We start from the raw sequence: 57,388 nt of genomic DNA, 5'->3' as shown, positions 1-57,388 counted from the left end.
GCACCCGGGGGTGCAGCTCACCGGCGTGCCCCACGACCCGCTCGGCGCCGTCGGTGACGACGACCAGCTCGGCGCAGCGCCCGGGGTGCCACGGCCCGTACTGGCCGCTGCGGACGGTCAGCTCGGCGCCCGCCTCGCGGGCGACCGCGCGCGCCGCCTCGACGGCGTCGGCCCAGTCGGCCGGGCGGCCCTTGCCCCACCAGCCGGCCTGCTCGCGGGCGCCCGCGAGGACGACGGCGACGTGGCGCGGCTGCTCGGGCAGCGCGGCGTCGAGCGAGGCCAGTTCCTCGTCGGTGGGCCGGCGGTCGACCGGCAGGTGGCCGGCGACGCGCCGCTCCTCGCGCGGCAGGAAGACCAGCCCGGTCTCGAACAGCGCGAGGTCGTGCGAGCCGCGCCCGTCGTTGCGCCGCAGCGCGCCCAGCAGGCCGGGCAGCAGCGTGGTGCGGAGCGCGGGCTCCTCGTCGTTGAGCGGGTTGACCAGCTTGACGACCCGGCGGGCCGGGTCGTCGGCGGCCAGGCCGAGCTGGTCGAAGACCTGCTCGCCGACGAACGGGTAGGTCGGCGCCTCGACGTACCCGGCCCCGGCGAGGGCCCGGCCGACGCGGCGGTGCAGCCGCTGGCGGTGGGTGAGGCCTCGGCCCGAGGGGAGCTTCGGCAGCGTGGAGGGCAGGTTCTCGTAGCCCTCCAGCCGGATGACCTCCTCGGCCAGGTCGTTGGCCTCGGCCAGGTCGGGCCGCCAGGACGGCACGGTGACGATCAGGTCGTCCTGCCCGTACACGTCGCAGCCGACCTCCTGGAGCCGCCGTACGACGGTCTCACGGCCGTAGGCGACACCCGCGACCTTGTCGGGGTGGTCGGCCGGGCAGGTGATGGTGTGCGGCGCGGACGGTGCGACGACCTCGGTGACGCCGGCCTCGGCGGTGCCGCCCGCGAGCAGCACCAGCAGGTCGACCGTGCGCTGCGCGGCGGCCGCCGCGGCCTGCGGGTCGACACCGCGTTCGAAGCGGCGGGAGGCCTCGGAGGACAGCTTGTGCCGGCGGGCCGTACGGGCGATGGAGACCTCGTCGAAGTGCGCGGCCTCGATGACCACGTCGGTGGTGCCCTGGGCGTCGGTGTGGTCGGCGATCTCCGTGTTGGCGCCGCCCATCACGCCGGCGAGGCCGATCGGGCCGCGCTCGTCGGTGATGACCAGGTCCTCGGCGTGCAGGGTGCGCTTGACGCCGTCGAGGGTGACGATCTTCTCGCCCTCCTCGGCACGGCGCACGCCGATGGTGCCCTGGACCAGGGAGCGGTCGTAGGCGTGCAGGGGCTGGCCCAGCTCCATCATCACGTAGTTGGTGACGTCGACGGCGAGCGAGATCGGGCGCATGCCGACCTTCTGCAGCCGGCGCTTCAGCCAGATCGGGGAGCGCGCCTCGGGGCTCAGGCCGGTGACGGTGCGGGCGGTGAAGCGGTCGCAGCCGGCCGGGTCGGAGACCTGCACGGGGTAGCCGAAGGCGTTCGGGCCGGGCACGTCGAGCAGCGCCGGGTCGCGCAGCGGCAGGCCGTAGGCGATGGCGGTCTCGCGTGCGACGCCGCGGATGGACAGGCAGTCGCCGCGGTTGGCGGTGACGGCGATGTCCAGGACCTCGTCGACCAGTTGCAGCAGCTCGATGGCGTCCTTGCCGACCTCGGTCTCCGGGGGCAGCACGATGATGCCGTGGCTGCCGTCGTCGCCCATGCCCAGCTCGTCGCCGGAGCAGATCATGCCGTGGGACGTCTTGCCGTAGGTCTTGCGCGCGGAGATCGAGAAGCCGCCCGGCAGGGTGGCGCCGGGGAGGACCACGACGACCTTGTCGCCGACGGAGAAGTTGCGGGCGCCGCAGACGATCTCCTGCGGCTCGCCCGTTCCGTTGGCCCGACCGACGTCGACGGTGCAGAAGCGGATCGGCTTCTTGAAGCCCTCCAGCTCCTCGATGGTCAGCACCTGGCCGACGACGAGCGGCCCCTTGAGGTCGTGGCCGAGCTGCTCGACCGTCTCGACCTCCAGGCCCGCCGAAATCAGCTTGGCCTGGACGTCACGGCCGGTCTCGGTGGCCGGCAGGTCGACGTACTCCCGCAGCCAGGAAAGCGGGACCCGCATCAGATCTCCATCCCGAACGGCCGGGTGAACCGGATGTCACCCTCGACCATGTCTCGCATGTCTTCGACGTTGTGGCGGAACATCAGCATCCGCTCGATGCCGAACCCGAAGGCGAAGCCGCTGTACTTCTCCGGGTCCACACCGCAGGCGGCCAGCACCTTGGGGTTGACCATGCCGCAGCCGCCGAGCTCGATCCAGCCCTCGGAGGAGCAGGTGCGGCAGGGCCGGTTGGGGTTGCCGACGGACTCGCCGCGGCAGACGTAGCACACCATGTCCATCTCGGCGGACGGCTCGGTGAAGGGGAAGAAGTTCGGCCGCAGCCGGGTCTTCATGCCCTCGCCGAACAGCGCCTGGACCATGTGGTCGAGGGTGCCCTTGAGGTCGGCCATGGTCAGGCCCTCGTCCACGGCGAGCAGCTCGACCTGGTGGAAGACGGGCGTGTGCGTGGCGTCGAGCTCGTCGGTGCGGTACACGCGGCCGGGGCAGATGACGTAGACCGGCAGCTCGCGCTCCATCAGGGAGCGGATCTGCACGGGCGAGGTGTGGGTACGCAGCACGACGCCGGACTCGGTGCCGCCCTGCGGGCCCTGCACGAAGAACGTGTCCGCCTCACCGCGGGCCGGGTGGTCCGGGCCGATGTTCAGGGCGTCGAAGTTGAACCACTCGCTCTCGACCTGCGGGCCCTCGGCGACCTCGTAGCCCATGGCGACGAAGACGTCCTCGATGCGCTCCGACAGCGTGGTCAGCGGGTGGCGGGCGCCGGCCGGTACCCGGTCGTGGGGCAGTGTGACGTCCACCGCCTCCTCGACCAGCACCCGCGCGTCGCGCTCGTCCTCCAGCTCGGCCTGCCGGGCGGCGAGGGCCTTGTTCACCGCGCCGCGGGCCTGGCCGACGATCTTGCCGGCGGCGGCCTTCGCGTGCGGGGGCAGCGCGCCGATCTCGCGGTTGGCGAGGGCCAGCGGGGAGGTACCGCCGGTGTGGGCGACCTTGGCCTCCTGGAGCGCGTCGAGGGAACCCGCGGCGGCGAAGGCGGCGAGCGCCTCGTCCCGCATGCGCTCGATCTCTTCCGGTTTCAACGCCTCGACCTCGACAGGGTCGTACGACTTATTGGGTGCCGACATCTCTTCCCGTGCTTCCGATTGGCTGGCTGAAGGTCCCCGTCACCGACTCTGCGACTGGCTGAGGGCCGTCCCTGGGACACAAAGGTGCCAAAGGCCGAGTCTAACGGGGTGGGGGAACGCGAATGCGCCCGCGGGCTGCTCGGGCGGCTCTCAGGTGAGATACGCCGGGGCCCCCACGGGCAACGTAAATCGGAACTCCGCGCCGCCGCCGGGGGCGCGTCCGACCGTGACGGTGCCGCCGTGGGCCTCGACGATGCCTTTGACGATGTACAGCCCGAGGCCCGTCCCGCCGCGCTTGCTGCCCCGCCAGAAGCGGGTGAAGACGCGGTTCATGGACTCCTCCGGGATGCCGGTGCCCTCGTCGCTCACCACGACCGACGTGCCGGCGTCCTCTCCCTCGCGGGGGGACGGGGCGGGCGTGACGTCAATGGTGACGGTTCCCTCGCCGTGCCGCACCGCATTTTCGATGAGGTTGCTGAGGACCTGGTCGACCTTGTCGGGATCGGCCCACAGGGCGGGCAGCGGCTGTTCGATGCGGAGCAGGAAGCGGTCGGCGGGCTGCCCGGCGGCGACGTAGGCCTGGATGTGCCGTCCGACGGCGGCGCCCATGTCGACGGGCTGGCGGCGCACCTCCAGCCGTCCGGAGTCGATCCGCGAGATGTCCAGCAGCTCGGCGATGAGGCGGGTGACGCGGTCGGCGTCGGCGTCGACCGTCTCCAGCATCAGCCGTTTCTGGTCGTCGGTGAAGCGCGACCACTTGGCGAGGAGGGTGGCGGTGAAGCCCTTGACGGAGGTGAGCGGGGAGCGCAGCTCGTGGGCGACGGTGGCGATCAGCTCGGCGTGGCTGCGTTCGGTGCGGCGGCGGGCCTCGGTGTCCCGGAGGCAGACGACGACGCGGCGGACGGGCCCGGTGGGTTCGACGCGCACGTACCGTGCGGAGACGAGCACCTCGCGCCCGCCGGGCAGCAGCAGGTTCCGCTCGGGCTGCCGCATCCGGATGGCGAGCCCGCCGTACGGGTCGGTCAGCTGCCACCAGCGGCGGCCCTCCAGGTCCTCCAGCGGCAGGGCCTTGTCGAGGCGCCGGCCGAGGGCCTCGGCGGCGGGGACGGCGGTGATGCGCTCGGCGGCCGCGTTGAAGCAGACGACGTGCCCGTGCTCGTCGGCGACGACGAGACCGTCGGGCAGGTCGTCGGGGTCGACGGCGTACGGTCCGGCGAGGTCACCGGCCGGTCGGGCCGCGGGCGGGCGCCGCGTGTTCCCGGCTCCCGGTGCGCTGCTCGTACCGACACTCATCCTCGTACCCCACCTCCCAGACGAGGCCCCCGAGCTGGCCACCCTACTAGCTCTCGGTGACGGAGCGGCACCCTCCGGAGGCGCGCTGTGCACGGGCCGACGCGTAGAGACATACGGCCGCGGCGGTGGCGAGGTTCAGGCTCTCGGCCTTTCCGTGGAGCGGGACGCGGACGACGGCGTCCGCGAGGGCGCGGGTCTCCTCCGGCAGGCCCCAGGCCTCGTTGCCGAACACCCACGCCGTGGGCCCGCCCATGGTGCCCTTGTCGAGCTCCTCGTCGAGGTCGTGCTCCCCGGCCCCGTCCGCGGCGAGAATCCGCACACCGGCCTCCTTGAGCCCGGCCACGGCCCGCTCGACGGGGACGCCGACGGCGACGGGCAGGTGGAAGAGGGAGCCGACGGAGGCGCGGACGGCCTTGGGGTTGTACAGGTCGACGGAGGCGTCGGTCAGGACGACCGCCTCGGCGCCGGCGGCGTCGGCGCAGCGCAGTACGGTGCCGGCGTTGCCGGGGTCGCGGACGTGGGCGAGGACGGCGACGAGCCGGGGCCGGGCGGCGAGGATGTCGTCGAAGGGCGTGTCGAGGAACCGGCAGACGCCCACCAGGCCCTGCGGGGTGACGGTGGTGGAGATGTCCTCGATGACCTGCTCGGCGGCGAGGTGGATCCGGGCTCCGGCGCCCCGTGCCTCGCCGATGATGTCGGCGTGGCGCTCCGCGGCCTCCGGGGTGGCGAACAGCTCGACGAGCGTGTCCCCGTGCGCGGCGGCCTCCCGTACGGCCTGCGGCCCCTCCGCGAGGAACAGCCGCTCCTTCCCCCGGAAGTTCCGCCGCGCGAGGCGCCGGGCGGCGGAGACGCGGGGGGAGCGGGGGGAGATGAGGTCGGGGGTGGCGGGGGGCATGGGGGTCACCTTCGGTGGGTCGGCGGAACGTGGGGGTTCGGGCGGGCCCCGGTGTGTCTCGCCCCCGCCGCCCCTTCCCGTCCCGTCCCCGGGGGCTGCCGCCCCCGGACCCCCGCAGTCGGCCCTGAACGGGCCTCGTCCTCAAACTCCCCCAGAGGGGGGACCCCCAGACAGGCTGAAAAACCAGCCCCTCCGGCGTTTGAGGAGCGGGGTCCGGGGCGGAGCCCCGTGGGACGGGAAGGGGCGGCGGGGAGAGACCGGGCCCGGACGCAGTCGGACCCGCAGGCTGACTGCCTGCGGGTCCGTCCGGCATCGGCTCAGCGCCGGCGCGGCGTCACGCCGCCTTCGGCGCGTTGACGTCGCTCGGCAGCGCCTTCTGCGCGACCTCGACGAGCGCGGCGAACGCGTTGGCGTCGTTCACGGCGAGCTCGGCCAGGATCTTGCGGTCGACCTCGACGTTCGCGGCCTTCAGACCCTGGATGAAGCGGTTGTACGTCATGCCGTTGGCGCGGGCAGCGGCGTTGATGCGCTGGATCCACAGCTGACGGAAGTCGCCCTTGCGCTTCTTGCGGTCGTTGTAGTTGTAGACCAGCGAGTGGGTGACCTGCTCCTTGGCCTTGCGGTACAGGCGCGAACGCTGACCGCGGTAGCCGGAGGCCTGCTCGAGGATCGCCCGGCGCTTCTTGTGGGCGTTGACTGCCCGCTTGACGCGTGCCACTTGATTAACTCCTTGTAGCGGGGCCGTGGTTGGACTCACACGGCCCGGAAACGATTGGGTCCCGGTCAGATGTCAGGCGCGGTGTCCGCGCCGGACGTCACTTGCCGAGAAGCTTCTTGATCTTCGCGGCGTCGCCCGGGGCCATCTCGGCGTTGCCGGTGAGGCGACGCGTCACGCGGGACGACTTGTGCTCGAGCAGGTGGCGCTTGCCGGCGCGCTCGCGGAGCACCTTGCCGGAGCCGGTGACCTTGAAGCGCTTGCTGGCACCGCTGTGCGACTTGTTCTTCGGCATGGCGCCGTTCTCTCCTCGTCGGTGGCGCTCCGGTGCCCGGTCGTGAAAACCGGGCACGGTGGAGCGTCGCTCTTGTATCGGTTACGTCCTGGGACTTCCGTCCCGGGGGTCACGCCTCGGCGGGCGCCTCGGCAGGCTCCTCGGCGGGGGCCTCGGAGTCCGCGGGGTTCTGCGAGCGACCGGGGTTGGCCTTCGCCTCCGCCTTGCGGGCTTCCTGCGCCTGGCGAGCCTCGGCCATCGCCTCGGTCTTCTTCTTGTGCGGACCGAGGACCATGATCATGTTTCGGCCGTCCTGCTTCGGGTTCGACTCCACGAAGCCGAGGTCCTGGACGTCCTCCGCGAGACGCTGCAGCAGTCGGTAGCCCAGCTCGGGCCGGGACTGCTCGCGACCACGGAACATGATCGTGATCTTGACCTTGTCGCCCTGCTTGAGGAACCGGACGACGTGACCCTTCTTGGTGTCATAGTCGTGCGGGTCGATCTTCGGCCGGAGCTTCATCTCCTTGATGACCGTGTGCGCCTGGTTCTTGCGCGCCTCACGGGCCTTCATGGCCGACTCGTACTTGAACTTCCCGTAGTCCATGAGCTTGCAGACCGGCGGGCGGGCGTTCGCCGCGACCTCGACCAGGTCCAGGTCGTACTCCTGCGCAAGCTCCAGTGCCTTCGCGAGCGGCACGATGCCGACCTGCTCGCCACTGGGACCGACAAGTCGCACCTCGGGAACGCGAATCCGGTCGTTGATGCGGGGCTCGGCGCTGATGGATCCTCCTCGGTAGCACCACGCGGCGGTCTGGCGGACGGCCGCGTAACGTCTGTGTTCGTCAGGCTTGTAACCACGCCGAAGCACAAAAAATGCCCCGAACGATCACATGCGGGGCTCCAAGCACTACCGGAGCACCGTCGCGAGGATCGCGGGGCGCACTACCGGGCGACTCCATCGTCCGTACGGAACGATGGTGGTCGCCTGACCGGATGACCCGCCGCCCATGAGGGTGGTCGGGTGGGAGATCGGAGCCTCCACTTGCGGGTCGGGCCTGCCTGCTGGGACGCATACATGTCCGACCGGTCGTTACACGAGATTAGCAGCTCGTGGAGGCGGGCGCTAATCCGGTGTCTCCCGCCTCCTGCTGTCAAGGGGGCACCCGGTGGGCCCTATCGTGTGGGGCATGAGTGAGACCCCTTCCCCGGACACCCCCGAGACGGCAGGCGCCGCCGACTTCGACGAGATGACCCGCGACATCGCCGAGGTCCCCGCGGTCGAGGTGATCGTGACGGTCGCCGTCAACCTGATGAGCGCCGCCGCCGTGAAGCTCGGCCTGACCGAGGAGGGCGACAAGTACAAGGACCTGGACGAGGCCCGCAAGCTGGTCACCGCCCTCGCCGGGCTGCTGGACGCGAGCGCGACCGAGATCAGCTCCTTCCACGCGGCACCGCTGCGGGACGGCCTGAAGTCGCTCCAGCTGGCGTTCCGTGAGGCCTCGATCGTCCCGGACGAGCCGGGGCAGGGGCCGGGCGAGAAGTACACCGGCCCGGTCTACGGCTGAGCCGGCTCCTTCACGTACAGGGGCTCGCCCGGAGGCGTCGTCCCGGTCGGCAGCAGTGCCAGGTCGAGGCCGCGCACCAGGCGGGCCCTCAGTGTCTCGTCGGCGGCCAGGCGCCGGGCGACGGCCTGCGCGGCCTCGGCGGGGGCGGCGGCCGGGTCCAGGACGAGGGCCAGGATGCCGTCGGACCGGCCCGGCCCGAGGTGGGCGCGGAGGACGGCGGGCTCGGCGGCGACGGCGGCCCGGACCGCCTCCACCACCGCGGGGTCGCCGAGCGGGTCGGTCGTGGTGCGTCCCTCGGCGAGGGCGAGCAGCGCCGGTCCCGTCAGTTCGAACGCCACCGGTCCGGCCATGTCCAGCACCACGGTGTCCGCCTTCTCGTGCGCGGCGGCCTGCAGCGCCTGGTGCAGGGGTACGGCGACGGGGCGGGCCTCGGGGTCCCAGCGGGCGAGGGAGTCGGTGGAGGTGAAGGCGGGCAGGGCGGTGCGCCGGCCGGCTTTCAGGGTCGGGACCGCCATGTCGCTGGTCTTCTCGCGGCGCAGCCCGTTCTCGTCCTCCTCGACCTCCCCGAGCACGGCCACCACCGGCACCAGCAGCCGGGCGCCCCTGAGCGCCTCCAGCACCGGTCCCACGGCGGTGCGGTCCTCGGCCCAGGCGGCGAGCGCGGCGCTCAGCCGGGGGTCGGCGGAGCCGTCGTCGTCGGAGAAGCCGGAGTCGGGAATGTTCTTGTTCGCCACGGTCACCGACCCTATCGGGGGGATGCTGCTGGTCTTGTGCGGGGCCGGAAACACGGCGGTGACGCCTCTCACGGTTTTCTCAGGTTTCCCTGACGCACATCTAACGTCCGTCTAACGGAAGGCACAGGCGCCGCCCCCAGCATCGCGGGCATGGAGTCCTCCAGAGCACGTCGCAGCCGTCGCGCTCGGCCGCCCCGGCGCCGTCCCCTCCTCTACTCCGCGCTGGCCTGCGTGGCCGTCCTCGGTGCCACGGCGGGCGGGACCGTGTACGTGAGGGCACATCCGCACTCCGGTTCCGGCGCCGTATCGTCGTCGGGGACGCCGTCGGCCGCGGCGTCGGTTCCGGCGAGTGAGGGGGCGTCCGTGGAATCCGTCGTCGAGTCCGAGCCCGAGGTGGACCGGGACGCGCTGCTGGCGGAGGCGATGGGGGCGGTGACCGTGCCGGGGGACGCGGCGCTGTCCGTGGCCGTGCTCGACGTGGACTCCGGGGACAGCGCCGCGTACGGCACGGAGCCCTTCGACACGGCGAGCATCGTCAAGGTGGACATCCTGGCGGCGCTGCTGCTCCAGGCGCAGGACGACGGCCGGGTGCTCACCGCGCAGGAGAAGGCGTACGCCACCGCGATGATCGAGAACAGCGACAACGACTCGGCGTCGGCGCTGTGGGACGCGATCGGGCAGGGCGCGGGGCTGGACGCGGCGAACGAGCGGTTCGGGCTGACGGCGACGGAGGGCGGCGACGGCCCGTTGTGGGGGCTGACCCAGACGACGGCCACCGACCAACTGGTCCTGCTTCAGCAGGTGTTCGGGGAGGACTCGGAGCTGAGCGAGGCGTCCCGGACGTACCTCCAGGAGCTGATGGGCGCGATCGCCGCCGATCAGCGCTGGGGCGTCTCGGCCGCCGCCGACGGCTCCGCCTGGGCCCTGAAGAACGGGTGGCTGGCACGGAGCACGACCGGCCTGTGGGACGTCAACAGCATCGGCCGGGTGACGGCCGGCGGGCGGGACTTCCTGGTGGCCGTGCTGTCGAACGGCAACACGACCCAGGCGGTGGGCGTCACGCTGGTCGAGGCGGCGGCGAAGGCGGCGGTGTCGGCGTTCACGGAGACCTGACGGGCGGGCGTCCGCGCTCGGGAGGGGGGCACACGGCCGACGGGCGGTGTCTCACAGGCGATGTCGTACGGCTCCCGCTCGCGGTGTCTCACAGGGCGATGTCGTACGGCTCCCGCTCGCGGCGGCCCCGCCACAGCACCACCGCGGCCACCAGCAGCACTCCCCCGGTACCGCCGGCGAGCGGGCCGGCCCAGCTCGGCTCCTCGTCGCCCTCCTCGGTGTCGGGCCCGGGGCCGAAGTACTCCTCGCCGTACGAGGCCGAGCGCAGCCCCTCCGGGGCGAGGGTGGCGGCGGCCTCGATGGCGGCGGCCGGGTCGATGAACCCGAAGCCGCGGGAGTCGTCGCGGCCGCCGGTGGGGGCGTTGCGGGCGGTGTCCTCCAGGAGCTTCTTGATCTGCGCCGGGGTGAGGCCCGGGTGGGCGGCCTTGACCAGGGCGACGGCGCCGGAGACGAAGGCCGCCGCGGCGGAGGTGCCCCAGCCCTCGTAGTACTTGTGGTCCGGGTCGGCGATGACGACGTCGACGCCCGGGGCGCTGACCGTGGCGTACCAGCGGCGGGTGGAGAAGGAGGCGCGGGTGCCGTAGCGGTCGACGGCGGTCGCGGCGATCACGCCCGGGTAGGCGGCCGGGTAGGAGATGTGGTCGCCCTTCTCGCCGCCGTTGCCGGCCGAGGCGACGACGACGGCGCCCTTGCTCAGGGCGTACTGGACGGCCTCGTCCTCGGCGGGCTCGGGGTGGGCGGAGGCGGAGTCGTCGCCGAGGGAGAGGTTGATGACGTCGGCGCCCTGGTCGGCGGCCCAGCGGATGCCCTCGGCGAGGGCGTTGCCGCGGGTGGTGCGGGCCTTGGTGCGGGCCGGGTCGCCGTCCTCCAGGATGACGCGGACGGGCAGGATCGTGGCCTCCGGGGCGATGCCCATGACGCCGTCGGCGTCGCCGGTGCCGTGTCCGTGGCCGGCGATGATGCCGGCCATCGCGGTGCCGTGGCGGGCCCAGGCGCGGTCGCCGTCCTGTGCGCCGAAGCCGACCAGGTCCTTGCCCGCCAGGACGTTGCCGTCGAGGTCGGGGTGGTCGGCCTCGACTCCGGTGTCGAGGACGGCGACGGTGACGCCCGCGCCCTTGGTGGTCTGCCAGACCTCGTCGGTGTGCAGGGCCTCCAGCGCCCACTGCTGGGCCCGGATGCCGTCGGCGTGCGCGGGGGCGGCGGGCAGCAGGGCGAGGGAGGCGGCGAGGAGGCAGCACAGCAGGCCGGCCCGGTGCGTCCGCGTCGTTCGGCTCGTACGGCTGCTGCTCATGAGGGCTGCTCCGAGGGCGAGACGGCGGTCCTGCGCAGGGCGCGCTCGATGCGGTCGGCGAGGCCCTTCGCCTCGTGTCCCAGGCCGCCCTGGGCGGGGGCCGTGGTGGCGCCGGACGCGGTGGCCTGTGCGGCGGGCTGCGGCGTGGCGACCGTGCGGCCGTCGGCCCAGCCGGAGACGGCGTAGACGACGACGGGCGCGTCGGTGAGGACGGAGATCGTCCACGAGGCGCGCTGCTGGTCGCCGAAGGCGGCGGCGACGGTGTCCTCGGCGGCGTACGGGCGGGGGATCAGGTCGGTGCGGGCGGCGAGGGCCTCCTTCTCGAACCGGGCGTCGAGCGCGCGCATGCCGGCCGCGTCGGCCTTGGTGAACAGCAGGCCGACGGTGGTGACGTAGCTCTGGGTGGCGTCGGTGTAGGTGGCGCGCAGCAGGCGGGTGCAGCCGACCGGGGCGAGGGTCTTGAGCAGCAGCGGGTCGAAGGCGTCGGCGCAGCCGCCGTCCGGGGCGACGGCGATCCGCGTCCAGGTGCGGTCGGCGCCGCCGGGGCCGGCGCCCTGTCCGTCGACGGTGGGCGGGAACAGCTGGTCGACGGGGACGTTGTGCCACAGGCCGCCGGCCGTGGCGTAGGTCCCTCGCTCGCCCGCGTCCGCGGTGTCGCCGACGAGCCAGCTGCCGGTGACGGCTCCGCCGATGAGGCCGAGCCCGAGGACGACACAGGCGGCGGCCGCGACGGTCCGGCTCCGCCGGGGCCGCGGCAGGTCCCGGTACCCCTCGGGCCGTGCGAACCTCACGACCGGCCGGGTGACGCGGGGCGCGGCGCCCGGTGTCGTCGGGGCGCTCCAGGAGAGCGCCGGGTCGGGCGCGACCGGACCGGCGGACCGGGGCGCCGTCTGCGGCGCCCCGGCGGGCCTCGGAACCCGCACGGCCCCGAACACGTCCGGGCCGTCGACCTCGGGGGGACGCACGGGCGCGGTCGGGGTCCAGGCCGGCCGGGCGTCGTCCTCGGAGGACTCCCGGCGCATGGGCGCGGTGGCCGACGCCCACGGGGCCTGTGCGTCCTGCTCGGGGAAGCCGCGCACGGGCGGGGCGGACGACGCCCGCGGGGTCTGTGTGTCCCGCTCGGGGACGCCCCCTCGCGCAGACGCGGCGGACGACGCCCGCGGGGTCTGTGCGTCCCGCTCGGGGACGCCCCCTCGCGCAGACGCGGCGGACGACGCCCGCGGGGACCGTGCGTCCCGCTCGGGGACACCCCCTCGCACAGGCGCGGCGGACGACGCCCGCGGGGTCTGTGCGTCCCGCTCGGGGACGCCCCCTCGCGCAGACGCGGCGGACGACGCCCGCGGGGACCGTGCGTCCTGCTCGGGGAAGCCGCTGGGCACAGGCGGGGCGGACGACGCCCGCGAGGACTGCGCGGCCTCCCCCGGGGGCGACTGCCGCAGCGGTGTCGTGGGCGTCCACGCGGGTCCCGCCTCCTGGCCGGCCCGGTGTCCGGGCACGGCCGTCGACAGGGCCTCCCGGGGAGACTCGGCGGGGCTGGGCGCCCAGGCCGGGGGCAGCGGGGTCCATGCGGTGCCGGAGCCGGGGGGCCGGGGGGTGTCCGTGGCGTCCGGGCCGGTGGGGCGGCTGCCGTTCGGGTGCACGTCGGGAGCGCCGGTCCCGCCGGAGGGACGTGCGGGGCGGGCGGCCTCCGGCTCCGCGCGCGTCGAAGAGGCGCCGGCCGCACCGGCCGTGGGGACGGCGTCCCCCGCGTCCGGACGTGCGGGGGGCCCGGCTGCGCCGACCGTGCGCGCGGTGTCCCTCGCCTCCGGCCCCGTGGGGGCCCCGGCCGGGCCGGCCGGGCGGGGGGCGTCCTGGCGCGCCGTCGAAGCGTCGGCCGCACGGGCCCCGTCGGGACCGGTGGGACGGGTGCCGGCCGCCCCGCCGGGACGGTCGGCGTCGGCAGCGACGGCCGGGGGCGGAGGGGCGTCCGGGAAGCGGGCCGAGGCGGGGGGCGACGGCGGGGTCGTGGAGTCCGGGGACCGCAGGTGCGGGATGCGGGCGGCGAAGGCCGACTGCCCCGAGGCGGACGGCAACCGGCCCGAACGCGGGGCGGGCCCGGCCCCGGCGGTGCCCCGACCGGTGTCGGCGGCGCCCCGGGCGGGATCGCCAGTGAGCCCGACGGGATCAACGGCACCCGGGACGGAACCGCCAGTAGGCCGGGCAACACCAGCGGCACCCCCGACAGAACCACCAGGAAACCCGGCGCGATCAGCAGCACCCGGCACGGAACCGCCAGTAGGCCGGGCAACACCAGCGGCACCCCCGACAGAACCACCAGGAAACCCGACGGGATCAACGGCACCCGGCACGGAACCGCCAGTAGGCCGGGCAACACCAGCGGCACCCCCGACAGAACCACCAGGAAACCCGACGGGATCAACGGCACCCGGGACGGAACCGCCGGTGGGCCGGGCGGTGGCGCCGGCGCCCCGGGCGGGACCGTCGGCGCCCCGGGGCCCGGTCGGCCGCTCCGTGCCGCTTCCGTGCGGGGGCGCGGACGACTCGGCGCGGGCGGGTGACTCCGGCGTCTCCTCGTCCTCGGGCGCCCCCGCCCTCGGAGGCCGGGCCGGGCGCGGCGGGGCCGCGGGGTGCGGCGGCGTCGCGGGGGCGGTGGGCGTGTCCGGGGCCTGGGGGGTGCCGGCGGCGGGGGGCGGGGCGGACGGGCGCGGGGGGACCGGGGCGCGGCGTGCGTCCGTGCTCATGCACCCCCCCCGTTTCCTCGTTCCCGGGCCGTCGTTCTTCTGCGCGGGCGCTCGCTGCTCGTGCCCAGGGCGGCCCGGCGCGGACGTACGGGTCCGTCAGGGCACGCATACCCGCACGGGCGGACCGGCATCCCGGCGCGGCTGCCGGGCCGGAGCCGCTCGTCCGTGCGTGCGCGTCACTCTACGGCTTGTCGCCGCGCGAACGGGAACCCGTCCCGGGACCCCGGGGCATCTGCCCGGATCGTCCCCCTACCCCGCGGTAATCCGGTCTGGCAGGCTGCGTCCATGACTGCGCGCGCCACCGACCGGGCCCGTTACGACCGAGCCACCGCCCACCTGGACGCCCCTCTCGCCCTCGTGGACGTCGACGCCTTCGACGCCAACGCGGACGATCTCCTCCGCCGGGCGGGAGGCAAGCCGGTCCGCGTCGCGAGCAAGTCCGTCCGCTGCCGCGCCCTGCTGGAACGCGTCCTGGCGAAGGACGGCTTCGCGGGCGTCATGTCCTTCACCCTGGCCGAATCGCTGTGGCTGGCGCGCTCCGGCTGCGACGACGTCCTGCTCGCCTATCCGTCGGCGGACCGGTCCGGCTTCGCGGAACTCGCCGGCGACCCCAAGCTCGCCGAGGCGGTGACCGTCATGGTCGACGACGTCGCCCAGCTCGACCTGATCGACTCCGCGCGGGCCGGCGGACGCGAAGTGGTGCGGATCTGCCTGGAGTTGGACACCTCGCTGAGGATGCTCGGCGGCCGGGTGCGGGTCGGCGCCCGGCGCTCGCCCCTGCACTCCCCCGCCCAGATCGCCGACCTGGCCCGGTCGGTGGCCCGGCGGCCGGGGTTCCGGCTGGTGGGGATCATGGCGTACGAGGGGCACATCGCCGGGGTCGGCGACGCGGTCGCCGGACGGCCGCTGCGGTCGCGGGCGGTGCGGCTGATGCAGGCCGCCGCGCGCCGGGAGCTCGCCGAGCGCCGTGCGGCCGTGGTGCGGGCGGTGCGGGCGGTGGCGCCGGACCTGGAGTTCGTCAACGGCGGCGGCACCGGCAGCGTGCAGCACACGGCCGCCGAGGAGGCGGTGACCGAGATCGCGGCGGGTTCGGGGCTGTACGTGCCGCGGCTGTTCGACCACTACACCTCGTTCAGCGGCCGCCCGGCCGCCCTCTTCGCCCAGCCCGTGGTGCGGCGGCCGGGGGTGGGGGTGGTCACCGTCCTCGGCGGCGGGTACCCGGCCTCCGGCGCGGCCGGACCCGACCGGCTGCCGGTGCCGTACCTGCCGGAGGGGCTCCGCTACGACTCCCAGGAGGGCCCCGGCGAGGTGCAGACACCGCTGCTCGGCGCCGCCGCCGACGATCTGCTGATCGGCGACAAGGTGTGGTTCCGGCACGCGAAGGCCGGTGAGCTGTGCGAGCGGTTCGACGTGCTGCACCTGGTCGAGGGGGACGCGGTGACGGCGACGGTGCCCACCTACCGGGGCGAGGGCCGCACCTTCCTGTAGGCCGGCCGCGGGCCCGGCACCCGGCGGGCGGGCGGCTACAGGGGGGTGACGTAGGCGCCGGAGATCCCGCCGTCCACGAGGAAGTCGGTGGCGTTGACGAAGGAGGAGTCGTCGCTGGCGAGGAAGGCGACGGCGGCGGCGATCTCCTCGGCCTCGGCGAACCGGCCCAGCGGGATGTGGACGAGGCGGCGGGCGGCCCGCTCGGGGTCCTTGGCGAACAGTTCCCGCAGCAGCGGGGTGTCGACCGGTCCGGGGCAGAGGGCGTTGACGCGGATGCCCTCCCGGGCGAACTGCACGCCGAGTTCGCGGGACAGGGCGAGGACGCCGCCCTTGGACGCCGTGTACGAGATCTGCGAGGTGGCCGCGCCCATCCGGGCCACGAAGGACGCCGTGTTGATGATGGAACCCCGGCCCTGGCGCCGCATGTAGGGCAGGGCGGCCTTGCAGCACAGGTAGACGGAGGTGAGGTTGACCTCCTGGACGCGCTTCCAGGCCTCCAGCCCGGTCTCCAGGATGGAGTCGTCGTCGGGCGGGGAGATGCCGGCGTTGTTGAAGGCGACGTCGACGCTGCCGTAGGTGTCGTACGCCGTGCGGAAGAGGGTCTCGACCTGGTCGGGGTCGGTGACGTCGACTTTCACGAAGGTGCCGCCCACCTCGTCGGCGGCCGCCTTGCCGCGGGTCTCGTCGATGTCGCCGCAGACGACGTGGGCGCCCTCGGAGGCGAGGCGGCGCGTGGTGGCGAGGCCGATGCCGCTGCCGGCCCCGGTGATGACGGCGGTACGGCCGACCAGTCGGCGGCAGACGGTCTGTGAGGTCTCAGGGGTCACTGTGCGGGGCCCTCCGTACTGAGGTAGACGTTCTTGGTCTCGGTGAAGGCGGTCAGGGCGTCCGGGCCCAGCTCACGGCCGACGCCGGACTGCTTGAAGCCGCCGAACGGGGTCCAGTAGCGCACGCTGGAGTGGGAGTTGACGGACAGGTTCCCGGCGCGCACGGCCTGCGCGACGCGCAGGGCGCGGCCGATGTCCCGGGTCCAGAGGGAGCCGGAGAGGCCGTAGGGGGTGTCGTTGGCGAGGCGGATCGCGTCCTGCTCGTCGGTGAACGGCAGCAGGACGGCGACGGGGCCGAAGATCTCCTCGCGGGCGGCGGCGGAGTCGGGCCGCTCCCCGGTGAGCACGGTCGGCGGGAACCAGAAGCCGGGGCCGTCGGGGGCGCTGCCGCGCAGCGCGGGGGCGTCGTCCGGCACGAACGACCGGACCCGGTCGACCTGCTGACGGGAGATCAGCGGGCCCATCCGGGTGTCCTCGTCCGCCGGGTCGCCGACCACCACGGCGGACAGTTCGCGGGCGAGGAGGTCGGCGACCTCGTCGTACACCGTCTCCTGGACGAGGATGCGGGTGCGGGCGCAGCAGTCCTGGCCGGAGTTGTCGAGGAAGGAGAAGGGGTCGACGGCGGCCTCGAGGTCGGCGTCGGCGAAGACGACGTTGGGGCTCTTGCCGCCGAGTTCGAGGGTGACGGGCTTGACGTGCCGGGCGCAGCGCTCCATGATCTCGCGGCCGGTGCGGGTGGACCCGGTGAAGACGATCTTCGCGACGTCCGGGTGGTCGACCAGGGCGCGGCCGGTGATGCGGCCGTGTCCGGGCAGCACCTGGAAGAGGTGCTCGGGCAGACCCGCCTCCAGGGCCAGTTCGGCCAGCCGCAGGGCGGTGAGCGGGGTGGTCTCGGCGGGCTTGAGGAGGACGGCGTTGCCCGCGGCGAGCGCGGGGAAGGAGCCCCAGGCGGCGATGGGCATCGGGAAGTTCCAGGGGGCGATCACCCCGACCGTGCCGAGGGGCTCGTGGAAGGTGACGTCCCAGCCGCCGGGGACGGGGATCTGCCGGCCGAGGAGGCGTTCGATGCCGCCCGCCGAGTAGAGCAGCAGGTCACGGGCGTTGCCGGCTTCCCAGCGGGCGTTGCCGAGGAGGTGGCCGGCCTCGCGGACCTCCAGCAGCGCCAGTTCCTCGACGTGCGCGTCGACGACGTCGGCGAAGCGGCGCAGCAGCCGGGCGCGGTCGGCGGGGGCGGCGGCGGCCCAGACCGTCTGGGCGGCGCCGGCGCGGGCGACCGCGCGGTCCACGTCGGCGGCGCCGGCGGCGGGGACGGTGGCGAGGACCTCCTCGGTGGCGGGGTTGAGGACCGTCAGCTCGTGCGGGTCCGCCGGGGGGAGGTCTGCCGCGAGGGGGGCGCTGTCGCTGTCGTGCGGATCGGACACGGGTGACCTTTCACAGGCGTTCGAAGGAGCGGCGCAGTTCCCAGTCGGTGACCGCGGCGTCGAAGGCCTCCAGCTCGACGCGGGCCATGGTGCGGTAGTGGGCGACGACCTCGTCGCCGAAGGCGGCCCGCGCGATCGGGCTGTTCTCCCAGAGTTCGGCGGCCTCGCGCAGGGTGGTGGGGACGTGGGCGTGGCCGGCGGTGTAGGCGTTGCCGGGGCAGGGGTCGGGCAGCTCCAGCTTCCGCTCGACGCCGTGCAGTCCGGCGGCCACCAGGCCGGCCACCGCGAGGTGCGGGTTGACGTCGCCGCCGGGCAGCCGGTTCTCGAAGCGGAGGGAGCGGCCGCGGCCGACCACGCGCAGGGCGCAGGTGCGGTTGTCGTGGCCCCAGGCGACGGCGGTCGGCGCGAAGGAGCCCGGCTGGAACCGCTTGTAGGAGTTGATGTTGGGGGCGTAGAGGAGGGAGAAGTCGCGCAGGGCGGCCAGTTGTCCGGCGAGGAAGTGGCGCATGGTGTCGGACATGCCGTGCGGGTCGTCGGCGGAGCCGGCCATGACGTTGGTGCCGTCGGCGTCCGCGAGGGAGAGGTGGATGTGGCAGGAGTTGCCCTCGCGCTCGTTGTACTTGGCCATGAAGGTCAGCGAGACGCCCTCCTGGGCGGCGATCTCCTTGGCCCCGGTCTTGTAGACGGCGTGCTGGTCGCAGGTGACCAGGGCCTCGTCGTAGCGGAAGGCGATCTCGTGCTGGCCGGGGTTGCACTCGCCCTTGGCGGACTCGACGGTGAGGCCGGCGCCGGCCATGTCGTTGCGCAGGCGGCGCAGGAGGGGCTCGACGCGGCCGGTGCCGAGGATGGAGTAGTCGACGTTGTACCGGTTGGCCGGGGTGAGCCCGCGGTATCCGGAGTCCCACGCCTGCTCGTAGGTGTCGTTGAAGACGATGAACTCCAGCTCGGTGCCGACCTGGGCGGTGAGGCCCAGCTCGGCGAGGCGGTCGAGCTGGCGGCGGAGGATCTGGCGGGGGGCGGCGGCGACCGGGGAGCCGTCGTGCCAGGCGAGGTCGGCGATCAGCATCGCCGTGCCGGCGTTCCAGGGCACGCGGCGCAGGGTGGCGAGGTCGGGGTGGAGGGCGAAGTCGCCGTAGCCGTTGTCCCACGAGGACATCGCGTACCCGTCGACGGTGTTCATCTCGGTGTCGACGGCGAGGAGGTAGGCGCAGCCCTCGGTGCCGTGGTGGAGGACCTCGTCGAGGAAGAAGCGGGCGGCGAACCGCTTGCCCTGGAGACGCCCTTGCATGTCGGGGAAGGCCAGGACGACAGTGTCGATCTCACCGCCCGCGACGAGGGCGTGCAGTTCCTCGACGGCGAGCGGGGGTGTGCGGTCTGCCACGGGAGGGCCTCCTCAGGCTTCCTCTGCGCTGCGGTGTGCGGGGATCTGGCGGGTTCGCGGGGCGGCCGGGAGCCTAAGGTATGGGTGAGAACCATTGCTTGGGAAGGGGGCGCGGCCAGATGCCGGTGGACGCTGACGGCGGCGCGGACGACCGGTTGACGCCGGTGCTGCGGCCGGTGCGGGCGGGGAACGGCTTCGAGGAGGCGCTGGAGCAGATCCTCCAGGTCGTCCGGCTGGGCCTGGTGCCGGGCGGGGAGCGGCTGCCGGCCGAGCGGGACCTGGCGGAGCGGCTGGGGATCAGCCGCGTGACGCTGCGCGAGGTGCTCAAGGTGCTCCAGGAGCAGGGACTGGTGGAGTCCCGCCGCGGCCGGTACGGCGGAACGTTCGTGCTGGCGCGCGCGGACGCGGCCGGGCAGGACGAGCTGCGGCGGCGGGTCGCCGCGACCGACATCGAGGACGTGCTGCGCTTCCGGGAGGTGCTCGAGGTGGGGGCCGCCGGGCTGTGCGCGGAGCACGGCCTCACCGAGGAGCAGCGGGGCCGGCTGCGCCGGGCGCTCGCCCGCACCCGGGACGCGCCGCTCGCCGACTACCGCCGCCGGGACACCCTGCTCCACCTCACCCTGGCCGAGCTGTGCGGCTCGCCGTCGCTGACCGCGCAGTACGCGGCGGTCCGGGCGACGGTGAACGACCTGCTGGACTGCATCCCGCTGCTCGTGCGCAACCTGGAGCACTCGCAGCGCCAGCACGCGGCCCTGGTGGAGGCCGTGCTGGACGGCGACGCGGCCGGGGCGCGGGAGATCATGCGGGAGCACTGCGCCGGAACGGCCGCCTTGCTCAGGGGCTTCCTGGCGTGACGGCTTCCTGGCGTGACGGCTTCCTGGCGTGACGGCCGGACACACCGGGCATGCTCCAATGGTTCGATCCACATCCATTCGATCTGTGCCGATCCGAACGAGGGGTGGGGAGCGAGGCATGGCGAGGGTGACGGGCAGGCCGCTGATCGGTGTCAGCACGTATCTGGAGGCCGGGGCGCGCTGGGGCGTCTGGGAGCTGGACGCGGCGCTGCTGCCGGCCGGGTATCCGCGGCTCGTGCAGCGGGCGGGCGGGCTGGCCGCGATGCTCCCGCCGGACGCGCCCGAGCACGCGGCGGCGACCGTGGCGCGGCTGGACGGTCTGGTGATCGCGGGCGGCCCGGACGTCGAGCCGCTGCGCTACGGCGCCGAACGCGACCCCCGTACCGGCCCGCCGGCGCGGGAGCGGGACGCCTGGGAGCTCGCCCTGATCGGCGCGGCACTGGCCGCGGGCGTCCCCCTGCTGGGCATCTGCCGGGGCATGCAACTGCTGAACGTCGCCGTCGGCGGCACGCTGGTGCAGCACCTGGACGGGCACGCGGAGTTCGTCGGCGTCTTCGGCCGGCACCCGGTGAAGCCGGTACCGGGCACTCTGTACGCCGGTCTCGTCCCGGAGGAGACCTCCGTGCCCACCTTCCACCACCAGGCGGTGGACCGCCTCGGCACGGGCCTGGTCCCGTCGGCGCACGCGGCGGACGGCACGGTGGAGGCCGTGGAACTGACGTCCGACGCCGGCGGGTGGGCGCTGGGGGTGCAGTGGCATCCGGAGATGGACGAGGACGTGCGGGTGATGCGGGGGCTGGTGGCGGCCGCCCGTGGGGGACCGGGCACTGACAGCCCGTCTGGGGGTGCCCCCTCTGGGGGAGTTTGAGGACGAGGCCCGTCCAGGGCCGACAGCGGGGGTCCGGGGGCGACAGCCCCGGGACGGGAAGGGGCGGCGGGGGCGAAGAAAACCCCACCGCCCCCGGCCCCTCACCCCCGCGTCAACGACAACAACTCCCGCGCCGGCCCCGTGGGCCGATGCCCCGTCGGCCACACCGCGCGCAGCTCACGCGCCAGCAGCACCCCCTCGACCGGCACCCTGACCAGCCGCCGCATCGCCAGTTCCTCCCCCACCGCCAGCTCGCTCAGCACCGCCGGCCCCGCCCCGCCGACCGCCGCCGCCTTGACCGCCGTCGTCGAGGACAGCTCGATCAGCGGGCGGGCCAGACCGCCCAGGGCCGCGTCCAGCACCTGCCGGGTGCCCGACCCCTTCTCCCGCAGGATCAGCGGGGTCGACGCCAGCTCCCGCGCGGCCAGCGGGCGCCGCCGCCGGACCCACGGATGGGCGGGCGCGGCGACGACGATCAGGCGGTCGTGGGCGATGACCGCCGAGTCGAGCCCGGACGGCACGGTCAGCCCCTCCACGAAGCCCAGGTCCGCTTCCCCCGCCAGCAGCCGCTCCGCCACCGCCGTGGAGTTGCCCGCGAGCAGCGACACCGCGGTGTCCGGCCGCTCCGCGCGCAGGGCGAGCAGCCACCCGGGGAGCAGGTACTCGGCGATGGTCATGCTGGCCGCGACCCGCAGCCGCGAGTCCCGCCGGTCCCGCAGCGCCTGCGCGCCCGCGTCGAAGGCCTGCGCGGCCTCGACGACCCGGCGCGCCCAGTCCGTGACCAGCGCTCCGGCGTCGGTGAGCCGGGAACCCCGCGGCGAACGGTCCACCAGGGCCACCCCGAGCTGCCGTTCCATGGAGCGGATCCGGCTGCTGGCGGCCGGCTGGGTGATGCCCAGTTCCCGCGCGGCCGCGCCCAGGCTGCCCAGCCGGGCCACCGCAAGCAGCAGCTCCAGCGCCCCGAGGTCCGGAACCCGGTGCGCGATCGAGCCCGCCGGTCCCGGCGGACGCGCCCCCTCCTCCGCGAACGTCCCTGTCTCCGTCTGCCCACTGGCCATAAGCCCAGTTTATGCCCCCATAGACACATCCTCCCTGGTCGCGGGCGCCTGAGGGCGTCATGGTGGGACCATGATCACCGCCGTCCGCCACCTCGGCCCGAACTGGTACGCCACCGTCATGGGCACCGCCGTCGTGGCCACGGCCGGCGCCGCGCTGCCCCGGCCGGCGCCGAGGCAGGCCTGCGCCGCCCTGTGGGCCCTCTCGTTCGCCCTGCTGCTGACCCTGCTCGTCGCGCGCGCCCTGCACTGGCGCCACCACCGCGACCAGGCCCACGCCCACCTCCTCGACCCGGCGGCGGCTCCCTTCTACGGCTGCCTCGCCATGGCCCTGGTCTCCGTCGGGGGCGGCGCGCTCACCGTCGGCCGGGACTGGATCGGCACCGGAGCGGCCGTCGCCCTCGACACCGTCCTGTTCACCGCCGGTACGGCCATCGGTCTGGTCGGCGCCGTGACGGTGCCGTACCTCATGGCCGTACGCCACCGCGTCGAGCCGGGGCAGGCCACGCCGGTGTGGCTGCTGCCGCTGGTGGCACCGATGGTGGCGGCGGCGTCGGGGCCGCTGCTGGTGCCGCACCTGCCGGCCGGGCAGGCGCGGGAGACCCTGCTGCTGGCCTGTGTCGCGCTGTTCGGTCTGAGCCTGCTCGCCACGCTCGTGATGCTGCCGGTGGTCTTCGGCCGGCTGCTCACCGGCGGACCGCTGCCCCTCGCGCTCACCCCGACGCTCTTCTTCGTCCTCGGACCGCTCGGGCAGTCCACGACGGCGGCCGGTGCCTTCGCGGAGGCCGCGCCGGGGGCGGTGCCCGCGCCGGACAGCCGCGGCTTCGCCGTCCTCGCCGTCCTCTACGGCGTGCCCGTCATGGGTTTCGCCCTGTTGTGGCTGTGTCTGGCCACCGCCCACGTGGTGCGGGCCCGCCGGCACGGGATGCGCTTCACGATGACGTGGTGGGCGTTCACCTTCCCGGTCGGCACCTGTGTGACCGGCGCCGCCGCCCTGGCCCGGCACACCGGCCTGGTCGCCTTCGAGGCCCTCGCGACGGGGCTGTACGTCGTCCTGGTCGCCGCCTGGGCGGTCGTCGCCGTGCTGACCCTGCGGGGAGTGGTCGGCGGCACGCTGCTCGCGGCGCCCCGGCCGGTGCCGCCGGCGCCCCGGCCGGCGGCCGAGGCTCCTCGGCGCGCGGCGGACCGGGCCACGTCCGGCGCCGTCCGCTGACCGGCGCACGGGCCGGCGCACGGGCCGGTCGCTACCGCCTGCGGTCCCGGACCGCCTCGATGTGCTCGGCGACCGCGACGACGACCACCCGGGTGTCCGGTACGGTCGCCCGCCAGCGGTGGCGCACCCCGCCGGTCAGGTACAGCGTGTCACCGCGGCCGAGGCGGTAGGCGCGGCCCTCCGCCTCGATCTCCACGGCGCCGTCGGCGACGTACATCAACTGGTCGTTGCGGTACTGGAACTCGCGGCCCGCCTCGTGGTCGCCGGTGAACTCCGAGGCGTGCATCTGGTGGTGGCCGCGGACCAGGGAGCGGGAACGGGGGCCGGGGCCGGGCTCGGCGAGCTCGGCGCGGACGACGTCGACGCTGCACGCCGGGTCGGCGGCGGCGAGGAGTTCGACGGCCGTGGTGCGCAGCGCGTCGGCCACCTTCTCCAGGGAGCTGGTGCTGGGCCGGGCCCGGTCGTTCTCGATCTGGCTCAGGAAGGGCACGGACAGGCCGCTGCGCTCGGCCACGACGGCGAGCGTGAGCTCCAGGGACCGGCGCCGCCGCCGGACGGCCGCGCCCACCCGAAGGGGCTGTTCTTTGTGGTCGCCCATCGCTCCGGCTCCCTCCTTCGCTCGTCGCTCCGACTCACCGAGTGCCCCGCTTCGGGCGCCCGTCCTCTGATGAGTTCTCTGCACCCTACGCATGTTCGGCAAACCGTTTCATGTGCCCGTCACATCGAGGACATACGGCGTCACGGGCGACCTCACGGATCGCGCCAGTCGATCATCTCCGGGAGACCCCGGGCGGGGACGTCGCGCGCGTTCTCCTCTTCAATGCCCGGACGGGCCGTGGTGTTCCCGCGTCGTCGCGGTCCACGATCGCCGCTGGTGGAGCGACCGGCACGCCCGGTCGGCACATGGCCGAGTCCGGGCATGGGCGTGGCTCTGCGTGGTTGGCCGGATCGTTGCCGTGCGGAACGGCGCGAGGGGCGGGCCCCTCCGTACGCGTCGGACGGGTACGGCGGGCCCGCCCCTCGCCGGGCGGTCACGGGGCTGTCAGGTCACCCGGCCGCCCTGCTCTCGGCCCCGGTGCCGGTCACCGGCGCCCACTGGTCCAGCAGACCGGGGTTGTCCTTCAGCCAGGTGCGGACGGCGTCCTGCTCCTTGCCCTTGCCGGACTTCTGGATCTGCGCCTCCAGCGCGGTGAGCTGCTGCTCGGTCATCGAGAAGTTCTCGAGCCACTCGCCGACCTCGGGGTTGTCCCCGGCGAAACCCTTGCGGGCCAGGGTGTGCACGCCGTCGCCCGCGCCCCAGGCGCCCTCGGGGTCCTTCAGCTTCTTCAGGTCGTACTCGCTGTACGCCCAGTGCGGGGACCACAGGGTGACGAGGATCGGCTCCTTCTTGGCGTACGCGCGCTTGAGCTCGGCGAGCATGGCCGGGGTGGAGCCGTCGACGACCTCGTAGGTGCCGTCGAGGCCGTACTGCTTGAGGACCTTGTCCTTGAGCAGGCCCATCATCCCGGCGCTGGGCTCGATGCCGGTGATCTTCCCGTCGAAGCGGGAGGCCTTGCTCTTGAGGTCCGCCAGCGAGTTCACGTCCTTCATGTACGACGGGACGGTCAGTTCGAGGGAGGTGGGGCCGTACCACTGCCCGAGGTCGTCGAGCTGCTTGCCGTACTTCTTCCAGTACTCGGCGTGGGTGGTGGGCAGCCAGGAGTCGGTCTGGAAGTCGATCTGTCCGGTGGCCAGGCCCGTGTAGAGGGGGCCGGCGGCGTACTGGGTGGTCTTCACCTCGAAGCCGCGCTGCTCCAGCAGTTCCTTCCAGAGGAAGGTGGAGGCGATGCCCTCGTCCCAGGGGATGTAGCCGATGGTGATCTCCTTGCCCCGGCCGACGTTCGCGGCCGAGGCCTCGGCGTTGCCGGAGCCGGAGCCGAAGACGCCCATGCCGCCGGCGACCAGGGCGAGGACGACCACGCCGACCGTGGCGACGGAGGCGCGCGGGCGGTACGACCAGACCGTGGTGCGGGCCTTCGCGGCGGCCCGGCGGCCGAGCGGGGAGATGCGGGTGCCCAGGGCGCCGGTCATCCGGTCCAGGTAGATCGCGAGGACGACGATGCCGAGGCCCGCCTCGAAGCCGAGGCCGATGTCGAGCTGGCCGATGGCCTCGTTGACGGCACCGCCGAGACCGCCGGTGCCGACCATGCCGGCGATGACGACCATCGACAGGCCGAGCATGATCACCTGGTTGACGCCCGCCATGATCGTCGGCAGGGCGAGGGGCAGCTGGACCCGCAGCAGCGTGTCGCGCGGCGTCGTGCCGAAGGCCTCGGCGGCCTCGACGAGCTCGGCGTCGACCTGGCGGATACCGAGTTCGGTCATGCGCACGCCGGGTGCGAGGGCGAAGATCAGGGTGGCGACGACACCGGCCGGCACACCCATGCCGAAGAACAGGATCGCCGGGATCAGCAGGACCATCGACGGCATCGTCTGGAGCAGGTCCAGGACCGGCCGCACGGCCGCGCTGACGGCCTTGGAGCGGGCGGCCCAGATGCCCAGCGGCACGGAGATCACCAGGGCGATCACCGTGGCCACGAGCACCAGGGACAGCGTCGACATGGCCTCCTCCCACAGATCGAGGGAGACGATGAGGGCGAACCCGGCGAAGCCGAGGACACCCGCGACCAGGCCGCGCAGCCACCAGGCGAGCACCGCGAGGATGCCGGCGAGCAGCAGGGGCTCGGGGGCGGTCAGGAGGCCGTCGAGACCGTCGTACATGCCTTCGACGACCGCTTTGAGGGCGTCGAAGAGCCAGGACATGTGGGCGACGAGCCAGTCGACGCCGGAGTCGACCCAGTCACCGAGGTGCAGCCTAGGCATGGGCCGCCTCCTTCCCGTGGGGGCGCGCACTGTCGCAGCGGCCCTCCGCCTCCCGTTCGTCGCCGAGGAAGCCGACCAGACGGCGGCGCGGGACGACGCCGACGAGGCCGCGGCCGGACTCGAGCACGGCGACCGGGTGCGGCACCCGGGCGCTGAGCGCGCACAGGACGGTGAACGGCGTGTCGGGGGTGGCGGTCGCGCAGTCGCAGTCGGCCTCGTCGCCGCGGACGCCGGTGTCCATGACCGCGGAGGCGGTCAGCACGCGGGAGCGGTCGACGTCCTGGATGAAGGAGGCGACGTAGTCGTCGGCCGGGCGCACGAGGATGTCCTCGGCGGTGCCGTTCTGCACGACGCGGCCGTCGCGCATCACGGCGATGCGGTCGCCCAGGCGCATGGCCTCGTTGAGGTCGTGGGTGATGAACACGATCGTCTTCTTCAGCGTCTTCTGGAGCGTGAGGAGCTGGTCCTGCATGTCGCGGCGGATCAGCGGGTCCAGCGCGCTGAAGGACTCGTCCATCAGCAGCAGGTCGGCGTCGGTGGCCAGGGCGCGGGCGAGGCCCACGCGCTGCTGCATGCCGCCGGAGAGCTCGTCCGGCCAGGACTTCTCCCAGCCGGCCAGGCCGCACAGCCGCAGCGCCTCGGCGGCCCGCCGTTCGCGCTCGGCCCGCGGCACGCCCTGGACGGCGAGGCCGTAGGCGGCGTTGTCGAGGACGCTGCGGTGCGGGAAGAGGGCGAAGTGCTGGAAGACCATGCTGATCTTCTTCGCACGGACCTCGCGCAGGTCCCGGTCGCTGAGCGCGGTCAGGTCCTGGCCGTCGAAGAGGACGCGCCCGGCGGTGGGCTCCAGCAGTCCGTTGAGCATGCGCAGCAGCGTGGACTTGCCGGAGCCGGACAGGCCCATGACGACGAAGATCTGGCCGGGGTCCACGGTGAAGGAGGCGTCGATGACGGCGGCGGTGGTGCCGTCGGCGCGCAGCTCCTCCCGGTCGGCTCCGCCACGGAGCCGTTCGACTGCCTCGTCCTGTCGTCTGCCGAACACCTTGTAGAGATGTTCGGCCTCAAGCCTGGAGGACACACGTACCTTCTCTGATCGGGGACAGGGACGGAGGGACACCGGGCCCTGAGGCCCTGTGCCACACGGCCGGGACCGCACGAGAACCTCGTGAGGACCGCTAACTGTTGAAAGCGCAACCGGCACCGCTCCGAGGCGGCGCCTGCCCGGACCGAACCGGGGCAAACACATGAGTGGGCCAGTTCACACGGCTCTCACAAGCCCCACAGGGGGTGAACGCGGACGCCGTGCGGGGGTACCGGTGCGCGCCGTGCGGGGACGCCGGTGCGGCATGATGCGTAACGTGACCGGACGACTGATGCTCCTCGACACCGCCTCGCTCTACTTCCGCGCCTACTTCGGCGTCCCGGACTCCGTGAAGGCACCGGACGGCACACCGGTGAACGCCGTGCGCGGTCTGCTCGACTTCGTCGACCGCCTGGTCAAGGACCACCGGCCCGACGAACTGGTCGCGTGCATGGACGCCGACTGGCGGCCGCGGTGGCGGGTCGACCTGATCCCCTCCTACAAGGCGCACCGGGTCGCGGAGGAGCGCACGGCGGGCCCCGACGAGGAAGTGGTCCCGGACACGCTCTCACCCCAGGTGCCGGTCATCGAGGACGTGCTGGACGCCCTCGGCATCGCCCGGGTGGGCGTCGCGGGGTACGAGGCGGACGACGTCATCGGCACGTTCACCGCGCGGGCGAAGGGACCGGTGGACATCGTCACCGGCGACCGCGACCTGTACCAGCTGGTGGACGACGCGCGCGGGGTGCGGGTGCTGTACCCGCTCAAGGGCGTCGGGACGCTCCAGGTGACGGACGAGGCCTGGCTGCGCGAGAAGTACGGCGTCGACGGCCGCGGGTACGCGGATCTGGCGCTGCTGCGCGGCGATCCCAGCGACGGACTGCCGGGCGTCGCCGGCGTCGGGGAGAAGACCGCGGCCAAGCTGCTGGCCGAGTTCGGCGACCTGGCCGGAATCATGGCGGCGGTCGACGACCCCGCGGCGAAGCTCACACCGGCGCAGCGCCGGCGGCTCACCGAGGCGCGGCCGTACGTCACCGTCGCGCCGAAGGTGGTCCGGGTCGCCGGCGACGTGCCGCTGCCGGAGGTGGACCCCGCGCTGCCCCGCGCACCGCGGGAACCGGCGACACTGGAGGGGCTGGCGCAGCGCTGGGGACTCGGCGGATCGTTGCAGCGGCTGCTGACCACGCTCGCCGCGTAACCCTTGCCACTCGCCGCGTAACCATTGTTCTCGCGGGGACGGATGGATATTCCTGTGGCCGAAAGTCACTCTCGGTCGGAGGGGCGACGAACATCACCGTGAGCATCACCGGGGGGGGGGATGCTAACTTAGGTAAACCTAACCAAACGCACTGGGAGGCCGTCATGGCAGAACGTCCGGCACGGAAGCCGCGGAAGCCCCATTCCGCGCAGGTCGTCCGCACCGAACGGCTCACCCCGCACATGCAGCGTGTGGTCCTCGGCGGCGAGGGGCTGTCCGAGTTCACCGCCGGCACCTGCACCGACCACTACGTCAAACTGCTGTTCGCCCCCGAGGGCGTGACCTACCCGGAACCCTTCGACATGGAACGCATCCGGGCCGAGTTCCCCCGCGAGCAGTGGCCGGTGACCCGGACGTACACCGTGCGCCACTGGGACGCCGAGCACCGCCAGCTCACCCTGGACTTCGTCATCCACGGCGACGAGGGCCTGGCCGGGCCCTGGGCGGCGCGCGTCCAGCCGGGCGAGACCGTCCGCTTCATGGGACCCGGCGGCGCCTACACCCCCGACCCGGCCGCCGACTGGCACCTGCTCGCCGGTGACGAGAGCGCCCTGCCCGCCATCGCGGCGGCGCTGGAGGCCCTGCCCGCCGGCGCCGTGGCCCACGCGTTCGTCGAGGTGTCCGGCCCCGAGGAGGAGCAGAAGATCGACTCCGACGTGGAGGTCGTCTGGCTGCACCGCGGCGACCGGCCCGTCGGCGAGAAGCTCGTCGAGGCCGTCCGGGCGCTCACCTTCCCCGAGGGCCGCCTGCACGCCTTCGTGCACGGCGAGGCCGCGGCGGTGAAGGAGCTGCGCCGGCTGCTCCGCGTCGAGCACCAGGTCCCGCGCGAGGACCTGTCGGTCTCCGGCTACTGGCGGCTCGGCCACAACGAGGACGGCTGGCAGGCCTCCAAGCGCGAGTGGAACGCCAACGTGGAGCAGGAGCAGGAAGGCTCGGCGCCGGCGGCCTGAACCCCCGCGAGCGGCCCGCACACGGAGGGCGGGCCGCGCCGTCACCGACGGCCCCGCACGTGCGACACCTCGCGTGCCGGCCGTCCGGCCGCCGCCGGACCTACCGGCCATCACCGCCGCAGCCGCCGCCGTACGGGCCACCCCGATCAGCCCGGCCGCCACCGTCACACCGGCCACCGCTGCCGTACCCACCGGCCACCGCCGTCGTACCGGCTGCCCCCGCCGGCCCGGCCACCGCTGCCGTACCCACCGGCCACCGCCGTCGTACCGGCCGCCGCTGCCGTATCCAGCGGCCACCGCTGCCGTACCTACCGGCCACCGCCGTCGTACCAGCCGCCCCCGCCCTACGGGCCACCCCCGCCGGCCCGGCCACCGCTGCCGTACCCACCGGCCACCGCCGTCGTACCGGCCGCCGCTGCCGTATCCAGCGGCCACCGCTGCCGTACCTACCGGCCACCGCCGTCGTACCGGCCGCCCCCGCCCTACGGGCCACCCCCGCCAGCCCGGCCACCACAGTGTCCCCCGACCCCGGCCGACGTACCGGCCGCCCGCTCTGCCGGCGTCTTCCCGCCGGCCGGCCCGTGGCCTCGTTCGCCGTACGCTTGGTCACGATGAGACGCCGTACCCCTCCCCCGCCCTCTCCTCTCCCCCAGCGCGACGGGGTCGACGCGGTCCGGGTGCGGCTGCCGGGGACGGGGCGGTGGGCGACCGTGCGGGAACATCTGCGGGAGCGGTTCGGCGCGGCGCGGGCCGGGCTCGTCGAGGAGATGTTCGCGGCGGGGCGGATCGTCGGGGCCGACGGACGGGCGGTGGCGCCGGACGCGGCCTACGTGCCCGGCCTGTTCGTGTGGTTCCACCGGGAGCTGCCCGCCGAGGAGCCGGTGCCGTTCCCGCTGGAGGTCGTGTACCGCGACGATCACGTCGTCGTCGCCGACAAGCCACACTTCCTCGCCACCACCCCGCGCGGCGGCCATGTCACCGAGACCGCGCTGGCACGGCTGCGGCGCGAACTGGACCTGCCGGCGCTCGGCGCCGCCCACCGTCTCGACCGCCTCACCGCCGGACTGGTGCTGTTCACCGTGCGCCCCGAGGAGCGCGGCGCCTACCAGACCCTCTTCCGCGACCGGCGGGTGCGCAAGGTGTACGAGGCCGTCGCCCCGTACGATCCCGCGCTGGCCCTGCCGGTGACCGTACGCAGCCGGATCGTGAAGGAGCGCGGCACGCTGACCGCCCGTGAGGTGCCGGGCGAGCCGAACGCGGTCAGCCGCGTCGAGCTGGTCGAGCACCGGCCGGACGGCCTGGCCCGCTACCGGCTGACACCGCGGACCGGGCAGACCCATCAGCTGCGGGTGCACATGACCGCGCTGGGCGTCCCGATCCTCGGCGATCCCCTCTACCCCGAGGTGGCCGCCCCCTCCCCGGCCGGCGACTTCCGGCGCCCGCTGCAACTGCTGGCACGCAAGCTGGAGTTCACCGATCCGGTCACGGGGACGGCCCACCGGCTGCGGAGCGGGCGGACACTGGGCGCCTGGTCGTCGTACGACGACTGGGACGGCGGTCAGTAGCCGCGCCACCAGGCCAGGAAGCGCCGCCAGGCGTTCGGCCCGCGGGCCGGTTCCGGTGCGGGCGCGGCGGCGGGCGCCGAGGCCGGGGCGGCCCCAGGGCGGGGTGCGGTTCCCGGCAGGGGCTGGGCGGCGCGCGGCGCTGCGGCGGCGGAGCCGAAGGCGGCCGGGGCGGGAGCGGCCGTCCCGTGAAGCACCGGTCGCGGGGCCGGCGTTGCGGGAACGGCCGCCCCGGGACCAGCGGGCGCGGGGTCGCCCGGCGCCGGCCGGGGTTCGAGGGTGATCGGCGGCAGGTGGGGGCGCGGCTGCGGCACCAGGCCGTGGCTCGGCTTGGCGACGATGTCCTGCTGGGACTTCGGCTCGAACCGGACCGGCAGCTCCGTCAGGTGCCGTGAGGCGATCGACGTCGTCCAGCGCAGGTCCTCCTCGTCGCAGTCGAGCCGGATGTCCGGCAGCCGCATGAGCAGGGCGTCGACGCCGACGTCGGCGATGGCGCGGCCGATGTCCTGGCCGGGGCACTCGTGCGGGCCGCCGCCGAAGGCGAGGTGGGACCGGTTGCCCTGCATGTTGGCGGCGAGGTCGGGACGCACCCGCGGGTCGACGTTGGCCGGTGCGGGCGCGAAGAGGAGACCGTCGCCCTTGCGGATGCGCTGGCCGCCCAGCTCGGTGTCCTGCTTGGCGAAGTAGCCGAGGATCGCGCTGAACGGCGGCTCGTCCCACAGGGACTGCTCGACCGCCTCCGGCACCGTCATCTGCCCGCCGTTGAGCTGGGCGACGAACCGCGGGTCGGTGAGGACCATGCGCAGCGCGTTGGAGAGCAGGTTGACGGAGGCCTCGTAGGCGGCGAAGAGCACCAGGCGCAGGTGTTCGCGCACCTCGTCGTCGGTGAGTCCCGCCGGGTCGGCGATGAGGTGGCTGGCGAAGTCCTCGTCGGGCTGGGCGCGGCGGCGGGTGGCGAGACGGCTCACCGCCTCCATGACGTGGGAGTGGCTGGCGATCGCGGTGTCGGTGCCCTTGAGCGCGTCGCGGGCGGCCTGCACCATCCGGTCGTCGTACTCCTCGGGCATGCCGAGGATGTGGCACATGACGGCCATCGGGAGGTGTTCGGCGAACTGGCCGACCAGTTCGGCGCGGCCCTCCTCGCAGAAGCGGTTGACCAGGCGCTGGCTGGATCGGTAGATGTACCGGCGCAGGCTGCGGTCGTCGATGGTGGCCATGGCCGCGGTGACGGCGCCGCGCAGCCGCTTGTGCTCGTCGCCCTCGGCGTGGGAGCAGATCGGCTGCCAGGTGATGTGCGGCATCAGCGGGTGGTCGGGCTTGATCGTGCCCTCCCGCAGCGGGTTCCAGACGCGGATGTCGCGGGTGAACTGCGAGGGTGCGCGCACCATGTGCAGGTTCTCGGCGTGGCCGAGGACCACCCAGATCGGTACGTCGTCGTGGAGGAGCGCGGGTGCCACCGGGCCGTGCTGCTCGCGGAGCCGCTCGTAGAGGTCGTTCAGGTCCTCGGCGCCGGGGCCGTAGAGGCGGTGCAGTCCGCCGGGGCCGCTGCCGTGCGCGGGGCAGCCGGGGGGCGGGTCGAGGGCCAGGTCGTGCGGGCCGGTCGTCGGGGGGTGTTCAGGCGTCACAGGGGGTCGCTCCGAAACTGTGGGCGAACGGGGTGGGGGGCGGGTCAGGTGAGGCTGCGGGTGAGCGCCAGGGAGTGCAGGAAGCGCATCAGGGTCATCAGCACGTCACGGCTGGAGGCCCGGCGGCGTACGTCGCACTCGATGATCGGGACCTCGGGCGGCAGGTCGAGCGCGGACCGCAGGTCGTCGACGGGGTAACGGGGCCCGTCGGGGAAGGTGTTGACGGCGACCACGAACGGCACGCCGCGCTCCTCCAGCCGCCCCATGACCTCGTAGCTGACCTCGAGGCGGCGGGTGTCGACCAGGACGACGGCGCCCAGCGCGCCCTCGAACAGTCCGTGCCACAGGAACCAGAACCGCTCCTGGCCGGGCGTGCCGAACAGGTAGAGCACGATCTGGTCCGTGATCCGGATGCGGCCGAAGTCCATCGCCACGGTGGTGGCGGTCTTGGACTCGGAGCCGTGGTTGTCGTCGACGCCGATGCCGGCCTGCGTCATGGTCTCCTCGGTGGTCAGCGGTCTGATCTCGCTGACGGAGCCGACCATGGTCGTCTTGCCGACGCCGAAGCCGCCCACGATGACGATCTTGGCTGCCGCCGTGGTGGTGTGCGGCAGGTGATCCTCGGCCCGTGGTCCGGGGATCGTGTCAGAGCCTTTGAAGTCCATGCATCACCGCTTCGAGAAGGGAACGGTCGGCAACCTGCTGCCGGGCGATCGGGGCGCGCGCCTGTACGAGGTCGGCCGCCAGCATCTCGGTGAGCAGCACCGTCACCACGCTGAACGGCAGGCTGAGGTAGGCCGAGACCTCGGCCACCGACAGCGGGGCCTGGCACATCCTCAGCACCGCCGTCTGTTCGGGGGTGGCGGAGGAGGGCGGTTCGGCGTGCGCCACGACCAAGGTCACCAGGTCGAGGGGGGCGCGTTCACCGTCCGCGCCCGAGATGACGTACAGCCGCTCGACGTTCTTGCGCTCCCCTTCCTGCGGGACCGGCGCGGGAGGTTCCGGCAGAGGGTGCCGCCGCTGGCGTTGCGGAGGCGTCATACGCTCTGCCCGTTGTACCGGGGCGGGGTGGTCAGGTGGGCGCCGATGCGTACCACGAGGTCGCGCATCATGCCGCTCATCCGGCCGGCCTCGCAGCGCACGTCGGCGAGGACCGCGAGGTAGGCGTTGGCTCCGGCGGACATCAGGTAGAAGTAGCCGCCGTTCAGTTCGATGACGACCAGCTGCATCTCGCCGTCGCTGGAGTGGATCTCCTGGGCGACGGCACCGGCCAGGCTCTGCAGGCCCGCGCAGGCGGCGGCGACACGGTCGGCTGCGTCGGGGTCGCCGGCGTAGCGGGCGATGCGCAGTCCGTCGGCCGACAGCACGACGATCATCTCGATGCCCGGAACTCCGTCGTAGAGCTCCTTGAGCAGCCAGTCGAAGTTGGCGCGCTGCTGGATCACGTGAGGTCCCCCTCGTCGTCGGCCCCGGTCGTGGCCTGGTCGTCGATCAGGTGCAGATATGCGGTGGGATTGCGGGTGAAGTCGGTGGGGTGGACGTCCGACGGGATGTCCTTCTTCAGGCCCTCCCAGAAGGCCTCGAAGTGCACGCCGGGTTCGGCCCCGTCCTTCTTGGCCGCGGGCTGCGGCCGGGCCTGGGCGAAGGGGTCGGGCCTGCCTTCGCGCGCGGCGGCCTCGGCCGCGTCCTTGGCCGCGTACGCCTCGCGGTAGATCTCGCTGATGGGGACCGTGGCCTTGCTGCGGCGCTGGGGCAGGCCCTTGTCGGTCCACTCGGTGATGACCGGGATCTCGTCGTCGTCCAGGGAGACTCCGGCCGGGATGCGCGGGTTGGTGGGGCGGCGCTTCTTGGGCGGCCGCTTGGGGCCCTCGATGTTGCCCAGGTCGATCTGCGGCACGGAGGTGGCGCCGATGCCGTGGGCGAACCCGGGGGCGGGGTCGGTGGTGAGCATCTCGCTGGGCACGACCAGCACGGCGCGGACGCCGCCGTAGGCGGAGGTGCGCAGCGACACCTGCATGTTGAACGACGTGCACAGGCGGCCGACGACGGCCAGGCCCAGGCGCGGGGTGCCGCCGACGTCCTGGATGTCGACGCCGGCCTTGGCCAGTTCCAGCATGCGTTCGGCCTTGGCGCGCGCCTCCTCGCTGAGGCTGACGCCGGCGTCCTCGATCTCGATCGCGATGCCGGTCTGCACCTCGACGGCGTTGACGTGCACCTTGCTCTGCGGGGGCGAGTAGCGGGTGGCGTTGTCGAGGAGTTCGGCGGCCGCGTGGATGAGCGGTTCGACGGAGAGACCGCGGATGTTGACCTTGGCGATGGAGTCGAGCTGGATGCGCCGGTACTCCAGGATCCGGGACATGGCGCCGCGCAGCACGCTGTAGAGGGGTACCGGTCCGGGCCAGTTGCGGCCGGGGCGGCCGCCGCCGAGCACACCGACGGAGTCGGCGAGGCGGCCGATCAGCGCGTTGCCGTGGTCGATGCGCAGGAGGTCGTCGAAGACCTCGGGGTTGCGGCCGTGGTCCTCCTCCATCTCCCGGAGTTCCGCGGCCTGTTGGTGGACGATGGCCTGGACGCGCCGGGCGACGCTGACGAAGGAGCGCTGGGCGGAGTCGCGCAGGGCTTCCTCGTGGTCGACGATGTCGAGGATCTTCTTGATGACCTGGCGCTGGCCGTCGCCGAGTTCGTTGAAGGCTGGGTCGACCTCGGCGAAGTGCAGCATCACCTCTCTGGGGGAACTGCCCTTGCGCAGCCACTCCACCGCCTGCGGCACGAAGTACTGGGCGATGCGGACGTTCTGCTCGTCGTGGGCGGTGGTCCGCCGCTCCAGGTGGGCGACGCGCAGGTCCTTCTCCGCGCGCAGCTCCCGCAGATGCCGGCCGCGGCGGACCGACTGGGCCCCGCTCGCGATCACCAGGAGGGTCGCCACGGCTCCGCAGACGCCGACGGCGAGCCGGGCCGACGGTGCCACGAGGGCGGCGGCCGCTCCGGTCGCCGCGGCCATCAGTATCGCCGGCGGTACCAGCACACGGGCGGGGGCCGGTTCACGGCGACCGGGTGGGGACTGAACACTCACCATATGGGCACCCTCTGTAGGGACATGTCAGCATCTTCGGAATAATGGGGAACAGGCGCACGAATTCACCCCAACTCGGTGCGCCGCGGGCGAGCTTAGTCCGACCGGATCATCGCCGTGTCATATTCGGCGACCGCCTGAAATCGTGCGGGTGCATGGAGTAACCTCGACCGTTTCGCACGCTCCGGTTCCATTCGAACACGCTAGGTAACGACGAACGGGCATGCGGGCGAGCTCACCGGGACGGATGAACCGAACGACGCAAGGGCCCGTCGCGCCTCCCTCGTGGGCCGTCGACGCGCCGGGCCGGGCCGCCGGTGGAACGGGTGAACCCGCGGACGGGTGCTCGACCGCCGAGCGGCGGACGGAGGCAGCCGTCCCGACGGGCCCGGAGGGGCATGGAGGGCATGGAGAGCCGGGGACGCCGAGGCGTCCTGGCGGACGTGCGCAGGGCTCCACGGCGCGCACGCCGTCGCGTCGGCCGGAGCCCGCTCCGGGGGCGGCCGGGTGGCAATGGCAGCCGGCGCGCGCCCTCACCGGGCCGTGCGGCACGGCCCCCCGGCGCACGGATACGACCTGCCCACGCGAGCGCCCGCCCCCGAGCGCACCGCCCCCCTGTCCCGGCCGGCTCCGGGGGGCCTGTCACGGCTGACTCCGGAGGCCTGCCACGGCCGACTCCGGAGGCCTGCCACGGCCAACTGCGGGGGCCTGCCACGGCCAACTCCGAAGGCCTGCCACGGCCAACTCCGAAGGCCTGTCACGACCAACTCCGGGGCCGCCTGTCCCGGCCGGCTGCGGTCCTCGCCACCGATGTGACGGGCCGGTTCTGCGGCCTGTGTGACGGCCCCGCCTCATACGGCTGTGACGGCCCCGGACCCAGAGGGTCTGACACGCCCAGCCCAGAGCGTCTGACATACCCGACCCAGGAGGTCCGACAGGGCCGGCCCAGAGGGTCCGACAGGACCGGCCCCAGGGTCTGACGGGCCCCGCTCAGCCGGTCGTCCCGGATCCGCCCAGCGAGAGGCGGTCCGGGACCCTGCCGTGGCTCGGACAGCCCGGGTTCAGCCCACCGACGAGTACGCCACGACCCCGCGCAGCAGCCCGTCGACGGCCTTGCGGGCGGTCTTCGCCACGCTGGAGCCCTCCGGGGGAGCCGCCGCCGCGATCTGCCCGAGCACGTCGATCACCTGCTTGCACCAGCGGACGAAGTCCCCGGCCGGCATCTCCGCCTCCCGCAGCACCTCGTCGAGCCCCTTGCCGGAGGCCCACATGTACGCGGCCCAGGCGAAGCCGAGGTCGGGCTCGCGCTGCCCGACACCCTCCGTCTGGTTGATCCGGAAGTCCTCCTCCAAGGCGTCCAGCCGGCCCCAGATCCGCACCATCTCCCCCATCGCGGCCTTCGCCTTGCCGGAGGGCAGCTTGGGGGCCATGGCGTCGTCACCGACCCGCGCCTCGTACACCAACGCCGAGACACAGGCGGCCAGTTCGGCCGGGGCCAGCCCTTCCCAGACGCCGGCCCGCAGGCATTCGCTCGCCAGGAGGTCCAGCTCGCCGTACAACCGGGCCAGCCGCCTGCCGTGTTCGGTGACGTCGTCGCCGCGCAGGTAGTCCAGTTCGGTCAGCAGGGCCACGATCCGGTCGAAGGTACGGGCGATGGTGTTCGTCCGGCCCTCGATGCGCCGCTCCAGCTGCGAGGTGTCGCGCAGCAGCCGGTGGTAGCGCTCGGCCCAGCGGGCGTGGTCCTCGCGTTCGGCGCAGCCGTGGCAGGGGTGCGCGCGCAGCGCGGTGCGCAGCCGGGCGATCTCCCGGTCGTCCGCGGCCTGGGACCGCTTCTTGCGGGCCCGCTCCGGCGGGATGTGCCCGGCCTTGCTGCGCAGCGCGGAGGCCAGGTCCCGGCGGGACTGCGGCGAGCGCGGGTTGAACGTCTTCGGGATCCGCATCCGATCCAGCGGCTCGACCGGCACCGGGAAGTCGATCGAGGCGAGCCGTTTGACCTGCCGTTCGGCGGTCAGCACCAGCGGGCGCGGCCCGTCGTGGTGGTCGAAGCCGCGGTGGCCGCCTGCCCGCCCGGCGGGCAGGCCGGGGTCGAGGACCAGCGCCAGGCCGGCGTACTTGCCGGTGGGCACGTGGATGACGTCGCCCGGCTTCAGCTTCTCCAGCGCCACGGCCGCCTCGGCCCGCCGCTGGGCGGCGCCCTGCCGGGCCAGCTCCGTCTCGCGGTCCTTGAGTTCGCGGCGCAGCCGGGCGTACTCCTCGAAGTCGCCGAGGTGGCAGGTCATGGAGGCCTTGTAGCCCTCCAGGCCCTCCTCGTTGCGCTGCACCTGCCGGGAGATCCCGACCACCGACCGGTCGGCCTGGAACTGCGCGAACGACGTCTCCAGCAGCTCGCGCGAGCGGTGCCGCCCGAACTGCTCCACGAGGTTGACCGCCATGTTGTACGACGGCTTGAAGCTGGAGCGCAGCGGGTAGGTGCGGGTGCCGGCGAGGCCGGCCACCTGGTCGGGGTTCATGCCGCGCTGCCAGAGCACGACGGCGTGGCCCTCGACGTCGATGCCGCGCCGGCCGGCCCGTCCGGTCAACTGGGTGTACTCGCCGGGGGTGATGTCGGCGTGCTGCTCGCCGTTCCACTTGACGAGCTTCTCCAGCACCACCGAGCGGGCGGGCATGTTGATGCCGAGCGCGAGGGTCTCGGTGGCGAAGACGGCCTTGACCAGGCCGCGCACGAAGAGTTCCTCGACGACCTCCTTGAAGGTCGGCAGCATGCCCGCGTGGTGGGCGGCGATGCCCCGTTCCAGGCCTTCGAGCCACTCGTAGTAGCCGAGGACGTGCAGGTCCTCGCGGGGGATGGCGGCGGTGCGCTCCTCGACCAGGGCGCGGACCCGTTCCCGCGCTTCCTCGTCGTTGAGCCGCAGGCCGGCGTAGAGGCACTGCTGGACGGCGGCCTCGCAGGCGGCGCGGCTGAAGATGAAGGTGATGGCGGGCAGCAGCCCCTCGGCGTCGAGGCGTTCGATCACCTCGGGCCGGCCGGGCGTCCACACCCGGGAGCGCTGCCGGCGCTCGCGCTCGCGGTCGGCCTCCTTCATCCGCCCACGCCGGCGGTCCTGGTACGACGGCCTGCTCGCCTCCATGCGGGCCAGGCGCGCGAGGTCGGGGTTGACGGCCTTGCGGTGGCCCTCGCCCTCCTCGAACAGGTCGTACATCCGCCGCCCGGCGAGCACGTGCTGGAACAGCGGAACGGGCCGGTGCTCGGAGACGATCACCTCGGTGTCGCCGCGGACGGTGTCCAGCCAGTCGCCGAACTCCTCGGCGTTGGAGACGGTCGCGGAGAGCGAGACCAGGGTGACCGACTCGGGGAGGTGGATGATCACTTCCTCCCAGACGGCGCCGCGGAAGCGGTCGGAGAGGTAGTGCACCTCGTCCATGACCACGTACCCGAGGCCGTAGAGGGTCTGCGAGCCGGCGTACAGCATGTTGCGCAGCACCTCGGTGGTCATCACGACCACCGGGGCGTCGGAGTTCACGCTGTTGTCGCCGGTGAGCAGGCCGACCTTGGCGGAGCCGTAGCGGCGGCACAGGTCGGAGTACTTCTGGTTGGACAGCGCCTTGATGGGCGTCGTGTAGAAGCACTTCTTGCCCTGCTGGAGGGCGAGGTGGACGGCGAACTCGCCCACGATCGTCTTGCCGGAGCCGGTGGGCGCGGCCACCAGGACGCCCTTGCCCGCCTCGAGCGCCTGACAGGCCTCGATCTGGAAGGGGTCGAGGCCGAAGTCGTACATCTCGCGGAAGGAGGCGAGCGCGGTGGCCTGCTCGGCTGCGCGCCTGCGCGCAGCCGCGTACCGCTCGGCCGGTGAGAGGTCCTCTGTCATCGTGCTTTCGAGCGTACCGGGCCGCACTGACAACAGGACGATCATTATCCGGATCTGCTGCCGTGAAACGTCGATCCGCGCAGTTCAGGGGGTCGGGGCCGACGATGTCTGCCGTGCCGGTGCGGACCGGTGCGGACCGGTGCGGCCGGCCGTCCTACGACGCGGAAGCGGCCGGCGGCGCCGTGCGGGCGCCCCGGCCGCGGCCCGCGGTGGGGTGACGAGGCGGGTCGTCCCCGACGGTCACGCGAGTGACCTCGGGGAGTGTCCCGCCGTGGTGCAATGCTCAGGTCACGTCGTCGTAGCCGTTGACCCGTTCCGTGCTCGCCTGCTCCGGCAGGGCGCGGCTCGCGGCCACCGTCTCGACCTCGCCGATGTCCTCGGGGGTCAGGTCCAGCTCGGAGGCCTCGTCATCGGCGGGGCCCAGGGCGTCGCGGCGCCGCCTGCGGCGGTCGTTCAGCAGCGAGAAGGCGACCGCGCCGAAGTACAGGATCCAGATCGGTCCGGCGAGCGCCAGCATCGAGACGGGGTCGGTGCTGGGCGTGGCGATGGCGGCGAACACCGTGATGCCGATGATCATGGCGCGCCACCAGCCGAGCATGCGCCTGCCGGTGATGGCACCGGTCAGGTTCAGCATGATCAGCAGCAACGGCAGCTCGAAGGAGAGACCGAAGACCACGACCATGCGCGTGACGAGCTGGAGCAGGTCGTCGAGCGGCAGGAAGTTCTCGACGTCGGTCGGCGTGAACTCGATCAGCACCTGCGCGGTCGTCGGCAGCACCAGGTAGGCGAAGTAGCCGCCGCCCAGGAAGAGCGGGACACCGGTGCCGACGAATCCGTAGGCGTACCTGCGCTCGTGCCGGTGCAGCCCCGGGGCGACGAAGGCCCACAGCTGGTAGAGCCAGACCGGCGAGGCGAAGACGACGCCGGCCATCAGGGAGACCTGGAGCGCCAGGGTGAAGGGCGTGAGGAGACCGTTGATCGTGATCCGCGCGCACTGCTTGCTGGTCTCGCCCGACGAGCTGAGCTCGCTCTGGATCTGCTCGAAGGTCTTCCCGCAGCCGATCGAGTCGAGGATCGGCTTGGTGAGGAAGTTGATGATGTCGTTGTAGAAGAAGGCGGCGACGACCGTCACGAGGACGATGGCGAGCAACGCCTTCGCGAGCCGGTTGCGAAGCTCACGGAGGTGTTCCGCGAGGGGCATCCGCCCCTCGGGATCCTTCTCCTTCTTGCGGGCAGGCTTGAGCAACCCACGTTCCCATCTCGTGCGGCAGGCCGGGGGTCACCGGCCCTGCGTCAGCGCTTGGTCGAGTCCGTCGGCTCGCCGACCGGGCGCGAGCTGGTCACGTCGCCGGGGGCGGCCTGGATGGTGCGCTGAGCGGAGGGCTGCTCACCGGTGTTCGGCGGGCCGGCCGGGGTGGTGTTGCTGCTGCCCTCCTCCTTCATCGCCTTGGCCTCGCTCTTGAGGATGCGCGCGGACTTGCCGAGCGAGCGGGCCATGTCCGGAAGCTTCTTCGCGCCGAACAGCAGGATGATGACGACGAGGATGAGAATGATCTCGGGGGCGCCGAGCCTTCCGAACATAAGTCTTTACCTTCTCACCGAGGCGGCTGGGTGGGATGCTGTCCGACCGGTCGGACGATTCGTCCGAACGATCGTGCTGGCAGCGATCGTAACGCCGGGGGGTGAACGTGAGGCAATCCCCGTGCGTACTCCCGGTCCGCGGCCCGGGCCTCGTTTTCCGGACCGCGACCAGCAGCGTACCCGCCCGAACGGGCGTGACGGGAGGGCGAAGTCGCCCAAATCGCATTCGGCGCAGGACTCACAGCCCTGCCACAGCAGGTCTCACAGCGTGTCCACAGCCCGGCTCGCGCTCACGGCGGCCCGCTCCAGTTCCTCGGCCGCCCGGTTGATACGGCGGGCGGAGTCCGCGACCTGCTGTCCCAGGCGCCGTGCCTCCAGGAAGACCCGGACGGCGAACACAGCGAGGACGGCGAGACCCAGGAAACCCATGGCTACCGCGAACATCGGCCAGAACATGACGCCGAGCCTAGACCCTCCCGGCCGGGGCCCAGGACGCGTCGTCCTCCGGACCATCCCGCCCCGCAGTCCTTGCCCCGTCATCCCTGCCCCGCCGCCCCTGCCCCGTCGGCCCCGCCTCGTCAGTCCGGCCCCGCAGGTTCCTGCCCCGCGGCCGCGGCACCGTCCTGGCGGCACCGGGCCGACGACGGTGGTGCGCCGGGAGGCTGGCGCGCGGGGCGGTCGGCGCCCCACGCTCCCCCGGGCCGGCATCCCCCGTCGTCCCCGGCATCCCCCGGCATCCCCCGGCATCCCCCGGGGACGATGCGCCGAAGACGCCCTCAGAGCGTCGAGTGCAGCCGCAGGGTCCTGACCCCGCCGCCGGTGAGCAGCTCGACGATCCGTTCACCGGCCGGCTTGCGCACGGCGGCCCCGCAGTCGGGGCAGGTGAACGAGTAGAAGGTGGTACGGCTGGTGGCTCCGATGGCCAGCAGCAGCGCGCCGGCGGCGAGCTCGAACCGCCCCCGGCAGTCCGGACACCCGGCCCGGAACACCACGGGAGCCACGCTTCGCATCCCCGCGAACGCGGAGGCCACCGAGACCCCCCGCACACCGGACAGCCCCGTCTCACTCACTGCCTCTGCTCCCGCCCGTCGCCCTGACCGACCCACTGCCCGCCACCGGCCGTCCCGGCCGCGGCGTCATCCTGCCCAGCGGCCCGCGTCCCGGCCGCGGCATCGTCCTGCCCACCGGCCACGCCGCCGACCCGGCCGTCGGCCGCGGAACCGGTCCGCCCCCGCACAGCTGTGCCGCCCGGCTCACCGGCCACGGCACCGGCCTGCCCGGCAAGCCGCTCACCGGGCCGCCCGGGGTGCGCCTCTCCGAGATCCCCGGCGGTCCGGCCGCCGTGCTCCTGGGCCGTGTCCCGACGTCCGACGGGCGGAGCCTCAGCACGGCGTCCGGCGGAGGGGACGTCGTCCCCGCCCGCGCCGGACGGAACGTCGTCCCGGCGGGCCGCCTCCGCCTCGACCCCGTCGTACGCCGCGAGCGCCTCGCGGGCGGCGCGGCGGGCGCTGTCGGCGAGGCCCGGCGGCGAGACGATCCGGCCGTCGGGGCCCAGGCGCAGGGCGAGACGGCGCAGGGAGGCCGGTTCGGGGGTGCGCAGGGTGATGCGCAGACCGCCGTCGGGGAGCTCGTCGGCGTGGTCGTGGGGGTAGTACTCGGCGACCCAGCGCCCGCCGGGGCCGACCTCGACGACGACCTCCGGATCCTCGGCGGCCGGCTGGACCAGCCCCTCCGACAGGTCCCGCAGTTCGACCTCGGGCGGAGCGGACGGCTCGTCGAGGATCCTGATCTCGGCGACCCGGTCGAGGCGGAAGGTACGGCGCGCCTCGGAGCGGCGGCACCAGGCCTCGACGTAGGTGTGGCCGACGCTGACCAGGCGGATGGGGTCGATCTCCCGCTCGGTGACCTCGTCACGGGCGGGCGAGTAGTAGCGGATCCACAGCCGGCGCCGCTCGGAGATCGCCCGGTCGACGTCGGCGAAGACACCGCCCTCGGACTCGAAGGTCACCGACAGGCGTGAGCTGGCGCCCGCCGCCTCGCCGGCCGCGGTCTCCACCTTGGCCGTCGCCCGCAGCAGCGCCTGGCGGTCGCTCTCGCGCAGGCCCGGCAGCGTGGCCACGGCCCGCGCGGCCACCAGCAGCGCGGTCGCCTCGTCGGCGGCCAGCCGCAGCGGCTCGGCGGCGTCCGCGCCGAGTGCGGCCGGGTTGTGCCACCAGATGCGCTCGCCGTCGGTGTCGATGTCCAGCAGATCGCCGCCGCGGAAGCTGGTGCCGCACATGGGCAGCACGTCGAGGTCGGAGACCAGCTCGTCCTCGGTGATCCCGAAGGCGCGCGCCACGTCCTCGATCCGCGCCCCGGGCCGCTCCCGCAGATAGGTCACCAGGGAGAGCATCCGCCGGGTCTGGTCGATCGCGTTCGCCGGCCTGACCGGTTTGCCTGCCACTGTGTCGCTCGCTCCCCCTCAGCCCTTGGCCACGGCACGCAGCCGGTCCACCACGTCGGCCCGCAGCTCCGCGGGCTCCAGGACCACCACGTCCGGCCCGAACTCCACCAGCCAGGCGTCCAGCCCGTGCCCGTACGGAATCTCCAACTCGTCCCAGCCGTTCCCGAGTTCCCGCACCGCCGTCGCCTTCGCCCGCAGGGGGTACCCGGCGTCCGTGCGCAGCCGGATGAGGGCGCTGCGGTCGGCGGTCTCCCCCGCCCAGCCCGCGACGGTCTCCCGGACGGTCACCACGTCCGGGACGGCAGCGGTGAAGCGGCCGCCCCGGGAGCGCACCTTGCCGGTGATCCGGGACAGCCGGAAGACGCGTTCGGCGCCCCGGTCACGGTCCCAGCCCGCGAGGTACCAGTGGCCGCGCCAGCACTCCAGCGCCCACGGTTCGACGTTGCGGGGCTCGGGGTGGGCGGCGGTGGCCTTGCGGTAGTCGAAGGAGACCGCGCGGCGGTCACGGCAGGCCAGCATCAGCGGCTCGAACGCGGCCTCGTGCACCGGGATACGCGGCTCGAGGGCGCCGTGCGCCTCGTAGGGGTCGACGCCCTCGGGCAGTCCGGCCGCGCGCAGCTTCTGCAGCGCGCCGCTGGCGGCGCCGGCGAGCCGGGCCTGCTGCCACACCTTGGCGGCCAGCCCCAGCGCGGCGGCCTCCTCGGCGTCGAGGGTGATGGGCGGGAGGCGGTTGCTGTCGCGGCGGGCGAGGTAGCCGACCTCGCCGTCGATGCTCTCCACGGTCGCGATGACCAGGCCGAGCTCACGCAGGTCGTCCTTGTCCCGCTCGAACATGCGGTTGAAGGAGTCGTCGTTGCCCGCTTCCAGGTAGGCCTCGATGGACTCGCGCAGCTCGCGCTTGCTGAGCGGCCGCCGCGTCCCGAGCAGACACAGCGCCAGGTTCATCAGCCGCTCGGCCTTGGCAATGGCCATCGACGCCCTTCGCCTTCCTCATGGTGCTTCCGACGGATGACCGTACCGCTCCGCGGTGCCCCGGCAAAAGCCGAGGGCCCATGCCCGGACAGGCATGGACCCCAGGTGGTCGGAACCGGTCGCGCCCCGACCACCCCGACCGTTCGCACGACGACCGGACGGACCGGCCGCACGACGATCGGCCGCAGGACGATCAGACCCCGAGCAGGTCCACCACGAAGATCAGCGTCTCACCGGGCTTGATCGCCGGGGTGGGGCTCTGGTTGCCGTAGGCGAGGTGGGCCGGGATGGTCAGCTGACGACGGCCGCCGACCTTCATGCCCTGCACGCCCCGGTCCCAGCCCGCGATGACACGGCCGCCACCGAGCGGGAAGCGGAACGGGGTGCCCCGGTTCCAGCTCGCGTCGAACTCCTCACCGGTGCTGAAGGCGACACCGACGTAGTGCACGGTGACGGTCTGGCCCGCCTGCGCCACCTCGCCGTCGCCCTCCCAGATGTCCTTGATCTCGAGGTCCGCCGGGGGAGCGCCCTCGGGAAAGTCGATCTCGGGCTTCTCGATGCTCACGTCTCTAGCTCCACGTTCTTCTACGGAAAGGCAACAAGCACAGTCTTACACCTCGACGCCGTCACATCTTCGCGAGGATGTCCACCGTGAAGACCATCGTCGAGTCCTTCTCGATGCCACTGCCGGCCGGCGGCTCGTCGCCGTACCCCAGGTCCGGCGGAATGACGATGACGACCCGGCTGCCGACCTTCTTCCCGGTCAGCCCCTGCGACCAGCCCTTGACGACCTGCTGGAGCCCGAAGGACGTCAGCGCCTTGCGGGAGTACGTCGAGTCGAACTCCTTGCCCGTGTCCCACACGACGCCCTTGTACTGCACCAGGACGCTGTTGTCCGCGGCGACCGCCGCACCGTCACCCTCGATGACGTAGTTCGCCACCAGCTTCTTCGGCGGATCGACCTTGGGGATCTCGACGGAGGGCGCCTTGCCGTCGGTGTTCGTGCCCACCTTCGGCAGAGCGGCGTCGTCCTGCGCCACGTCCTTGCCCTCCGCCGAGCTGCTCGCGTTGAACGTGGCCTCCAGGTCCACCACGAACACCAGCGTGTCGGTGCCCTCGATACCCGCCTGCGAGTTGCCCTCCGTGCCGTACCCCCAGGTCGGCGGCACGGAGAACTCCACCCGGCTGCCCGTCTTCTTCCCCGTCAGGGCATAGCGCCAGCCGTCGATGATGCTCCCGCTCGCCAGCTGGATGACCAGCGGCGTCTTCCGGTCGTAGGAGTTGTCGAACACCTTCGCGGTGTCCCAGATCTGACCGAGGTAGTTCGCCTGGATGTAGTCGTTCTCCGCGACGGTCCGGCCACCGCCCGCGATCACCGTCTTCACCGCGAGCTGACCGGAAGGATCACCACTGCCCTTGGCGACCGTCGGCTTCTCCCCGAACTTCACCCCGGCCGTGATGGCCGGCAGCGGACCGTCCACGATCTTCGGCGCGGGCACGGCGGAGGCCTCCGAGGCGGAGGGCGACGCACTGCCGTCGGCCGAGCTCGACGAGTCGGACGAGTCGTCACCGCACCCGGCGAGCGTGACCAGTCCTGCGGGAACGGCGGCGAAGATGAGTGAGCGTCGGCGCACGGTGAAGGCCTCGTAATCGGTCGATCTGGTGAAGGGCGTGCGCGCAACTCTACGGCGTGAGAAGGGCGCCGCACGGAAAACGTACGGCGCCCGCGTTGCGTTCCGGAAGGGCACCCTTCCACCCGGACGGATCCAGGCCCCGGGACACCCGAACGCCTCACTCACATTCCGGCGATCAGCTTCTCCACCCGGTCGTCCACCGAACGGAACGGGTCCTTGCACAGAACAGTGCGCTGCGCCTGGTCGTTCAGCTTCAGATGCACCCAGTCCACGGTGAAGTCCCGCCGCTGCTCCTGCGCCCGACGGATGAAGTCACCGCGCAACCGCGCCCGAGTCGTCTGCGGCGGCACCGACTTGCCCTCGAAGATCTTCAAATCGTTGCAGATCCGCGCGGCCTGACCCTTCTTCTCCAGCAGGTAGTACAGACCACGACGACGGTGGATGTCGTGGTAGGCGAGGTCTATCTGCGCGACACGCGGATGCGACATCGTCATGTTGTGCTTGGCCCGGTACCGCTCGATGAGCTTGTACTTCATCACCCAGTCGATCTCGGTACCGATACGGTCCAGGTCCTCCGACTCGATCGAGTCCAGCGTCCGGCCCCACAGCTCCAGGACCTGCTCCACGGTACCCGTCCGGATACCCCGGCGCTCGCAGAAGTCCACGGCCTTCTCGTAGTACTCCCGCTGCACCTCCAGCGCCGACGCCTCCCGGCCACTGGCCAGACGCACCTTGCGCCGGCCGGTGATGTCATGGCTGACCTCACGGATCGCCCGGATCGGGTTCTCCAGCGTGAGGTCGCGCATCACCGTGCCCGCCTCGATCATGCGCAGCACCAGGTCGGTGGCACCCACCTTGAGCAGCATGGTCGTCTCGGACATGTTGGAGTCGCCCACGATCACATGCAGCCGGCGATACCGCTCCGCGTCCGCGTGCGGCTCGTCCCGCGTGTTGATGATGGGCCGGGAACGCGTCGTCGCCGACGAGACGCCCTCCCAGATGTGCTCGGCCCGCTGACTCACGCAGTACACGGCCCCGCGCGGCGTCTGCAGCACCTTCCCCGCCCCGCACAACAGCTGCCGGGTCACCAGGAACGGGATCAGGATGTCCGCGAGCCGGGAGAACTCCCCGTGCCGGGCCACCAGGTAGTTCTCGTGGCAACCGTAGGAGTTGCCCGCCGAGTCGGTGTTGTTCTTGAAGAGGTAGACGTCGCCCGCGATTCCCTCCTCGTGCAGGCGTCGTTCCGCGTCCACCAGGAGTCCCTCGAGAATGCGCTCGCCGGCCTTGTCGTGGGTGACCAGTTCGGTCACGTTGTCACATTCGGGTGTCGCGTATTCCGGATGCGATCCCACGTCGAGATACAGGCGGGCGCCGTTCCGCAGAAAGACATTGCTGCTACGGCCCCATGACACGACACGGCGGAAGAGGTACCGCGCCACCTCGTCAGGCGACAGGCGGCGCTGTCCCCTGAACGTGCACGTGACGCCGTACTCGTTCTCCAGCCCGAAAATGCGGCGGTCCATGACTGAACATTACGCCCGATCCCCTGAACTGAAACGGGGTTCGACGGCACGGTTCGGATCATTTTCCGAAACGGCCGCAACGACCCCGCCCCCGGCCGGAGCTGCGAGTACCCGCCCCGCCACCACCAAAACCAGCAAAGACACCCCGCCCGCGGCCCCCGGCACCACGAAACCCCACAACGCGCCACCCGCCTCGACCACCGGACCCGCCAGACCCGTTCCCACCGACGAACCGACCGTGAACGTCGTCACCAGCCACGAGAACGCCTCCGTCACCGTCCCGGCCGGCGCATGCCGGTCCACCAGCACGAACGCACACGCGATCGCCGGCGCCAGAAACACACCGGCGAGCGCCGTCAACGCCACCATCGCCACCGCGCCCGGCATCAGCATCAACGGCAGGTAACACACCGCCAGAAACGCCACCAGCACCCGCAACCGACGCTCCGGCACCCCCCGCCAACGCCGGACCCCGTACCCCACCCCCCCGACCAGCGCACCCAGCCCCAGAGCCGCCATCAGCCACCCGTACACCACGTCCCCACCGTGCTCGTCCGCATACGGCACCGAAGCGACCGTGATCGACCCCAGCGCCACACCCACGAACAGGAACGCCGACAGCAGCACCAGCAGCCCCGGCGACCGCAGAGCCCCCAGCCAGTGCGCCTCACGCGGAGCCGACCGCCACGCACGCGACGGCGCCGACACCACCACCGACAGCGCCCCCAGCACCCCCACCACGTTCAGCACCAGCAACGCCGCCTGCGCCGACCACAGCGACACGCACAGCGTCACCAGCAGCGGCCCCACGGTGAACATCACCTCCTGGGCCACCGCGTCCATCGCGTACGCCGTGTGCACCTGGTCCTCCCGGCGCAGCACCGACGGCCACAGCGCCCGCAGACCCCCCTCCAGAGGCGGCGTGAACAGCCCGGCCGCCGCCACCGCCGCGTACGCCACCACCAGCGGGCCCACACCCACGAACGCGAACACCGCCATCGCCACCGCCGACGCGAGCGCCGCCGGCAACTGCACCCGCGGCTGACCGTGCAGATCGACCAGGCGCCCGAGCAGCGGCTGACCGACCGCGTTGGCCACGCCGTACACGGCCGCCAGAGCGCCCGCGAGACTGTAGCTCCCGCCCTCCGCCCGCACGAACAGCACGATCGCGATCGCAGCCGTGGCATTGGGCAGCCGGCCGACGAGCGTGCCCGCGAGCAGCCGCGCCACATGCCTCGTCCCGAGGATCTCCACGTATCCCGCGGCCAAAGTCCCGCCTCCGTCAGCTCGCCCGAAGCCCTGCACCACTCCGGGTTTTACGTATAACGCATTCCGTCATACGTACCATGTCGCTGTTCACCAGTCCAGAGCACCCCACCCGCACGCCCCCCGGCACCACCCCACCCGCCAGACCAGAGAGCAGGCCCACGGTGGCACCAGGAAACACCCGCCCCACCAGCCGTGACGTCGCCCAGGCCGCAGGAGTCTCCCAAGCCGCCGTCTCCCTCGTCCTCGGCGACAAATGGCGCGGCCGCGTCTCCGAAACCACCGCCGAACGCGTCCGCCGAGCCGCACGCGAACTCGACTACCGCCCCAACCTCGCCGCCCGCCACCTCCGCCTCGGCCGCACCCGCACCGTCCTGCTCGTCGTCCCCGCCCTCACCACCGAATTCTTCGCCGGCGTCTACACCGGCGCCGCCCGCATCGCCGCCCACCACGGCTTCGGCGTCGTCCTCTACCCCTCCCCCGAAGGCATCGGCCCCGCCCGCGACCCCTTCGCCTCCGCCCCCGCGGCCCTCGACGGCGTCATCGCCTCCTCCATGGCCGCCGACGCCCTCACCGCCATCCGCCGCGACCGGCTCCCCCTCGTCATGCTCGACAGCGACCCCACCGGCAACCTCGGCACCGCCACCGTCAACCTCGACATCACCGACGGCACCCACCAGACCGCCGACCACCTCCTCACCCTCGGCCACCGCCACTTCCTGCACCTCGCCGCCGACATCCCCTCCTGGACCTTCGACATCCGCGCCCGCGCACTCGCCGCCCGACTGCGCACCGTGCCCGGAACCTCCCTCACCACCGCCCACACCCCCCTCACCGTCGACGGCGCCCTCACCGCCACCGACACCGCCCTCGACACCCCGGGCCCCCGTCCCACCGCCGTCGTCTGCGACGACGACAAACTCGCCGCCGGCGTCTACAAAGCAGCCCGCCGCCGCGGCCTGCGCATCCCCGACGACCTCTCCGTCACCGGCGTCGACGACATCACCCTCGCCACCGCCCTCGACCCCGAACTCACCACCGTCCGACTCGACGCCGAACTCTTCGGAGAACGAGGCATGCAAGCCCTCCTCGCCGTCCTGGACGGCCGAACACCCGACGACGGAGACATCCCCGTCCACCTCGTCGTCCGAGGCTCCACAGCGCCCCCGGGCGCCCCCTGAACACACCCGTGCCCCCGACCACCACCACCGGCCGGGGGCACACACGACGACAACCGAGACCTACTCCTCACCGTCCTCCGACGTCTCCGCCTCCGTCGCCGCACCACCGGCCTCCAGCAACCGCGCCAACTGCCGGCCCACGATCCGCTTGAACTTCCGCGACTGCGGCCGCGTACGATCCAGCACCGCCACCTCCAGCCGCTCCGCCGGAATCTCCCGCTGCGTACCGTTCGTGTCACGCGACAACGCCTGCACGGCCAGCTTCAACGCCTCCGACAGACTCATCCCGTCCTGATGACGCTGATCCAGGTAACTGCCGATCTGCTCGGCATTACCCCCCACCGCCACCGAACCGTGCTCATCCACGATCGACCCGTCATGCGGCAGCCGATAGATCTGGTCACCGTCCGGCGTCTCACCGACCTCGGCCACCACCAGCTCCACCTCATACGGCTTCTCCCCCGCCGAGGAGAAGATCGTGCCGAGCGTCTGGGCGTACACATTCGCCAGACCACGAGCGGTCACATCGTCACGGTCGTACGTGTAACCCCGCAGATCCGCATAGCGCACCCCACCGATGCGCAGATTCTCGTACTCGTTGTACTTACCCGCGGCCGCGAAACCGATCCGGTCATAGATCTCACTGAACTTGTGCAGCGCACGAGACGGGTTCTCGCCCACGAAGACGATCCCGTCCGCATACTGCAACACGACCAGACTGCGACCACGAGCGATACCCTTCCGCGCGTACTCCGCACGATCGGCCATCGCCTGCTGAGGCGAAACATAGAACGGCGTCGACACCGGTTATCCGTCCCTTTCAGTAGAAGTCACTCGATCACCCCGCCGAACCGACGGCCCCTACAGCAGCGCGGCGCGCGGACCGTCCGGCTGCTCCAGCCGGCGCGCCAGCACCGACCGGGCGATCTCGGACGACTCCTCCTCCGTCAGCCGCCGGAACCCGTCCTCGGTGATCACAGTGACGAGGGGGTAGATCCGACGCGCGACATCCGGACCACCCGTCGCCGAGTCGTCGTCCGCCGCGTCGTACAACGCCTGCACCACCAACGTCGTGGCCTGCTCCTCGGTCAGATCACCCCGGAACAGCTTCTTCATCGCACCCCGCGCGAAGACCGAACCCGAACCCGTGGCGGCGAAGTTCTGCTCCTCGGAACGGCCACCGGTGACGTCGTACGAGAAGATCCGCCCCTTGCCCCGGTCCACGTCGAACCCGGCGAACAGCGGCACCACGGCCAGACCCTGCATGGCCATGCCCAAATTCGACCGGATCATCGTCGACAACCGGTTCGCCTTGCCCTCCAACGAGAGCTGCGCACCCTCCACCTTCTCGAAGTGCTCCAGCTCCAGCTGGAACAGCTTCACCATCTCCACGGCCAGACCGGCCGTGCCGGCGATACCGACGGCCGAGTACTCGTCCGCCGGGAACACCTTCTCGATGTCCCGCTGCGCGATGACGTTGCCCATGGTCGCCCGCCGGTCACCGGCCAGCACCACACCACCCGGGAACGTCACCGCCACGATCGTGGTGCCGTGCGGCGCCTCGAGCACACCCTGGGTCGGGGGCAGCTGCCGGTTGCCGGGCAGCAGCTCCGGCTGGTGCTCGGAGAGGAAGTCCATGAAGGACGAGGACCCAGGCGTCAGGAAGGCAGCTGGTAGACGCCCGGTGCTACGAGTGTTGGCTTCCACGTGGTTCCTTCCAGGTAGGCGGCAGCCCGACGGACCGCGTCGGGATCGTCTCCCAACTTGCCGATGGCCGAATTGCAGTTGAAGCACAGTACGCCACGGACCTTACCCGTCTCGTGGCAGTGATCCACATGTACCGCCGGAGCTTTCAGGCAGATCACGCAGAGCCCCTTCTGAGAGGCGACCATCGCGTCCCTCTCAGTCGGCGTCAGACCGTACTTCCGCTGGAAGTAACTAATCCGGTTCCGCTCCGCCCGGCACACTCGGCAGTAGCTGGCCCAGCCGTCTGACGCGGATTTATTGCGCTCCCACTCAGAGTGGGGCTTGATGTCCTCGCACTGCGGGCACCGCTTGAACCCTTCGGGAACCGAGACCCTCTCCCGAACCTTCTTGCCCTTGGCCTCCTGGCGCTGCCGGTAGTACTCGGCGGCACAGTCCCGGCAGTACGCCTGGAGGCCATCGGGCATGGATTTGTTGCTCGCGAACGCCGTCCGCGGCAGATGCTGCTTGCACCGCGAACAGCGCCTCGTACTGCACGAATCGTCGATCACTTTGCCATTCCCCCACTTTCACCTTCGAATCGAAGGCAAAACCTACTCTCCACCCTTCTGAACGAAGGACCTCACGAAGTCCTCTGCGTTCTCCTCCAGGACATCGTCAATTTCGTCAAGAACCGAGTCCACGTCGTCGCTCAGCTTCTCGTGCCGCTCCTTGAGGTCCTCGGAGGCCTGCGTCTCCGCCGCCTGCTCCTCGACCTCCTCCGTGGACCGCGTGGCCTTCTGCTGCCCGCCGCCGGTGTCCTTGGTCGCCATAACCCTCACCCCGCTCTGTTGCCCGACATGGTCGACAGGTCGGCATTCCTGCCGATCGGTGATGATCAGACCCTACAAGCCCGGTCCGACATCGGCCCCGCAGTTGTTGGAACGTACGGGTGCCACTTCGATGATTCCCTGGCGCCGGGGTTTCCACCCCGGCGCCAGGGGCGGCCCGAGTACCCGCTCAGTTGCCCGACAAGACCCTGACCAGGTCTTCTGCGGTGCGACAGCGGTCCAGGAGCTCCTTGACGTGATTTCGCGTTCCGCGAAGCGGTTCGAGGGTTGGGACGCGCTGGAGGGAGTCCCGGCCCGGCAGGTCGAAGATGACCGAGTCCCAGGAGGCGGCGGCCACGTCGTCGGCGTACTGCTCCAGGCAGCGGCCGCGGAAGTAGGCGCGGGTGTCCTCCGGGGGCTTGGCCTTGGCCCGTTCGACCTCCGCCTCGGTCAGGAGCCGCTTCATGCGGCCGCGGGCCGCCAGGCGGTTGTAGAGGCCCTTCTCGGGGCGTACGTCGGCGTACTGGAGGTCGACGAGGTGGAGGCGGGCGGCGTCCCAGTCGACGCCGTCGCGTCGCCGGTAGCCCTCCATGAGTTCGCGCTTGGCGACCCAGTCGAGTTCGCCGGCGAGGCTCATGGGGTCGTTCTCCAGGCGGGTGAGGGTGTCCTCCCAGCGCGCGAGGACGTCCTTGGTCTGGTCGTCGGCGTCGGCGCCGTGGCGTTCCTCCACGTATTTGCGTGCCAGTTCGTAGTACTCCATCTGGAGCTGGACGGCGGTGAGTGTGCGGCCGCTGCGAAGGGTGACCAGGCGCTTGAGGGTGGGGTCGTGGGAGACCTGGTGGAGGGTGCGGACGGGCTGGTCGACGGCGAGGTCGACGGCGATGAAGCCGTCTTCGATCATGGACAGGACCAGGGCGGTCGTGCCCAGTTTGAGGTAGGTGGAGATCTCGGAGAGGTTGGCGTCGCCGATGATCACGTGGAGGCGGCGGTACTTCTCGGCGTCGGCGTGGGGCTCGTCGCGGGTGTTGATGATGGGCCGTTTGAGGGTGGTCTCCAGGCCGACCTCGACCTCGAAGTAGTCGGCGCGCTGGCTGAGCTGGAAGCCGTGTTCGTGGCCGTCCTGGCCGATGCCGACGCGGCCGGCTCCGGCGAAGACCTGGCGGGAGACGAAGAAGGGCGTGAGGTGGCGCACGATGTCGGAGAAAGCGGTTTCCCGCTTCATGAGGTAGTTCTCGTGCGTGCCGTAGGAGGCGCCCTTGTTGTCGGTGTTGTTCTTGTAGAGGTGGATGGGCTGGGCGCCGGGGAGCGCGGCGGCGCGCTCGGCGGCTTCGGCCATGATGCGTTCGCCGGCCTTGTCCCAGAGGACGGCGTCGCGGGGGTTGGTGACCTCGGGGGCGCTGTATTCGGGGTGGGCGTGGTCGACGTAGAGGCGGGCGCCGTTGGTGAGGATCACGTTGGCGAGGCCGATGTCCTCGTCGGTGAGCTGGCTGGCGTCGGCGGCCTCGCGGGCGAGGTCGAAGCCTCGGGCGTCCCGCAGGGGGTTCTCCTCCTCGAAGTCCCAGCGGGCCCGGCGGGCCCGGTGCATCGCCGCCGCGTAGGCGTTGACGATCTGGGATGAGGTGAGCATGGCATTGGCGTTCGGGTGGCCGGGGACGGAGATCCCGTACTCCGTCTCGATGCCCATTACTCGCCGTACGGTCATGCGGCCCTCCTTGCCCGGCGGCATCCTCGGTCGTGGGTGCCGTTCACGTACCGCTGGTGCTCCGGTGCGTGTGCGGTGCCCGTCCCCGCACTGCGCCCGGCGGTACGGAAGAGCCTAGAACGCCTCTGCGCTGGTGGGGAGATCATTTGCGTCATTGCCTGCTCCAGCCGTGGCCCGAAAAGCAGTCGGCTGCGGGTACCCCGGTTCGGGTACCCGCAGCCGTTCCGGTTTTACAGGTACTGTCCGGTGTTCGCCACCGTGTCGATGGAGCGTCCGGTGTCGGAGCCCTGCTTTCCGGTGATCAGGGTGCGGATGTAGACGATCCGCTCGCCCTTCTTTCCGGAGATGCGGGCCCAGTCGTCGGGGTTGGTGGTGTTGGGCAAGTCCTCGTTCTCCTTGAACTCGTCCACGCAGGCCTGGAGGAGGTGGGAGACGCGGAGGCCTTTCTGGTTCTTCTCGAGGAAGTCCTTGATCGCCATTTTCTTGGCGCGGCCCACGATGTTCTCGATCATGGCGCCGGAGTTGAAGTCCTTGAAGTAGAGGACTTCCTTGTCGCCGTTGGCGTAGGTGACCTCCAGGAAGCGGTTCTCCTCGGTTTCGGCGTACATGTGTTCCACTGCCGTCTGGATCATGCTCTGGACGGTGGTGGTCTTGTCGCCGCCGTGTTCGCCGAGGTCGTCTCCGTGCAGGGGGAGGCGTTCGGTGAGGTACTTGCCGAAGATGTCCTTGGCCGCTTCGGCGTCCGGACGCTCGATCTTGATCTTCACGTCGAGCCGGCCGGGTCGCAGGATGGCGGGGTCGATCATGTCCTCGCGGTTGGAGGCGCCGATCACGACCACGTTCTGCAGGCCTTCCACGCCGTCGATCTCGGCGAGCAGCTGCGGGACGATGGTGTTCTCCACGTCGGAGCTGACGCCGGAGCCGCGGGTGCGGAAGAGGGATTCCATCTCGTCGAAGAAGACGATGACGGGGGTGCCTTCGCTGGCCTTCTCGCGGGCTCGCTGGAAGACGAGGCGGATCTGCCGTTCGGTCTCGCCGACGTACTTGTTGAGGAGCTCGGGGCCCTTGATGTTGAGGAAGAAGCTCTTGCCGGCGGCCTGGCCGGTGACCTCGGCGACCTTCTTGGCCAGTGAGTTGGCGACGGCCTTGGCGATGAGCGTCTTGCCGCATCCGGGGGGCCCGTACAGCAGGACGCCCTTGGGCGGCCGCAGTTCGTGCTCCTTGAACAGGTCGGGGTAGAGGTAGGGGAGCTCGACGGCGTCGCGGATGGCTTCGATCTGGCCGCCGAGGCCGCCGATCTGCTCGTAGCCGATGTCGGGGACCTCTTCGAGGACGAGTTCCTCGACCTCGCTCTTGGGGACGATCTCGTAGACGTAGCCGGAGCGGGGTTCGAGCAGCAGGGCGTCGCCGGGGCGGATGGTGACGTCGAGCAGGGGCTCGGCGAGTCGTACGACCCGTTCCTCGTCGGTGTGCCCGAGGACCAGGGCGCGCTCGCCGTCCTCGAGGATCTCCTTGAGGGTGACGATGTCGCCGACGCGCTCGAATTCCATGGCGTCGACCACGTTGAGCGCTTCGTTGAGCATCACTTCCTGGCCGCGTCGGAGCTCGTCGAGCTCGACGCTGGGGCTGACGTTCACGCGGAGCTTGCGGCCTCCGGTGAAGATGTCGGCCGTGCCGTCCTCGTTCGCCGCGAGGAAGACTCCGAAGCCGGCCGGCGGCTGGGCGAGCCGGTCGACTTCCTCCTTGAGGGCCACGATCTGGTCGCGGGCTTCGCGGAGTGTGTTGGCGAGTCGCTCGTTCTGGGCGGACACGCCGGCCAGGTTGGTCTGCAGCTCGACGATCCGCTCTTCGAGAATCCTCGTGTGTCGCGGAGAGTCGGCGAGCTTACGTCGCAGGACGGCGATCTCCTGCTCAAGGTAGGCGATCTGCCCGGCCGGGTCGTCGGACCCTCGTCCCGGGCGGATGCCGCGGTTCATGTCGTCGTCGTGGGCTGCCACGGTCCTCACCTCCTCCAAGGGGAGCTGGACGCTTCCAGACCCTACCTGGGTGGGTGTCGATTGAAACCCCTAGATCACAAAGACTGTCGGGGTGTGTCCGATCTTCACCCTTGCGCTCTCCCTCACGCCAGGGGAATACCCACCGAACATGATTGGAAAGCTGCCGACGGTAGGGTCGAAGTGTTCAACACCCGTCAGAGCCTGCATCGTTCCCGGGCGGCTCGGCAGTAAACGGCAGGAGATATGGGCGTGCAGCAGGAGGCCGGTGTCGGCGGCGAGGCGCTGGAGGTCTGGATCGATCAGGATCTCTGTACCGGCGATGGCATCTGTGCGCAGTATGCGCCGGAGGTGTTCGAGCTGGACATCGATGGTCTGGCGTATGTGAAGGGTGCCGAGGAGGAGCTTTTGCAGGAGCGTGGGGCGACGACGCCCGTGCCGCTTCCGTTGTTGACGGATGTGGTGGACTCGGCGCGGGAGTGTCCGGGTGAGTGCATCCATGTGCGAAGGGTTTCGGACAGGGTGGAGGTGTTCGGCCCGGACGCGGAGTGAGGGTTCGCGTACGGTCCGTCACGGCTGTCTGGTTTCTCACAGCGTGGGGTGGTGGGGGTCAGACGCTGTGGGTACCGGAGGGTGTCGAGCGGACGAACGTGTTGTCCTTCCACTGCCACTTGGCGCTGTCCTTGACGTCGGGGCAGCAACTGGGCACGTCGGCCGAGGAGTAGCCGAGGAGGGTGGCGAGGACGGTGCCGTCGGTGATGGAGAGGCTGGTGACGGTGGTGCGGGTCTTGGGGTCGACGAGGGTGGCGACCACGCGCGCGTGGGTGGCGTCGGCGGCTTGGGTGAGGACGTAGACGCCGTCGGGTGGGGTGCCCATGGGGGCGTCGCAGTGGACGGCGGCGACGGTTTCGGGGCGGCCGTCGCCGTCGAGGTCTCCGGAAGCCTGTTTCTGGACGAGGGCTTTGACCGGGCCGCAGTCGATCGGGAAGTCGACGCCGGTGGTGGCGGGGGCGGCGGCGGTGGCGGGTGTGGAGGGGGTGTCGGGGGCGGTCGGCTGGGCGGCCGTCGCGGGGTGGGGCTGGAGGACCGAGGAGAGGGCGACGACGCCGGCCACGGCGGTGGCGGTCGCGAGCCAGTGGATCGGCCGGGTGTGGGTGTGTGCCAGTTCCGGGACGGCGGGTTGCACTAGGAGCGTCTCCTGTGAGGGCTGTGCCGGTGGGGGTGGCCAGCATCGTGCCACACGTCACAGTGCGGGGGAACGGCGGGGGGCGGGGTGCCGGTGGTGGGTGTCAACGTGAGGGCGCCGTGGTCGAGTTCCGGGGGTGTTCGGGGAA

The 57,388-nt window shown here is 72.2% G+C and carries 50 protein-coding genes and 1 pseudogene (1 of these 51 running past the window's edge); 11 read left to right on the top strand and 40 right to left on the bottom strand.

All coding sequences use genetic code 11. The features are described from left to right. From pheT to infC, 7 genes are all read right to left on the bottom strand, one after another. A protein-coding gene (gene pheT, locus ACIP67_RS11300; RefSeq protein ID WP_401690702.1) for a phenylalanine--tRNA ligase subunit beta crosses the window boundary here: on the bottom strand, positions 1-2,122 show its 5' portion. The gene continues 389 nt to the left of window position 1, outside the view; only the first 2,122 of its 2,511 coding nucleotides appear in the window; the start codon lies at positions 2,120-2,122; its stop codon lies off the left edge, out of view. Then, positions 2,122-3,243 (bottom strand): phenylalanine--tRNA ligase subunit alpha, encoded by a 1,122-nt coding sequence (pheS, locus tag ACIP67_RS11295; protein WP_401690700.1) that lies wholly within the window; start codon positions 3,241-3,243, stop codon positions 2,122-2,124. Before pheS ends, pheT begins: the two co-directional genes overlap by 1 nt. A 150-nt stretch (positions 3,244-3,393) precedes the next feature. Continuing rightward, complete coding sequence (locus tag ACIP67_RS11290) at positions 3,394-4,536, bottom strand: ATP-binding protein (protein WP_401690698.1); 1,143 nt, start codon at positions 4,534-4,536, stop codon at positions 3,394-3,396. A gap of 46 nt (positions 4,537-4,582) precedes the next feature. Then, positions 4,583-5,431: a TrmH family RNA methyltransferase gene (locus ACIP67_RS11285; RefSeq protein WP_401690696.1), complete on the bottom strand. Its 849-nt coding sequence runs from the start codon at positions 5,429-5,431 to the stop codon at positions 4,583-4,585. A gap of 334 nt (positions 5,432-5,765) precedes the next feature. Further along, on the bottom strand, positions 5,766-6,149 hold the full coding sequence (gene rplT, locus ACIP67_RS11280) for a 50S ribosomal protein L20 (RefSeq protein ID WP_030381833.1): 384 nt from the start codon (positions 6,147-6,149) through the stop codon (positions 5,766-5,768). A gap of 97 nt (positions 6,150-6,246) precedes the next feature. Continuing rightward, the gene (rpmI, locus tag ACIP67_RS11275) at positions 6,247-6,441 is read right to left on the bottom strand and encodes a 50S ribosomal protein L35 (protein ID WP_004933563.1); all 195 of its coding nucleotides are present in this window, start codon (positions 6,439-6,441) and stop codon (positions 6,247-6,249) included. 109 nt (positions 6,442-6,550) lie between these two features. Beyond that, positions 6,551-7,201 (bottom strand): translation initiation factor IF-3, encoded by a 651-nt coding sequence (gene infC / locus ACIP67_RS11270; RefSeq protein ID WP_385075058.1) that lies wholly within the window; start codon positions 7,199-7,201, stop codon positions 6,551-6,553. 406 nt (positions 7,202-7,607) lie between these two features. Between infC and ACIP67_RS11265 the strand changes: the two genes are divergently transcribed. Further along, positions 7,608-7,985, top strand: coding sequence for a DUF1844 domain-containing protein (locus ACIP67_RS11265; protein ID WP_401690694.1), 378 nt, complete (start codon positions 7,608-7,610; stop codon positions 7,983-7,985). On the opposite strand, the gene ACIP67_RS11260 is transcribed toward ACIP67_RS11265, so the two are convergent. Next, a complete protein-coding gene (locus tag ACIP67_RS11260; RefSeq protein WP_401690692.1) occupies positions 7,976-8,719 on the bottom strand; it encodes an SseB family protein in 744 nt (247 codons plus the stop codon). The genes ACIP67_RS11265 and ACIP67_RS11260 overlap by 10 nt on opposite strands. A gap of 150 nt (positions 8,720-8,869) precedes the next feature. Between ACIP67_RS11260 and ACIP67_RS11255 the strand changes: the two genes are divergently transcribed. Continuing rightward, a complete protein-coding gene (locus ACIP67_RS11255; protein WP_401690690.1) occupies positions 8,870-9,832 on the top strand; it encodes a serine hydrolase in 963 nt (320 codons plus the stop codon). Between the two features lie 88 nt (positions 9,833-9,920). Here the strand turns inward: ACIP67_RS11255 and mycP are convergent, their stop codons facing one another. Both mycP and ACIP67_RS11245 read right to left on the bottom strand, forming a co-directional pair. Then, complete coding sequence (gene mycP / locus ACIP67_RS11250; protein ID WP_401690688.1) at positions 9,921-11,123, bottom strand: type VII secretion-associated serine protease mycosin; 1,203 nt, start codon at positions 11,121-11,123, stop codon at positions 9,921-9,923. Then, positions 11,120-11,914, bottom strand: coding sequence for a hypothetical protein (locus ACIP67_RS11245; RefSeq protein WP_401690992.1), 795 nt, complete (start codon positions 11,912-11,914; stop codon positions 11,120-11,122). The genes mycP and ACIP67_RS11245 overlap by 4 nt, the downstream gene beginning before the upstream one ends. Before the next feature lie 2,235 nt (positions 11,915-14,149). On the opposite strand from ACIP67_RS11245, the gene ACIP67_RS11240 reads away from it, so the two are divergent. Next, complete coding sequence (locus ACIP67_RS11240; protein ID WP_401690686.1) at positions 14,150-15,352, top strand: amino acid deaminase/aldolase; 1,203 nt, start codon at positions 14,150-14,152, stop codon at positions 15,350-15,352. Positions 15,353-15,387: 35 nt separating this feature from the next. Here ACIP67_RS11240 and ACIP67_RS11235 read toward each other — a convergent pair whose 3' ends face one another. The 3 genes from ACIP67_RS11235 to ACIP67_RS11225 all read right to left on the bottom strand — a co-directional run bounded on the left by ACIP67_RS11235 (position 15,388) and on the right by ACIP67_RS11225 (position 18,981). Next, positions 15,388-16,179, bottom strand: a complete 792-nt coding sequence (locus ACIP67_RS11235; RefSeq protein WP_401690684.1) for a 3-oxoacyl-ACP reductase — start codon at positions 16,177-16,179, stop codon at positions 15,388-15,390. Continuing rightward, positions 16,176-17,531, bottom strand: a complete 1,356-nt coding sequence (locus ACIP67_RS11230) for an aldehyde dehydrogenase family protein (protein ID WP_401690990.1) — start codon at positions 17,529-17,531, stop codon at positions 16,176-16,178. The genes ACIP67_RS11235 and ACIP67_RS11230 overlap by 4 nt, the downstream gene beginning before the upstream one ends. A 79-nt stretch (positions 17,532-17,610) precedes the next feature. Continuing rightward, positions 17,611-18,981: a glutamine synthetase family protein gene (locus ACIP67_RS11225; RefSeq protein ID WP_401690682.1), complete on the bottom strand. Its 1,371-nt coding sequence runs from the start codon at positions 18,979-18,981 to the stop codon at positions 17,611-17,613. 119 nt (positions 18,982-19,100) lie between these two features. Between ACIP67_RS11225 and ACIP67_RS11220 the strand changes: the two genes are divergently transcribed. Both ACIP67_RS11220 and ACIP67_RS11215 read left to right on the top strand, forming a co-directional pair. Further along, a complete protein-coding gene (locus ACIP67_RS11220; protein WP_401690680.1) occupies positions 19,101-19,835 on the top strand; it encodes a FadR/GntR family transcriptional regulator in 735 nt (244 codons plus the stop codon). 127 nt (positions 19,836-19,962) lie between these two features. After that, positions 19,963-20,703 (top strand): gamma-glutamyl-gamma-aminobutyrate hydrolase family protein, encoded by a 741-nt coding sequence (locus ACIP67_RS11215; RefSeq protein ID WP_401690988.1) that lies wholly within the window; start codon positions 19,963-19,965, stop codon positions 20,701-20,703. A 101-nt stretch (positions 20,704-20,804) separates the two neighbouring features. Here the strand turns inward: ACIP67_RS11215 and ACIP67_RS11210 are convergent, their stop codons facing one another. Beyond that, positions 20,805-21,761: a LysR family transcriptional regulator gene (locus ACIP67_RS11210; protein ID WP_401690679.1), complete on the bottom strand. Its 957-nt coding sequence runs from the start codon at positions 21,759-21,761 to the stop codon at positions 20,805-20,807. A 70-nt stretch (positions 21,762-21,831) separates the two neighbouring features. Between ACIP67_RS11210 and ACIP67_RS11205 the strand changes: the two genes are divergently transcribed. After that, positions 21,832-22,971 (top strand): TDT family transporter, encoded by a 1,140-nt coding sequence (locus ACIP67_RS11205; RefSeq protein WP_401690677.1) that lies wholly within the window; start codon positions 21,832-21,834, stop codon positions 22,969-22,971. A gap of 31 nt (positions 22,972-23,002) precedes the next feature. Here the strand turns inward: ACIP67_RS11205 and ACIP67_RS11200 are convergent, their stop codons facing one another. From ACIP67_RS11200 to ACIP67_RS11190, 3 genes are all read right to left on the bottom strand, one after another. Further along, the gene (locus ACIP67_RS11200) at positions 23,003-23,569 is read right to left on the bottom strand and encodes a helix-turn-helix domain-containing protein (protein ID WP_385075044.1); all 567 of its coding nucleotides are present in this window, start codon (positions 23,567-23,569) and stop codon (positions 23,003-23,005) included. 449 nt (positions 23,570-24,018) lie between these two features. Further along, positions 24,019-25,833 (bottom strand): ABC transporter permease/substrate binding protein, encoded by a 1,815-nt coding sequence (locus ACIP67_RS11195; protein ID WP_401690674.1) that lies wholly within the window; start codon positions 25,831-25,833, stop codon positions 24,019-24,021. Continuing rightward, the gene (locus ACIP67_RS11190) at positions 25,826-26,908 is read right to left on the bottom strand and encodes a glycine betaine/L-proline ABC transporter ATP-binding protein (RefSeq protein ID WP_401690673.1); all 1,083 of its coding nucleotides are present in this window, start codon (positions 26,906-26,908) and stop codon (positions 25,826-25,828) included. Before ACIP67_RS11190 ends, ACIP67_RS11195 begins: the two co-directional genes overlap by 8 nt. A 271-nt stretch (positions 26,909-27,179) precedes the next feature. Here ACIP67_RS11190 and ACIP67_RS11185 point away from each other — a divergent pair, with 271 nt between their 5' ends. The 3 genes from ACIP67_RS11185 to ACIP67_RS11175 all read left to right on the top strand — a co-directional run bounded on the left by ACIP67_RS11185 (position 27,180) and on the right by ACIP67_RS11175 (position 30,684). Beyond that, positions 27,180-28,109, top strand: coding sequence for a 5'-3' exonuclease H3TH domain-containing protein (locus ACIP67_RS11185; protein WP_401690986.1), 930 nt, complete (start codon positions 27,180-27,182; stop codon positions 28,107-28,109). A 164-nt stretch (positions 28,110-28,273) separates the two neighbouring features. Next, complete coding sequence (locus ACIP67_RS11180; protein WP_401690671.1) at positions 28,274-29,119, top strand: siderophore-interacting protein; 846 nt, start codon at positions 28,274-28,276, stop codon at positions 29,117-29,119. Positions 29,120-29,730: 611 nt separating this feature from the next. Next, positions 29,731-30,684 (top strand): RluA family pseudouridine synthase, encoded by a 954-nt coding sequence (locus ACIP67_RS11175; RefSeq protein ID WP_401690669.1) that lies wholly within the window; start codon positions 29,731-29,733, stop codon positions 30,682-30,684. On the opposite strand, the gene ACIP67_RS11170 is transcribed toward ACIP67_RS11175, so the two are convergent. The 16 genes and pseudogenes from ACIP67_RS11170 to ACIP67_RS11095 form a co-directional block, all read right to left on the bottom strand. Continuing rightward, on the bottom strand, positions 30,678-32,306 hold the full coding sequence (locus ACIP67_RS11170) for a cytochrome P450 (protein WP_401690668.1): 1,629 nt from the start codon (positions 32,304-32,306) through the stop codon (positions 30,678-30,680). The genes ACIP67_RS11175 and ACIP67_RS11170 overlap by 7 nt on opposite strands. 44 nt (positions 32,307-32,350) lie before the next feature. Further along, positions 32,351-32,971, bottom strand: coding sequence for a GTP-binding protein (locus ACIP67_RS11165; RefSeq protein ID WP_401690666.1), 621 nt, complete (start codon positions 32,969-32,971; stop codon positions 32,351-32,353). Next, the gene (locus tag ACIP67_RS11160; RefSeq protein WP_401690664.1) at positions 32,952-33,347 is read right to left on the bottom strand and encodes a DUF742 domain-containing protein; all 396 of its coding nucleotides are present in this window, start codon (positions 33,345-33,347) and stop codon (positions 32,952-32,954) included. The genes ACIP67_RS11165 and ACIP67_RS11160 overlap by 20 nt, the downstream gene beginning before the upstream one ends. Beyond that, on the bottom strand, positions 33,344-33,751 hold the full coding sequence (locus tag ACIP67_RS11155) for a roadblock/LC7 domain-containing protein (protein ID WP_389519815.1): 408 nt from the start codon (positions 33,749-33,751) through the stop codon (positions 33,344-33,346). The genes ACIP67_RS11160 and ACIP67_RS11155 overlap by 4 nt, the downstream gene beginning before the upstream one ends. Continuing rightward, a complete protein-coding gene (locus tag ACIP67_RS11150; protein WP_401690662.1) occupies positions 33,748-35,331 on the bottom strand; it encodes an ATP-binding protein in 1,584 nt (527 codons plus the stop codon). The genes ACIP67_RS11155 and ACIP67_RS11150 overlap by 4 nt, the downstream gene beginning before the upstream one ends. 1,109 nt (positions 35,332-36,440) lie before the next feature. After that, entirely contained in the window at positions 36,441-39,290 is a 2,850-nt protein-coding gene (locus ACIP67_RS11145) for a DEAD/DEAH box helicase (RefSeq protein ID WP_401690661.1), read from the bottom strand. A gap of 238 nt (positions 39,291-39,528) precedes the next feature. Continuing rightward, positions 39,529-40,491: a twin-arginine translocase subunit TatC gene (gene tatC / locus ACIP67_RS11140; protein ID WP_401690659.1), complete on the bottom strand. Its 963-nt coding sequence runs from the start codon at positions 40,489-40,491 to the stop codon at positions 39,529-39,531. 47 nt (positions 40,492-40,538) lie between these two features. Continuing rightward, positions 40,539-40,826 carry a Sec-independent protein translocase subunit TatA gene (gene tatA / locus ACIP67_RS11135; protein WP_401690657.1) on the bottom strand — a complete coding sequence of 96 codons (288 nt, stop codon included), beginning with the start codon at positions 40,824-40,826 and terminating at the stop codon, positions 40,539-40,541. Between the two features lie 261 nt (positions 40,827-41,087). Beyond that, the gene (locus tag ACIP67_RS11130) at positions 41,088-41,282 is read right to left on the bottom strand and encodes a hypothetical protein (protein WP_401690655.1); all 195 of its coding nucleotides are present in this window, start codon (positions 41,280-41,282) and stop codon (positions 41,088-41,090) included. 320 nt (positions 41,283-41,602) lie between these two features. Then, positions 41,603-41,896: a hypothetical protein gene (locus tag ACIP67_RS11125; RefSeq protein WP_401690653.1), complete on the bottom strand. Its 294-nt coding sequence runs from the start codon at positions 41,894-41,896 to the stop codon at positions 41,603-41,605. Between the two features lie 269 nt (positions 41,897-42,165). Further along, a pseudogene (locus ACIP67_RS11120) lies at positions 42,166-43,269 on the bottom strand (helix-turn-helix transcriptional regulator); the annotation flags it as partial. A gap of 18 nt (positions 43,270-43,287) precedes the next feature. Beyond that, positions 43,288-44,241: a helix-turn-helix transcriptional regulator gene (locus tag ACIP67_RS11115; RefSeq protein WP_401690652.1), complete on the bottom strand. Its 954-nt coding sequence runs from the start codon at positions 44,239-44,241 to the stop codon at positions 43,288-43,290. 193 nt (positions 44,242-44,434) lie between these two features. Next, positions 44,435-44,806: an FKBP-type peptidyl-prolyl cis-trans isomerase gene (locus ACIP67_RS11110; RefSeq protein ID WP_401690650.1), complete on the bottom strand. Its 372-nt coding sequence runs from the start codon at positions 44,804-44,806 to the stop codon at positions 44,435-44,437. 61 nt (positions 44,807-44,867) lie between these two features. After that, complete coding sequence (locus tag ACIP67_RS11105; RefSeq protein WP_401690648.1) at positions 44,868-45,875, bottom strand: FKBP-type peptidyl-prolyl cis-trans isomerase; 1,008 nt, start codon at positions 45,873-45,875, stop codon at positions 44,868-44,870. Positions 45,876-46,036: 161 nt separating this feature from the next. Next, on the bottom strand, positions 46,037-47,398 hold the full coding sequence (gene pafA / locus ACIP67_RS11100) for a Pup--protein ligase (protein ID WP_030955459.1): 1,362 nt from the start codon (positions 47,396-47,398) through the stop codon (positions 46,037-46,039). Positions 47,399-47,407: 9 nt separating this feature from the next. Beyond that, a complete protein-coding gene (locus tag ACIP67_RS11095; protein WP_401690646.1) occupies positions 47,408-48,667 on the bottom strand; it encodes an MFS transporter in 1,260 nt (419 codons plus the stop codon). A gap of 161 nt (positions 48,668-48,828) precedes the next feature. Here ACIP67_RS11095 and ACIP67_RS11090 point away from each other — a divergent pair, with 161 nt between their 5' ends. Next, positions 48,829-49,845, top strand: coding sequence for a LacI family DNA-binding transcriptional regulator (locus tag ACIP67_RS11090; protein ID WP_401690644.1), 1,017 nt, complete (start codon positions 48,829-48,831; stop codon positions 49,843-49,845). A 60-nt stretch (positions 49,846-49,905) separates the two neighbouring features. Here ACIP67_RS11090 and prcA read toward each other — a convergent pair whose 3' ends face one another. The 6 genes from prcA to arc form a co-directional block, all read right to left on the bottom strand. Further along, a complete protein-coding gene (prcA, locus tag ACIP67_RS11085) occupies positions 49,906-50,649 on the bottom strand; it encodes a proteasome subunit alpha (protein ID WP_389519836.1) in 744 nt (247 codons plus the stop codon). A 57-nt stretch (positions 50,650-50,706) separates the two neighbouring features. Beyond that, the gene (prcB, locus tag ACIP67_RS11080; RefSeq protein ID WP_401690641.1) at positions 50,707-51,552 is read right to left on the bottom strand and encodes a proteasome subunit beta; all 846 of its coding nucleotides are present in this window, start codon (positions 51,550-51,552) and stop codon (positions 50,707-50,709) included. Then, on the bottom strand, positions 51,504-52,016 hold the full coding sequence (locus ACIP67_RS11075) for an endonuclease VII domain-containing protein (RefSeq protein WP_401690639.1): 513 nt from the start codon (positions 52,014-52,016) through the stop codon (positions 51,504-51,506). The genes prcB and ACIP67_RS11075 overlap by 49 nt, the downstream gene beginning before the upstream one ends. A 126-nt stretch (positions 52,017-52,142) precedes the next feature. Continuing rightward, a complete protein-coding gene (locus tag ACIP67_RS11070; protein WP_385066997.1) occupies positions 52,143-52,361 on the bottom strand; it encodes a ubiquitin-like protein Pup in 219 nt (72 codons plus the stop codon). Positions 52,362-52,548: 187 nt separating this feature from the next. Beyond that, the gene (gene dop, locus ACIP67_RS11065) at positions 52,549-54,060 is read right to left on the bottom strand and encodes a depupylase/deamidase Dop (protein ID WP_389519842.1); all 1,512 of its coding nucleotides are present in this window, start codon (positions 54,058-54,060) and stop codon (positions 52,549-52,551) included. Positions 54,061-54,290: 230 nt separating this feature from the next. Continuing rightward, positions 54,291-56,057 (bottom strand): proteasome ATPase, encoded by a 1,767-nt coding sequence (gene arc / locus ACIP67_RS11060; protein WP_389519844.1) that lies wholly within the window; start codon positions 56,055-56,057, stop codon positions 54,291-54,293. A 243-nt stretch (positions 56,058-56,300) separates the two neighbouring features. On the opposite strand from arc, the gene ACIP67_RS11055 reads away from it, so the two are divergent. Further along, complete coding sequence (locus ACIP67_RS11055; protein ID WP_401690636.1) at positions 56,301-56,606, top strand: ferredoxin; 306 nt, start codon at positions 56,301-56,303, stop codon at positions 56,604-56,606. A gap of 58 nt (positions 56,607-56,664) precedes the next feature. Here the strand turns inward: ACIP67_RS11055 and ACIP67_RS11050 are convergent, their stop codons facing one another. Then, complete coding sequence (locus tag ACIP67_RS11050; protein WP_401690635.1) at positions 56,665-57,240, bottom strand: hypothetical protein; 576 nt, start codon at positions 57,238-57,240, stop codon at positions 56,665-56,667. Between the last annotated feature and the right edge of the window lie 148 nt (positions 57,241-57,388).

The organism is Streptomyces sp. NPDC088812, assembly GCF_044750285.1.
Classification (GTDB): Bacteria; Actinomycetota; Actinomycetes; order Streptomycetales; family Streptomycetaceae; genus Streptomyces.
This window is presented reverse-complemented; position numbering and strand designations above follow the sequence as displayed.

Coding starts and splice junctions, on each gene's coding strand:
- pheS (WP_401690700.1), bottom strand. CDS start 3,243: ATGTCGGCACCCAATAAGTCGTACGACCCTGTCGAGGTCGAGGCGTTG.
- ACIP67_RS11290 (WP_401690698.1), bottom strand. CDS start 4,536: ATGAGTGTCGGTACGAGCAGCGCACCGGGAGCCGGGAACACGCGGCGC.
- ACIP67_RS11285 (WP_401690696.1), bottom strand. CDS start 5,431: ATGCCCCCCGCCACCCCCGACCTCATCTCCCCCCGCTCCCCCCGCGTC.
- rpmI (WP_004933563.1), bottom strand. CDS start 6,441: ATGCCGAAGAACAAGTCGCACAGCGGTGCCAGCAAGCGCTTCAAGGTC.
- ACIP67_RS11265 (WP_401690694.1), top strand. CDS start 7,608: ATGAGTGAGACCCCTTCCCCGGACACCCCCGAGACGGCAGGCGCCGCC.
- ACIP67_RS11255 (WP_401690690.1), top strand. CDS start 8,870: ATGGAGTCCTCCAGAGCACGTCGCAGCCGTCGCGCTCGGCCGCCCCGG.
- mycP (WP_401690688.1), bottom strand. CDS start 11,123: ATGAGCAGCAGCCGTACGAGCCGAACGACGCGGACGCACCGGGCCGGC.
- ACIP67_RS11240 (WP_401690686.1), top strand. CDS start 14,150: ATGACTGCGCGCGCCACCGACCGGGCCCGTTACGACCGAGCCACCGCC.
- ACIP67_RS11220 (WP_401690680.1), top strand. CDS start 19,101: ATGCCGGTGGACGCTGACGGCGGCGCGGACGACCGGTTGACGCCGGTG.
- ACIP67_RS11210 (WP_401690679.1), bottom strand. CDS start 21,761: ATGGCCAGTGGGCAGACGGAGACAGGGACGTTCGCGGAGGAGGGGGCG.
- ACIP67_RS11205 (WP_401690677.1), top strand. CDS start 21,832: ATGATCACCGCCGTCCGCCACCTCGGCCCGAACTGGTACGCCACCGTC.
- ACIP67_RS11200 (WP_385075044.1), bottom strand. CDS start 23,569: ATGGGCGACCACAAAGAACAGCCCCTTCGGGTGGGCGCGGCCGTCCGG.
- ACIP67_RS11195 (WP_401690674.1), bottom strand. CDS start 25,833: ATGCCTAGGCTGCACCTCGGTGACTGGGTCGACTCCGGCGTCGACTGG.
- ACIP67_RS11185 (WP_401690986.1), top strand. CDS start 27,180: ATGCGTAACGTGACCGGACGACTGATGCTCCTCGACACCGCCTCGCTC.
- ACIP67_RS11180 (WP_401690671.1), top strand. CDS start 28,274: ATGGCAGAACGTCCGGCACGGAAGCCGCGGAAGCCCCATTCCGCGCAG.
- ACIP67_RS11175 (WP_401690669.1), top strand. CDS start 29,731: ATGAGACGCCGTACCCCTCCCCCGCCCTCTCCTCTCCCCCAGCGCGAC.
- ACIP67_RS11165 (WP_401690666.1), bottom strand. CDS start 32,971: ATGGACTTCAAAGGCTCTGACACGATCCCCGGACCACGGGCCGAGGAT.
- ACIP67_RS11160 (WP_401690664.1), bottom strand. CDS start 33,347: ATGACGCCTCCGCAACGCCAGCGGCGGCACCCTCTGCCGGAACCTCCC.
- ACIP67_RS11145 (WP_401690661.1), bottom strand. CDS start 39,290: ATGATCGTCCTGTTGTCAGTGCGGCCCGGTACGCTCGAAAGCACGATG.
- tatA (WP_401690657.1), bottom strand. CDS start 40,826: ATGTTCGGAAGGCTCGGCGCCCCCGAGATCATTCTCATCCTCGTCGTC.
- ACIP67_RS11130 (WP_401690655.1), bottom strand. CDS start 41,282: ATGTTCTGGCCGATGTTCGCGGTAGCCATGGGTTTCCTGGGTCTCGCC.
- ACIP67_RS11115 (WP_401690652.1), bottom strand. CDS start 44,241: ATGGCCATTGCCAAGGCCGAGCGGCTGATGAACCTGGCGCTGTGTCTG.
- pafA (WP_030955459.1), bottom strand. CDS start 47,398: ATGGACCGCCGCATTTTCGGGCTGGAGAACGAGTACGGCGTCACGTGC.
- ACIP67_RS11075 (WP_401690639.1), bottom strand. CDS start 52,016: ATGCCCGATGGCCTCCAGGCGTACTGCCGGGACTGTGCCGCCGAGTAC.
- ACIP67_RS11070 (WP_385066997.1), bottom strand. CDS start 52,361: ATGGCGACCAAGGACACCGGCGGCGGGCAGCAGAAGGCCACGCGGTCC.
- dop (WP_389519842.1), bottom strand. CDS start 54,060: ATGACCGTACGGCGAGTAATGGGCATCGAGACGGAGTACGGGATCTCC.
- ACIP67_RS11055 (WP_401690636.1), top strand. CDS start 56,301: ATGGGCGTGCAGCAGGAGGCCGGTGTCGGCGGCGAGGCGCTGGAGGTC.